This window comes from Sutcliffiella halmapala (assembly GCF_002019665.1).
GTDB classification, from domain to species: domain Bacteria; phylum Bacillota; class Bacilli; order Bacillales; family Bacillaceae_I; genus Sutcliffiella_A; species Sutcliffiella_A halmapala.
In genome coordinates, this window is sequence record NZ_KV917375.1 from 4,341,861 (window position 1) to 4,399,531 (window position 57,671).

Annotated in this window: 49 protein-coding genes, 3 rRNA genes and 3 riboswitches (1 of these 55 only partly in view); of the genes, 13 read left to right on the top strand and 39 right to left on the bottom strand. The window is 40.4% G+C overall.

Features of this window, described 5'->3' with window-relative positions:
- From BK580_RS21265 to BK580_RS21285, 5 genes are all read right to left on the bottom strand, one after another.
- Positions 1-101: the beginning of a hypothetical protein gene (locus tag BK580_RS21265; protein ID WP_078382272.1), read on the bottom strand. The gene continues 991 nt to the left of window position 1, outside the view; the window shows 101 of its 1,092 coding nt (coding positions 1-101); its start codon is at positions 99-101; the stop codon falls past the left edge of the window.
- Positions 102-104: 3 nt separating this feature from the next.
- Positions 105-530, bottom strand: a complete 426-nt coding sequence (locus BK580_RS21270; RefSeq protein ID WP_078382273.1) for an anti-sigma factor — start codon at positions 528-530, stop codon at positions 105-107.
- Positions 527-1,081, bottom strand: coding sequence for a sigma-70 family RNA polymerase sigma factor (locus tag BK580_RS21275; RefSeq protein ID WP_078382274.1), 555 nt, complete (start codon positions 1,079-1,081; stop codon positions 527-529). Before BK580_RS21275 ends, BK580_RS21270 begins: the two co-directional genes overlap by 4 nt.
- 296 nt (positions 1,082-1,377) lie before the next feature.
- Positions 1,378-2,931, bottom strand: a complete 1,554-nt coding sequence (locus BK580_RS21280; protein WP_078382275.1) for a flotillin lipid rafts scaffold protein FloT — start codon at positions 2,929-2,931, stop codon at positions 1,378-1,380.
- A gap of 12 nt (positions 2,932-2,943) precedes the next feature.
- Positions 2,944-3,483 carry an NfeD family membrane protein gene (locus BK580_RS21285; RefSeq protein WP_078382276.1) on the bottom strand — a complete coding sequence of 180 codons (540 nt, stop codon included), beginning with the start codon at positions 3,481-3,483 and terminating at the stop codon, positions 2,944-2,946.
- Positions 3,484-3,778: 295 nt separating this feature from the next.
- Between BK580_RS21285 and BK580_RS21290 the strand changes: the two genes are divergently transcribed.
- On the top strand, positions 3,779-4,654 hold the full coding sequence (locus BK580_RS21290; RefSeq protein ID WP_078382277.1) for a M15 family metallopeptidase: 876 nt from the start codon (positions 3,779-3,781) through the stop codon (positions 4,652-4,654).
- A gap of 96 nt (positions 4,655-4,750) precedes the next feature.
- Here BK580_RS21290 and gatB read toward each other — a convergent pair whose 3' ends face one another.
- From gatB to gatC, 3 genes are read right to left on the bottom strand one after another with little or no spacing between them, the layout of a single operon-like run.
- Positions 4,751-6,181, bottom strand: coding sequence for an Asp-tRNA(Asn)/Glu-tRNA(Gln) amidotransferase subunit GatB (gene gatB / locus BK580_RS21295; RefSeq protein WP_078382278.1), 1,431 nt, complete (start codon positions 6,179-6,181; stop codon positions 4,751-4,753).
- Between the two features lie 11 nt (positions 6,182-6,192).
- A complete protein-coding gene (gene gatA, locus BK580_RS21300) occupies positions 6,193-7,650 on the bottom strand; it encodes an Asp-tRNA(Asn)/Glu-tRNA(Gln) amidotransferase subunit GatA (protein WP_078382279.1) in 1,458 nt (485 codons plus the stop codon).
- A gap of 15 nt (positions 7,651-7,665) precedes the next feature.
- Entirely contained in the window at positions 7,666-7,956 is a 291-nt protein-coding gene (gene gatC, locus BK580_RS21305) for an Asp-tRNA(Asn)/Glu-tRNA(Gln) amidotransferase subunit GatC (protein WP_078382280.1), read from the bottom strand.
- A 585-nt stretch (positions 7,957-8,541) separates the two neighbouring features.
- On the opposite strand from gatC, the gene putP reads away from it, so the two are divergent.
- Complete coding sequence (putP, locus tag BK580_RS21310; protein WP_078382281.1) at positions 8,542-10,044, top strand: sodium/proline symporter PutP; 1,503 nt, start codon at positions 8,542-8,544, stop codon at positions 10,042-10,044.
- A gap of 351 nt (positions 10,045-10,395) precedes the next feature.
- On the opposite strand, the gene pruA is transcribed toward putP, so the two are convergent.
- From pruA to pcrB, 5 genes are all read right to left on the bottom strand, one after another.
- Positions 10,396-11,943 (bottom strand): L-glutamate gamma-semialdehyde dehydrogenase, encoded by a 1,548-nt coding sequence (pruA, locus tag BK580_RS21315; protein WP_078382282.1) that lies wholly within the window; start codon positions 11,941-11,943, stop codon positions 10,396-10,398.
- A gap of 391 nt (positions 11,944-12,334) precedes the next feature.
- Complete coding sequence (locus BK580_RS21320) at positions 12,335-13,522, bottom strand: CamS family sex pheromone protein (RefSeq protein ID WP_235864088.1); 1,188 nt, start codon at positions 13,520-13,522, stop codon at positions 12,335-12,337.
- Between the two features lie 13 nt (positions 13,523-13,535).
- Positions 13,536-15,542, bottom strand: a complete 2,007-nt coding sequence (gene ligA, locus BK580_RS21325) for an NAD-dependent DNA ligase LigA (protein ID WP_078382283.1) — start codon at positions 15,540-15,542, stop codon at positions 13,536-13,538.
- Between the two features lie 287 nt (positions 15,543-15,829).
- Entirely contained in the window at positions 15,830-18,088 is a 2,259-nt protein-coding gene (pcrA, locus tag BK580_RS21330) for a DNA helicase PcrA (RefSeq protein WP_078382284.1), read from the bottom strand.
- A gap of 66 nt (positions 18,089-18,154) precedes the next feature.
- Positions 18,155-18,847, bottom strand: coding sequence for a heptaprenylglyceryl phosphate synthase (pcrB, locus tag BK580_RS21335; RefSeq protein WP_078382285.1), 693 nt, complete (start codon positions 18,845-18,847; stop codon positions 18,155-18,157).
- A gap of 387 nt (positions 18,848-19,234) precedes the next feature.
- Here pcrB and BK580_RS23780 point away from each other — a divergent pair, with 387 nt between their 5' ends.
- The gene (locus tag BK580_RS23780) at positions 19,235-19,393 is read left to right on the top strand and encodes a Z-ring associated ZapG family protein (RefSeq protein ID WP_169865202.1); all 159 of its coding nucleotides are present in this window, start codon (positions 19,235-19,237) and stop codon (positions 19,391-19,393) included.
- A 123-nt stretch (positions 19,394-19,516) separates the two neighbouring features.
- Here BK580_RS23780 and BK580_RS21345 read toward each other — a convergent pair whose 3' ends face one another.
- Genes BK580_RS21345 through BK580_RS21355 form a run of 3 tightly spaced genes read right to left on the bottom strand, consistent with a single transcriptional unit; the run spans position 19,517 to position 22,687 of the window.
- On the bottom strand, positions 19,517-19,831 hold the full coding sequence (locus BK580_RS21345; protein ID WP_078382287.1) for a YerC/YecD family TrpR-related protein: 315 nt from the start codon (positions 19,829-19,831) through the stop codon (positions 19,517-19,519).
- Positions 19,832-19,857: 26 nt separating this feature from the next.
- On the bottom strand, positions 19,858-20,895 hold the full coding sequence (locus BK580_RS21350) for a DUF3048 domain-containing protein (protein WP_235864089.1): 1,038 nt from the start codon (positions 20,893-20,895) through the stop codon (positions 19,858-19,860).
- A 46-nt stretch (positions 20,896-20,941) separates the two neighbouring features.
- Entirely contained in the window at positions 20,942-22,687 is a 1,746-nt protein-coding gene (locus tag BK580_RS21355; protein WP_078382288.1) for an adenine deaminase C-terminal domain-containing protein, read from the bottom strand.
- Between the two features lie 229 nt (positions 22,688-22,916).
- Here BK580_RS21355 and BK580_RS21360 point away from each other — a divergent pair, with 229 nt between their 5' ends.
- Both BK580_RS21360 and BK580_RS24130 read left to right on the top strand, forming a co-directional pair.
- Entirely contained in the window at positions 22,917-23,216 is a 300-nt protein-coding gene (locus BK580_RS21360) for a YgaP-like transmembrane domain (RefSeq protein WP_268877441.1), read from the top strand.
- 160 nt (positions 23,217-23,376) lie between these two features.
- Complete coding sequence (locus tag BK580_RS24130) at positions 23,377-23,460, top strand: EYxxD motif small membrane protein (protein WP_328589095.1); 84 nt, start codon at positions 23,377-23,379, stop codon at positions 23,458-23,460.
- Here the strand turns inward: BK580_RS24130 and purD are convergent.
- From purD to BK580_RS21430, 14 genes are all read right to left on the bottom strand, one after another.
- Positions 23,435-24,703 (bottom strand): phosphoribosylamine--glycine ligase, encoded by a 1,269-nt coding sequence (gene purD, locus BK580_RS21365; RefSeq protein ID WP_078382290.1) that lies wholly within the window; start codon positions 24,701-24,703, stop codon positions 23,435-23,437. The two genes, BK580_RS24130 and purD, sit on opposite strands and share 26 nt — an antisense overlap.
- A 34-nt stretch (positions 24,704-24,737) precedes the next feature.
- Entirely contained in the window at positions 24,738-26,267 is a 1,530-nt protein-coding gene (purH, locus tag BK580_RS21370; RefSeq protein WP_078382291.1) for a bifunctional phosphoribosylaminoimidazolecarboxamide formyltransferase/IMP cyclohydrolase, read from the bottom strand.
- On the bottom strand, positions 26,264-26,851 hold the full coding sequence (purN, locus tag BK580_RS21375) for a phosphoribosylglycinamide formyltransferase (RefSeq protein WP_078382292.1): 588 nt from the start codon (positions 26,849-26,851) through the stop codon (positions 26,264-26,266). Before purN ends, purH begins: the two co-directional genes overlap by 4 nt.
- Positions 26,848-27,888, bottom strand: a complete 1,041-nt coding sequence (gene purM, locus BK580_RS21380) for a phosphoribosylformylglycinamidine cyclo-ligase (RefSeq protein ID WP_078382293.1) — start codon at positions 27,886-27,888, stop codon at positions 26,848-26,850. The genes purN and purM overlap by 4 nt, the downstream gene beginning before the upstream one ends.
- A gap of 278 nt (positions 27,889-28,166) precedes the next feature.
- Positions 28,167-29,579, bottom strand: a complete 1,413-nt coding sequence (purF, locus tag BK580_RS21385; protein ID WP_078382294.1) for an amidophosphoribosyltransferase — start codon at positions 29,577-29,579, stop codon at positions 28,167-28,169.
- Positions 29,564-31,783, bottom strand: a complete 2,220-nt coding sequence (gene purL / locus BK580_RS21390) for a phosphoribosylformylglycinamidine synthase subunit PurL (protein WP_078382295.1) — start codon at positions 31,781-31,783, stop codon at positions 29,564-29,566. Before purL ends, purF begins: the two co-directional genes overlap by 16 nt.
- Positions 31,767-32,453, bottom strand: a complete 687-nt coding sequence (gene purQ / locus BK580_RS21395; RefSeq protein ID WP_078382296.1) for a phosphoribosylformylglycinamidine synthase subunit PurQ — start codon at positions 32,451-32,453, stop codon at positions 31,767-31,769. The genes purL and purQ overlap by 17 nt, the downstream gene beginning before the upstream one ends.
- On the bottom strand, positions 32,450-32,704 hold the full coding sequence (gene purS, locus BK580_RS21400) for a phosphoribosylformylglycinamidine synthase subunit PurS (RefSeq protein ID WP_078382297.1): 255 nt from the start codon (positions 32,702-32,704) through the stop codon (positions 32,450-32,452). The genes purQ and purS overlap by 4 nt, the downstream gene beginning before the upstream one ends.
- A complete protein-coding gene (gene purC / locus BK580_RS21405; protein WP_328589080.1) occupies positions 32,697-33,422 on the bottom strand; it encodes a phosphoribosylaminoimidazolesuccinocarboxamide synthase in 726 nt (241 codons plus the stop codon). The genes purS and purC overlap by 8 nt, the downstream gene beginning before the upstream one ends.
- Before the next feature lie 93 nt (positions 33,423-33,515).
- On the bottom strand, positions 33,516-34,808 hold the full coding sequence (gene purB / locus BK580_RS21410) for an adenylosuccinate lyase (protein ID WP_078382298.1): 1,293 nt from the start codon (positions 34,806-34,808) through the stop codon (positions 33,516-33,518).
- Positions 34,805-35,950, bottom strand: coding sequence for a 5-(carboxyamino)imidazole ribonucleotide synthase (gene purK, locus BK580_RS21415; protein WP_078382299.1), 1,146 nt, complete (start codon positions 35,948-35,950; stop codon positions 34,805-34,807). Before purK ends, purB begins: the two co-directional genes overlap by 4 nt.
- Complete coding sequence (gene purE, locus BK580_RS21420; RefSeq protein ID WP_078382300.1) at positions 35,943-36,431, bottom strand: 5-(carboxyamino)imidazole ribonucleotide mutase; 489 nt, start codon at positions 36,429-36,431, stop codon at positions 35,943-35,945. Before purE ends, purK begins: the two co-directional genes overlap by 8 nt.
- A 129-nt stretch (positions 36,432-36,560) precedes the next feature.
- Positions 36,561-36,663, bottom strand: a riboswitch (purine riboswitch).
- Positions 36,664-36,753: 90 nt separating this feature from the next.
- A complete protein-coding gene (locus tag BK580_RS21425; RefSeq protein ID WP_078382301.1) occupies positions 36,754-36,963 on the bottom strand; it encodes an NETI motif-containing protein in 210 nt (69 codons plus the stop codon).
- Positions 36,924-37,481: a DUF2179 domain-containing protein gene (locus BK580_RS21430; protein ID WP_169865267.1), complete on the bottom strand. Its 558-nt coding sequence runs from the start codon at positions 37,479-37,481 to the stop codon at positions 36,924-36,926. The genes BK580_RS21425 and BK580_RS21430 overlap by 40 nt, the downstream gene beginning before the upstream one ends.
- Before the next feature lie 211 nt (positions 37,482-37,692).
- On the opposite strand from BK580_RS21430, the gene BK580_RS21435 reads away from it, so the two are divergent.
- From BK580_RS21435 to BK580_RS21470, 8 genes are all read left to right on the top strand, one after another.
- Entirely contained in the window at positions 37,693-39,225 is a 1,533-nt protein-coding gene (locus tag BK580_RS21435; protein WP_078382303.1) for a glycine betaine uptake BCCT transporter, read from the top strand.
- 136 nt (positions 39,226-39,361) lie between these two features.
- Complete coding sequence (locus BK580_RS21440) at positions 39,362-39,805, top strand: Hsp20/alpha crystallin family protein (protein WP_078382304.1); 444 nt, start codon at positions 39,362-39,364, stop codon at positions 39,803-39,805.
- 438 nt (positions 39,806-40,243) lie between these two features.
- Positions 40,244-40,783, top strand: coding sequence for an RNA polymerase sigma factor SigY (gene sigY / locus BK580_RS21445; RefSeq protein WP_078382305.1), 540 nt, complete (start codon positions 40,244-40,246; stop codon positions 40,781-40,783).
- A complete protein-coding gene (locus BK580_RS21450; RefSeq protein WP_078382306.1) occupies positions 40,776-41,105 on the top strand; it encodes a YxlC family protein in 330 nt (109 codons plus the stop codon). The genes sigY and BK580_RS21450 overlap by 8 nt, the downstream gene beginning before the upstream one ends.
- Complete coding sequence (locus tag BK580_RS21455) at positions 41,102-41,311, top strand: transcriptional regulator (RefSeq protein ID WP_078382307.1); 210 nt, start codon at positions 41,102-41,104, stop codon at positions 41,309-41,311. Before BK580_RS21450 ends, BK580_RS21455 begins: the two co-directional genes overlap by 4 nt.
- Positions 41,312-41,316: 5 nt before the next feature.
- Positions 41,317-41,508, top strand: a complete 192-nt coding sequence (locus BK580_RS21460; protein ID WP_078382308.1) for a PLD nuclease N-terminal domain-containing protein — start codon at positions 41,317-41,319, stop codon at positions 41,506-41,508.
- Between the two features lie 13 nt (positions 41,509-41,521).
- Complete coding sequence (locus BK580_RS21465) at positions 41,522-42,418, top strand: ABC transporter ATP-binding protein (RefSeq protein ID WP_078382309.1); 897 nt, start codon at positions 41,522-41,524, stop codon at positions 42,416-42,418.
- On the top strand, positions 42,415-43,191 hold the full coding sequence (locus BK580_RS21470; protein WP_078382310.1) for an ABC transporter permease: 777 nt from the start codon (positions 42,415-42,417) through the stop codon (positions 43,189-43,191). The genes BK580_RS21465 and BK580_RS21470 overlap by 4 nt, the downstream gene beginning before the upstream one ends.
- A gap of 36 nt (positions 43,192-43,227) precedes the next feature.
- Here BK580_RS21470 and BK580_RS21475 read toward each other — a convergent pair whose 3' ends face one another.
- The 9 genes from BK580_RS21475 to BK580_RS21515 form a co-directional block, all read right to left on the bottom strand.
- The gene (locus tag BK580_RS21475; protein ID WP_078382311.1) at positions 43,228-43,746 is read right to left on the bottom strand and encodes a P-loop NTPase family protein; all 519 of its coding nucleotides are present in this window, start codon (positions 43,744-43,746) and stop codon (positions 43,228-43,230) included.
- Positions 43,747-43,896: 150 nt separating this feature from the next.
- A 5S ribosomal RNA gene (gene rrf / locus BK580_RS21480) occupies positions 43,897-44,013 on the bottom strand.
- A gap of 80 nt (positions 44,014-44,093) precedes the next feature.
- Positions 44,094-47,025, bottom strand: a 23S ribosomal RNA gene (locus BK580_RS21485).
- Positions 47,026-47,260: 235 nt separating this feature from the next.
- A 16S ribosomal RNA gene (locus tag BK580_RS21490) occupies positions 47,261-48,810 on the bottom strand.
- The 16S, 23S and 5S rRNA genes sit together here, the layout of an rRNA operon.
- Before the next feature lie 689 nt (positions 48,811-49,499).
- Positions 49,500-50,798 carry an NCS2 family permease gene (locus BK580_RS21495; RefSeq protein ID WP_078382312.1) on the bottom strand — a complete coding sequence of 433 codons (1,299 nt, stop codon included), beginning with the start codon at positions 50,796-50,798 and terminating at the stop codon, positions 49,500-49,502.
- Between the two features lie 110 nt (positions 50,799-50,908).
- A riboswitch (purine riboswitch) is annotated at positions 50,909-51,010 on the bottom strand.
- 175 nt (positions 51,011-51,185) lie between these two features.
- Positions 51,186-52,706, bottom strand: a complete 1,521-nt coding sequence (guaA, locus tag BK580_RS21500; RefSeq protein ID WP_078382865.1) for a glutamine-hydrolyzing GMP synthase — start codon at positions 52,704-52,706, stop codon at positions 51,186-51,188.
- A 160-nt stretch (positions 52,707-52,866) separates the two neighbouring features.
- Positions 52,867-52,968, bottom strand: a riboswitch (purine riboswitch).
- A 37-nt stretch (positions 52,969-53,005) separates the two neighbouring features.
- Positions 53,006-55,216: a transglutaminase TgpA family protein gene (locus BK580_RS21505; protein WP_078382313.1), complete on the bottom strand. Its 2,211-nt coding sequence runs from the start codon at positions 55,214-55,216 to the stop codon at positions 53,006-53,008.
- A gap of 2 nt (positions 55,217-55,218) precedes the next feature.
- On the bottom strand, positions 55,219-56,430 hold the full coding sequence (locus BK580_RS21510; RefSeq protein ID WP_078382314.1) for a DUF58 domain-containing protein: 1,212 nt from the start codon (positions 56,428-56,430) through the stop codon (positions 55,219-55,221).
- Positions 56,430-57,383, bottom strand: coding sequence for an AAA family ATPase (locus tag BK580_RS21515; RefSeq protein ID WP_078382315.1), 954 nt, complete (start codon positions 57,381-57,383; stop codon positions 56,430-56,432). Before BK580_RS21515 ends, BK580_RS21510 begins: the two co-directional genes overlap by 1 nt.
- Positions 57,384-57,671 lie beyond the last annotated feature (288 nt).

Here is a 57,671-nt window from a genome sequence, read left to right on the forward strand (position 1 = left end):
TAAAATGCTCCTTTTTTATTTTTATTCGCATAAAGATGACCTGCCCCAGGGATTATCCCTAAAAAAAGCGCAATAATTGGATTAAATGCTTTACTTGGCATCGTTTATCTTTCCTCCTTTAAAGAAATGTTATCGAAATAGAAAAAAAGCTTATCTATAATACTCGTAGTTACTTGTGAACTTTGTGCTCCATGTGAATCTATTTGATTGGTGTAAGCAAAAATACTATGAAAAACCCCGGAAGACATAAGGAAAATCGTTGCCGCTGCTGCAAGAAAATAGTGAAGAACTGTTGTATGTCTCTCCTTCTTTTTCTGAGACCGTACCGGAACCTGTGCGATAATTTGATCCGTAAAGCTATGTGGATCTTCTAATATCGGTAGTACTCCTTGTTTCTCATGTACTTGCTGCATATATGTTTCTAAACAAGAATCACAGCTGTATAAATGCGTTTCGAATTGTTCTTGTGTGAATTCAGATAAGCTACCTTCTAGTAAATTAGCGATATCCTCTTTCGTAAGATGGCTCATTGAAATTCCTCCTCTCTCCAGTTCTTTTTCATCCAAAGTCTAGCGCGATAAAGCTTCATTTCTACTGTTTTTTCTTCGATGTTCTGTTCAACCGCAATTTGTTTGTATGTCTTATCCTCTATGTAGAAGGATTGAACAACAGTCAGGTAATTATCAGGAAGTTCATCTATCCTCTTTTTTACATAGTGCTGAAATTCTTTATGTAGAAGGAGACGATCAACGGTCTCTGTGCTAGTAACCTCGAACTCTTCCGAAATATCTTCCGCTCTTCTAACAGTCTTTCGCTTTAAATCTATTGCATGATTTACAGCAATCCTCGTCATCCACGTTTTTAACCCTTTTGCTTGAAAGGCAGGGAGAGCATAAAAAACTTTAATAAATACTTCCTGTGCTGCATCTTCTGCATCCTTTTCATTTCGTAATATTGCGTACACCGTATGATAAATATGTATACGATATTGATTAATTAACATTCGAAAAGCTTGTTCATCCCCAGCCACCGTTTTCCTAATTAACAGTTTCTCCTCAATAGTACTCTCCCCCCTTTCCATGAACGACTATACCTTATAGACGAAACAAAGAAACCAAACTACTACACATATTTGAAAATTTTTTTGAAGGAGGGGTTGGCGAACCTTATTGGCTTGATTTTGGGAGGTTCTTATGAGATTTCGGGGTGAGCATCTGACTTTTTCTATTTCTCACTCACTTTCCAATCTCCCTTAGTCCTCCTACATTAAACTCTTCCATATCCCAAACTTCTTCCAACATAAAAAGGCAGACCCCAGCAGTACTACATAAAGTAGCGAATTCCTGCTGGGGCCTGACCCCAAAAGACCAATTTTTATTATGCTTCGACTTTGTTTTCTTGTTTTTCTTTGCTATCTTTGTTTTTTGTTGCTAGTTCGTTGGTTAGGCTGTCGATGCTGTGACGCACGTTTGCTTTACCTGAGAAGTTTTCGATTAGTTCTTTTACGTCAATCCCGGATGATGCTTTTAGTGTTTCTTGTAGGGTTGACATTAGGTTTGTTGCGTATCCTGTTACTTTGTTTGCACCGCCGTTTTCACCATTACCGCCAGTGTCTACAACTGTAATCTTATCAATGTTACCAAGTGGAGCTGCAATTTGCTTCGCATATTCAGGAAGCATTTTGATGATCATGTCTAGAGTTGCTGCTTGACCGAACTGTTCGAATGCTTCTGCGATTTTTTGTTTCGCTTCTGCTTCTGCAAGACCTTTTAGACGAATAACTTCTGCTTCTGATTCCCCTTGTGCTCTTTGCGCATCGGCTTTTGCAATACCATCAATACGGATTTTTTCCGCTTCCGCTTTTGCCATTGCTTCAATGCGGTACTTGTTGGCATCTGCTTCTGCAATTTGCTTCGCTTTATCCGCTGCTGCTGCTTGTTCTACGGAGTAACGGTCTGCATCGGCTTTTTTCTTTACTTCGGAGTCATATTGACGCTCACGACGTAAGATCTCTTTTTCTTCTAACTCAATTTGCTTTTGACGCTCAATGATTTGAACCTGCATTTGCTGCTCGGTTACTTCTTGCTTAGCACGCGCTTCCTCTAAATGATACGCTTGGTCAGCACGGGCTTTGGCGATATCTTGCTCTCTGCGGTATTCCGCAATTTTCATTTGATTTTCTTTTTCCGCTTCCGCGATTTCAGTCGCACGCTCTAACTCAGCACGTTGCGCATCTTTAGAAGCTTCCGCACGCTTAATACGAGTTTCTTTATCTGCTTCTGCAGTTGCAATATCAGCATCACGCTTTACTTGTGCGATACGTGGTTTACCAAGTGATTCTAAGTATCCATTGCTATCACGGATGTCACGAATTGTGAAGGAAACAATGATTAATCCCATTTTCGCTAAATCCTGAGATGCGACACGTTGTACTTCTTGAGAGAATTTTTCACGATTCTTATAAATCTCTTCCACTGTCATCGATCCTAAAATAGATCGTAAGTGACCTTCAAGTACTTCACGTGCTTCATTTTCCATGTCTTCTTTTATCTTACCTAAAAATTGCTCAGCTGCTGTTGCGATATCACCGATTGAGTTACCGATTTTGATAATCGCTGTACCGTCAGCCATAACCGGAACACCTTGCTCCGTGTAAACTTCTGGAGTACGAACATCTAGCTTTTTAGATAGTAAGCTTAATGGATCTGATTGTTGGAATACCGGAACGATGAACGCACCGCCACCTCGAACAATCTTAATCTTGTTTCCTGATTCATCAACGTGTACATTTTTCCCGCCTAAGTAACTACCAGTAATAATTAAGGCTTCATCTGGACCCGCTGTTTTGTAGCGAGCAATAAAGACAACAACAAGGGCGAAGATTAGAATAGCGACTACTGCAATAATGATAGCAATTTCTCCAAATACCATGTGCGATTCCTCCTATTGATTATAAGATTCTAAAACTTTTTCATATGGGGTAACAAAAACGACCCCTTTTTGGACATCGATGATTAGTACTTCCGTTTCATATGGAATGGGTTCATTTTCAAAACTCTGTGCTGATTTAGAAACGGTACTCCCGCCTATGGTTAGAACAATCTCCCCGAACCCATCCTGTGGAATCGAAATGATTACCTTCGCAATCTTTCCTTTTAAATCTTCATCAGAGTAACCGAGAGAAGCTTCAGCAGAACGAATCGGTACAAAAATAAACACATGTAGCAAAGTGACAAGTATGATAGAAATTATGGTAGCAATCCCTAACACTAGCCATCCTGCAAAAGGAGAGAATTTTTCAAATAAATACCCTGATGCACTAAACACTGTGAAGAATGAAAGGATAAGTGCTGGATCTATAGGTATTACTTCGAAAATCCCATCTACAATATCAGATAGCAAAATATAAATTAGTGTTAAGCTTCCAAAAATAATGAGCCCCCAAAAATAGAGAGATACCATATCCATTCCGAGCATAGTCATAAGCAATCGTTCCTTTTTCTATAGATTAGTCTTGCCGCGCGGCTTTCTACAGGGTATTCTGCATCCCCAATTCCATGAACCGTTTACTAAACATCTCCTCCATTTCTTTTTCCACTATTATATACGTCCCAAGTCCCTAATAAGTTTCAAAAAATAGCAAAAATTATATTTATTATACTTATCTTTTGTAAAAGGATTGGAAGATGTAAAATAGAAGAAGAACATTCAGAAATATACTAATAATTAACAACACCTCTTCCATAATAAACCAAGATTGAGAGGAAAACCATTGATAATGCTAAAAAAAATAATAATTGGAACGACAAGTATTAGTTTGCTTGTTGGATGTAGTTCCTTTGAAAAATGGTCAGTAGAAACCCCTGTCTTAATTAGTACACCTCACCCTGCTAAATCAACAGAGCTTACTAATCTCTCTTATGATAAAGAACGTTTAGAAATATTTCTAAAGAAGGAGGAGGATGGGACTGTGGTTGACGGAGACTCTGTTACAGAAGAAAAACCTCCTCAAGCAGAAGGACCTATCACGCCCTCAGAACAACATGAAGAAGAAGCAATCCCTGTAGTCGCCAATCCTACTGCAATTAACGTGATGGTTAACAAATTTTGGGCCTTGCCAGAAGGGTATCGTCCACCAGATTTAATTCGCCCTAATGTGCCGTTCTCTTTTGGCAATGAAAATAGTGATCGAGCTAAACTACGCGAAGAAGCCGCTCAATCTTTAGAGATGATGTTTGCCGGTGCTCTTAACGATAGTCTGGAGCTATACGCACGTTCTGGCTTTCGATCTTATGAAACACAAGTAGCCATTTTTCAAAATGAAATTGCAACCTTTGGATATGAACAAGCAGTTCTGTATGTTGCTCGGCCTGGTACGAGTGAGCACCAAACCGGACTTACCATGGATATCACCGCCAAAAGTGTGAAGTTAGAATTGGTCGAGAGCTTTGAAAATACCCCAGAAGGCAAATGGCTAGCTGAAAATGCCCATCACTATGGATTTATTTTGCGCTATCCAAAAGGAAAAACAAACATTACCGGCTACGCCTTTGAGCCTTGGCATTTCCGCTATGTTGGAGTAGAGATTGCTACGGAGATTTATAATAATGGGTTAACCTTAGAAGAATACATGGACGATGTGCGCGAATTTTAGCCGCTACAGACAGTCTTTTCAAAAGAAAGAGCATTCATAAAAAATGAATGCTCTTTTCTATAGAAAGAACCCGTATTTCGGTTCTTCTTAGTACTATTATCGTTTCTTAATCTCCTCAAGTAACAGCTTGTTAACTAATGGAGGGTTTGCTTGTCCTTTTGTTGCTTTCATGATTTGGCCTACTAGGAAGCCGATTGCACGATCTTTCCCATTTTTAAAGTCTTCAATGGATTGAGGGTTCGCATCAAGAGTTTCTGTAACAATTGTACGTAGTGTTCCTTCATCAGAGATTTGTACAAGCCCTTTGTCTTTTACAATTTTCTCTGCGTCGCCACCGTTTTCGATAAGCTCCTTGAATACTTTCTTCGCAATCTTAGAAGAAATCGTGCCTTTTTCTAGCAGCTTAATCATACCTGCAAGGCCTTCAGCTGTTAGTGCAGTATCTTCTAATTCTTTTTGCTCGGCATTCAAGTAAGCAGAAACCTCACCCATTAACCAGTTAGAGGCAAGCTTCGCATCAGCACCAGCTTCTACTGTACCGTTAAAGAAATCGGACATTTCTTTTGTTAACGTTAGCACGTGTGCATCATAAGCAGGTAAGCCTAGCTCTTCTACATAACGGCGCTTACGCTCATCCGGAAGTGCTGGAATATCCGCACGAACGCGTTCCATCCACTCATCATCAATATGAAGTGCTACTAAATCTGGCTCTGGAAAGTAACGATAGTCGTCTGATCCTTCTTTCACACGCATTAGGACAGTTTCTTTTGTTGACTCATCGTAACGACGTGTTTCTTGTTGGATAATTCCTCCAGATAAAAGAACCTTCTCTTGACGAACAACCTCATGCTCTAAACCTTTTTGAACAAAGTTGAAGGAGTTAAGGTTTTTCAGCTCAGCCTTTGTACCGAACTTCTCTTGTCCTACTGGACGAAGGGAAATATTCGCATCACAACGAAGGGATCCTTCCTCCATTTTACAATCAGAAACGCCTGTATATTGAATGATTGATTTTAATTTTTCTAAGTATGCATACGCTTCTTCCGGTGTACGCATATCGGGCTCAGAAACGATCTCGATAAGCGGTGTACCTTGGCGGTTAAAATCCACAAGGGAATAGCCGTCGCCTGTATGCATAAGTTTCCCCGCATCCTCTTCTAGGTGAAGACGAGTGATTCCGATGCGTTTCTTCTCGCCGTTTACTTCGATTTCAATCCAACCATTTTCTCCGATTGGTTTATCAAACTGGGAAATTTGATATGCTTTCGGATTGTCTGGATAGAAATAGTTTTTACGGTCAAATTTTGTATCCGTTGCGATTTCACAATTTAGTGCCATTGCAGCTTTCATCGCAAATTCCACAGCTTGCTTGTTTAATACTGGTAGCACACCCGGGTAACCTAAGTCGATTACGCTTGTTTGTGTGTTGGGATCCGCGCCAAACTCAGTTGGACTTGCGGAGAAAATTTTCGATCTCGTTTTTAACTCTACGTGTACTTCTAGACCAATAATCGTTTCAAAGTTCATCGTCTCACCCCTTACAGTTGTGGTTTTTGTTTATGATGGTCGGTTGCTTGCTCAAATGCATGGGCAACGCGGTAAATAGTGCTTTCATCGAAATGCTTTCCGATAATTTGTAAGCCGACTGGAAGTCCGTCTACAAATCCTGCTGGTACCGAAATTCCTGGTACTCCCGCAAGGTTTACTGGGATCGTTAAAATATCGTTCGCATACATCGTTAATGGATCTTTTGTTTTCTCGCCTACTTTAAAGGCAGGAGTTGGCGTTGTTGGTCCAACGATTACATCATATTTTTCAAATACATTTTCAAAGTCTTGTTTGATTAATGTACGAACCTTTTGCGCTTTAATATAATACGCGTCATAGTGACCAGCGCTTAATGCGTATGTTCCAAGCATGATTCGACGCTTCACTTCCGGTCCGAAGCCTTCACTACGTGTCTGCTTGTACATGTCAATAAGGTTCTTCGCATTATCTGTACGATAGCCGTAACGCACACCGTCAAAACGAGCTAGGTTTGCTGAAGCTTCAGAAGATGATAGTAAATAGTAAGTCGCTAGAGCGTATTTGGAGTGTGGTAAAGATACCTCTTCCCATGTTGCACCTAGTCCTTCTAATACTTTTAGTGCATCTAAAATAGATTGACGTACCTCTTCAGTTACACCTTCTCCAAGGTATTCTTTTGGCACACCAATTTTTAGACCTTTGATATCTCCAGTTAAGCTAGATAAAAAGTCTGGAACTTCTGCATTGGCTGAAGTAGAATCCATTGGATCAATACCAGAAATCGCTTGTAGTAAGTACGCATTGTCCTCTACTGTACGTGTGATTGGACCGATTTGGTCTAAAGAAGATGCAAATGCAACTAAGCCATAACGTGATACGCGACCATATGTAGGCTTTAATCCAACCACTCCACAAAATGCTGCTGGCTGACGGATGGAACCACCAGTATCAGAACCTAAAGAGAAGAATACCTCTCCTGCTGCTACTGCTGCTGCTGAACCACCACTAGAACCACCAGGTACACGGTCTAAATCCCATGGGTTACGAGTTGCTGCAAATGCGGAGTTTTCGTTAGAAGAACCCATTGCGAACTCATCCATGTTTATTTTTCCGATTGTAACAGTTTCGGATTTCTTTAATTTTTCTACAACAGTAGCATCATAGATAGGATCAAAGTTTCCTAAGATTTTACTTGCACATGTCGTACGAATTCCTTTTGTTACGATATTATCCTTTACTCCAATAGGTAGGCCGAATAATAGCCCGTGTTCTTTTTCTAAACCAAGTGCCTCATCTAATACTTTTGCTTGTTTACGAGCATTTTCCTCATCAAGTGTTAGAAATGCTTGAACTTTATCATCTACTTCGCTGATGCGTTTGTAAGATGTATCAACTAAATCTGTAACGGTAATTTCTTTTTTATGTAAAAGAGTATGTAATTCCGATAACTTTTTATCAAACAATGACATGGGTTTCCCTCCTTACTATTCTAAAATTGTTGGTACGCGAACTTGTCCACCCTTTTGATCTGGTGCGTTCTTTAATACCTCTTCCACTGGTAAACCTTCTTTTGGTACATCTTCTCTCATAACATTCTTCATATGAAGGACATGAGTAGTTGGTTGAACATGGTCTGTATCTAATTCATTTAGCTGCTCTGCAAATGAAATAATAGCATCTAACTGACTTGTAAACATTTCAGCTTCCTCTTCACTAATTGCTAGACGTGCCAAATGAGCAACGTGCTTAACTTGATCCTTAGAAATACGGGACATCCTCTTTCACCTCCGCAAAATATCGAAACTTGCACAATATATTTATCATACTAAACTTTACCCCTCTCAAGCAATAGCGAGGCATAGTACCTTAAATAATTCTTCACAATAATAATACACGTTTTGAATCTTCTTCATTTCTTGTAAGGGTTTTCTTTCCATATCTAGCTATACTTTGATAAAAATTGATAAAAGAATTTTTGTATTGCGATAGTTATCATTTCGGTTTATATTTTAAAAGTGCTTTCTGGATTTTTCAGCTTTGCATTTTGTAAAATACTCGATATTTATGCTGTATTTCGGGGAAAGTATTTAGTGATGTAGACTGGAAAACAGTACTAAAATGCGAGTAGTTTGCAGGAATATTTCTCGTTAGAAAATTTAGAATAGTTTTATTTCATTTTCTATTCAATTCTAACCTAAGCCCTAAGCCTCAAGGGATACAACACTTATCTTCTTATTGAAAGTAGCTACCTTCCCTTGAATTAAGGCGAATACTTTGTTAGCTTAAATACTCGTAACCGGTATGAGAGCAATTTTGGGCGCCGAAATTGTTGAAAAATGAGAGAATTAGGAGTTGATAGTGTGGAAACGGGAACTTTTATATCGCTAGCTATTTATTTCATTGGAATGCTAGGGATAGGATATTATGCATATAGGAAGTCTACAGATGATTTATCAGGCTATATGCTCGGTGGGCGTCAATTAGGACCTACTGTAACGGCTTTATCAGCTGGTGCTTCTGATATGAGTGGTTGGATGTTAATGGGGCTACCAGGAGCTATGTATATTAGCGGCATTTCAAGCATTTGGATAGCAGTAGGACTAACTATCGGTGCATATTTAAACTATATTATTTTAGCACCTCGCTTACGTACTTACACTGAAGTGGCAAATGACTCTATTACCATTCCTGATTATTTAGAAAATCGTTTTTATGATCATACACGAATTCTTCGTTTCGTGTCTGCAATTGTTATCATTATTTTCTTTACTCTTTATACATCTGCAGGTTTTGTTTCTGGTGGGTTACTTTTTGAGAGCGCTTTTAATTTAGATTATAAAATGGGGCTATTTGTTGTAGCTGCAGTAGTTATTGGTTATACCGTTTTTGGTGGATTTTTAGGTGTAAGCTTGACGGATCTTGCGCAAGGAATAATTATGTTAATCGCTTTAGTACTTGTTCCAATTGTAGCAATCATGGAATTAGGCGGAATTGGTCCTACCTTTACCGAAATTAGGGAGATAAACCCTAATTACCTTAATTTCTTTACAGGAACAACCTTCCTTGGCATTGTTTCTTTACTCGCATGGGGGCTTGGATATTTCGGACAACCTCACATCATTGTAAGATTTATGGCAATTAAATCAATCAAGGATTTCAAAGCTGCTCGTCGAATCGGAATGAGCTGGATGATTATTTCAATTGGTGGAGCAATGTTGACAGGTCTAGTAGGGATTGCTTACGTTTCTCAAACCGGGATACCGTTAGAAAATGAGGAGACCATTTTCATTGTTTTCTCTAACATCTTATTTCATCCATTAATCACTGGATTCCTACTGGCTGCCATTTTAGCAGCGATTATGAGTACTATTTCTTCTCAATTACTCGTCACCTCCAGTGCCTTGACAGAGGACTTTTATAAAGCATTCTTCCGTCGCCAAGCTTCCGATAAAGAGCTAGTGTTAACAGGTAGAATTTCAGTTATTATCGTCTCGGTTGTCGCACTTATGCTTTCTTATACACCAAGAAATTCCATCTTAAATCTAGTTGGGAATGCCTGGGCAGGATTCGGAGCGGCATTTGGGCCGATTATCCTCTTGAGCTTATTCTGGAAACGCATGAATCAATGGGGTGCTTTAGCGGGGATGCTTGTTGGTTCGGGAACCGTATTATTCTGGATAAATTCTAAACTTGAAATAAACGGCCTAGTTTTAAGTAAATTCATGTATGAAATGATACCAGGATTTACTTTCAGTTTCATTGCAGTTATTGTTGTTAGTATTTTAACAAGCTCTCCAAACAAAGATGTAGTGGATACATTTGAAAAAATGGAGAAAACATTAATAGAAGAGCAGAGCAAATAGTCTTCAATTTGAAAGAGGGAGCCGACTGGCTCTCTCTTTTTTTTGCTAAATAAACAGAATAAGTAGTTTACAATAGTATTTTAAAAAGTTAATTAGAGGTCTGACCTCTGCATCCCTTGAGTCATCTATAATATGATTAATCGTTAATCAAACGTTTGTTTAATTATTTCTATACTAAAAGAATACCCTCAGGCGGGATTGTACACTAGAGTTGTGTATAAAGTGACGATTAAGTCCCGCCAAAAACCAACATTGAGCTTTGAAATTGCTTAGATGTTCGAACCTAAAAAAAGAAGCTGGCATTATACCGCCAGCTTCTTTCCATTACCAACTTTCCTACATACTTTAATATTATAAAGTTTCAGAAGTTGTTTTCGCTTGTAAGTGAAGTAATAGATAATCAGGTCCGCCTGCTTTTGAGTCAGTTCCTGACATATTGAAACCACCAAATGGTTGGTATCCAACGATCGCACCAGTACACCCACGGTTGAAGTATAGGTTACCAACATGGAAGTCTTCACGTGCTTTTTCAATATGGTCACGATTATTTGTAATAACCGCTCCAGTTAAGCCGTAATCCGTGTTGTTCGCAATTTCAAGCGCATGATCGAAGTCTTTTGCTTTCGAGAATGCCACAACTGGTCCGAAGATTTCTTCTTGCATTAAGCGACCTTTCGGGTCTACGTCTGCAACAATCGTTGGTTGAACGAAGTATCCCTTAGAGTCGTCTCCTTCTCCACCAGCTAAGATACGTCCTTCTTCTTTTCCAATTCCAACATATTTCATTACTTTATCAAATGCTGCTTGGTCAATAACTGGACCCATGTAAAAAGATGGATCAGTTGGATTGCCAACAGTTAATTCTTTTGTTAATTCTACTGCACGGTTCAGTACTTGATCATATACATCTTCTACGATAACTGCACGTGAACAAGCAGAACATTTTTGTCCTGAGAAACCAAATGCAGATTTCACGATAGATTGAGCAGCTAATTCTAAATCGCCTTCTTTATCTACCACAATCGTATCTTTTCCACCCATTTCTGCGATAACGCGTTTTAACCAGATTTGGCCAGGGTTTACTTTAGATGCACGCTCATAGATTCTTAGACCTACGTCACGAGAACCTGTGAAAGAAATGAAACGAGTACGAGGGTGATCAACTAAGTAGTCTCCAACCTCTGCTCCGCTTCCAGGTACGAAGTTTAATACTCCTGCTGGTAAGCCTGCCTCTTCCATTACTTCTACAAATTTAGCAGCTACGATAGGAGTTGTAGATGCTGGCTTTAATAAAACAGTGTTTCCAGTTACAATCGCCGCTACTGCTGTACCAGCCATAATTGCAAATGGGAAGTTCCAAGGTGAGATAATAACTCCTACACCTAGTGGAATATAGTTATAACGGTTATATTCGCCTACACGGCTTTCTACAGGCATACCGTCTTTTAATTTTAGCATTTGACGAGCATAGAACTCTAGGAAATCAATAGCTTCTGCTGTATCAGCATCTGCTTCATTCCAAGGTTTACCCGCTTCTTTCGTTAATAATGCAGAGAATTCATGTTTACGACGACGAATAATTGCTGCGGCACGGAACAAGATGTCTGCTCTTACTTCTGGCTTAACTTTACGCCATGTTTGGAACGTTTCATCTGCAACTTGCATTGCCTTCTCCGCTAATTCACGATCAGCTTTTGAGACACGACCAATAACTTCTTCTTTATTTGCAGGGTTTACCGATACGATTTTATCCTCAGTCGTAACGCGTTCTCCTCCAATTACTAGGTCATAATCTTGTCCTAAATATGAGTTCACAAGTTTCAAGCCCTCTAAATAAGCTTGTTTGTTTTCCTCATTAGTGAAATCTGTAAATGGTTCATGTTTGTAAGGTAATACCATTACATTCGCCTCCTTTGCATTCTAAGCGCTTGCACACAATTTCCATTCTACCTTATACATGTTGTTCTTTCAAATTGTTTTATTTAATTGTTGGAATTCATTATTTTGTTTAAGTCTACCCTAAAATAGGTAGGGTACCTGTTAAACACCCTGTTGATTTCCGCTGCAGGTGTTCGCTTTCCGCGGGGCGCTTGTGGAGCCTCCTCGTCGCTATCGCTCCTGCGGGGTCTCCACAAAACGCTACTTCCCGCAGGAGTCTCACACCTTCCACTTCAATCTACAGGGGAGACGGGGATATTTGACATTCTCCTTTTTCATCAACCATGGAGCATTTTTTACTTCCTTACTCTATAAAGAAAAAACCCACTATCTTAAGATAGCAGGTTTCCTTTTAATAAATATGAACAAATGGCTTTTCCGCTCCAGCGTCTCTTACAATTAAGGCTTCTTGGCCGTTTATTGAAGAAATGGATAGTTGTAGATTAATATAATTTGGATAATGCTCCATTACAAGTCCTGTCACATACTGTGTAAAGCCAATTAACTCTGCTTTACCGTAAAAATCCATATTCACTTCGATGGTTAATTGCTGTAAATCCTCGTCGCGATAATATCCTTTTGCAATAATCCCTGTATGATTAGGAAAATAATCATCGATAGCTAATTTAAATCTATCAAATCTTACCGCATCGTCACGATATGCTTCTGAAGCATCTGTGGACGGGAACAGATGATATTCTTCATTTAACGCGTCCCAATTTAAGGATGTGTCACCTGATGAGATTTCAGCCTTTGCAATAAAGTTCCCCGGTACAATGGATGTTGCCGGACTTTGTTTAAACAAACCAATCACTATTGGCACATTACTTAAGCCATCCATTCCACGAACTCTTTGCACAATCTTTTCAGCGATCTCTCTTCCGGCTTGCTCTAGTTCCTCATCATCAATATTATACTCTCTTGGAAAGCCACCTGCACTCGCTTCAAGATTATAATAATGGACAGAATTTAGCGCAACCCCGATGGAAATCCCACCCAGTTCCACCGTCCCGTCATCTTTGTGAACTAAATAATTCTGCTCTAAAATATGCGCAAGATAGATCGGACTATTTTCATTCGTTTTTTCCGTTGTTTCCCCTTGTATAAAAGGTGGATTTAAACCTATATTCGGATAATCTTCATCTTTTTCTTCTTTCTTTTTTTCCTCTAATTGTTCAGGAGTTAATTCTCTTGCTAACCAACTTCGAATGGTGTCTCGATCAATATACTGCCCTTCTTGATACAAAAATTTATCAGAAGAGAATGGTCCTTGAGCTAAGCGCATAAGACCTGTTTCTAACTCTGCTACATCCACTCTACTATTTAAGCGTGCGACTACTTGACCTCGAGTTTGCCCCGCTTTGAATGGGAGAATGGTTTGATAATAATCATCAGAAATTTTATATCTGGGAACAATCGCCTTTTCCATCGTTTCTTGTTCCCCTGGATCTTGTATTACTTCTTCTTCTTTCTCAAAGCCCGGAACACAGCCCGCGGCAAAAAGAGAAAATACAAGGAGAATCGACAAAAATCTATTCACCTTCCAACACCTCTTATGATCGTATTTCTTCGAGCATTTGCGCTTCATTCCATACTTCAATCCCTAACTCTTGTGCTTTCGATAGCTTGGATCCTGCCTCTTCTCCAGCAATAACTAAATGTGTATTTTTACTAACACTCCCTGTAACCTTACCACCTAATTGCTCAATAGCTGCTTTTGCATCGTTACGAGACAGTTCCTCATACTTTCCAGTTAGCACGATGGTTTTTCCAGCAAAATAAGAATCTACCTCGTCAGCAATAACCTTCTTCGGACCTTTATATTCCATATTTACACCGGCATCTTTTAATTCCTGAAGCAATTCTTCTACCTCAGGCTGTTCAAAATATGTCACAATAGAATTCGCCATTTTGTCGCCAATTTCGTGAACTGCAGTTAATTCCTCTTGAGTAAGACTTGCTACCCGATCCATATGTTCAAATTCTTGCGCTAACGTTTTTGCAGCTTTTGCTCCAACCAAGCGAATTCCAAGTCCAAACAATAGACGCTCTAAAGAGTTCTCTTTTGTTTTTAAAATTGCACTTATTAAGTTATCAGCAGACTTCTCGCCCATTCTTTCTAACTCAAGTAGTTGTTCCTTTGTTAGCTTGTACAAGTCCGCAACATCTTCAATCAAGCTCTCACGGAATAGTTGAGCGATTACCTTTTCGCCTAAACCATCAATATTCATGGCATTTCTAGAAACAAAGTGAATTAGGCCTTCTCGAATCTGTGCTGGACATTTCGGGTTGATACAGCGCAGTGCCACTTCACCTTCAATTCGTACAAGTTCACTTTCACACTCAGGACAATGAGTAGGCATATGAAAATCCTGCTCTTCTCCTGTGCGTTTTTCTACTAACACATTCACAACCTCAGGAATAATATCGCCTGCTTTTTTTACAATAACATAGTCACCTAGTTTTATATCCTTTTCGCGAATTAAATCCTCGTTATGTAAGGATGCTCGCTGAACCGTTGTACCCGCAACACGGACAGGTTCTAGTACCGCAGTTGGTGTTACTACACCAGTTCTTCCTATATTTAATTCAATGCTTAATAGTCTTGTTGCCACTTCTTCTGCCGGGAATTTATAAGCTATAGCCCATCTTGGACTCTTCGCCGTAAAGCCTAGCTGCTCTTGATGCTCTGTTTCGTCTACTTTTATGACAATTCCATCTATATCATACGAAAGATCCGGACGTTTTGTGTGCCATGCCGAAATATATTCAATGACTTCATCTATAGTTGAACATTTTTTTCTCTCTTTGTTGGTTTTAAATCCTATTTCCTCTAAGAAGTTCAACGCTTCACTATGGGAGTCGATGCCTGTTTCACCCGCATCAGCTAAGCTATATACATATACATCTAAATTACGTCGTGCAGCAATTTTAGGGTCTAATTGACGCAATGAGCCTGCTGCAGCATTTCGAGGATTTGCAAACGGCTCTTCCTCCCGCTCTAACTTCGCTTCATTCAGCAATTCAAACGACCTTTTTGGCATAAACGCTTCTCCACGGACTTCAATCGTTACTGGTTCTTTAAGGCGAAGAGGAATGGAACGAATCGTTTTTAAGTTCATCGTTATGTCTTCTCCAGTTGTCCCATCCCCACGAGTTGCACCTTGTACAAATAATCCATTTTCATAACGAAGTGAAACGGCTAAGCCATCTATCTTCAATTCACACACATATGTGACTTCTTCTCCTACTGCCTGTCTTGCACGGCGATCAAAGTCTCGTAAATCCTGTTCATTAAAAGCATTACCAAGGCTAAGCATCGGGGTAAGATGCTCCACCTTGTTAAACATATCTAATATATTTCCTCCCACTCTTTGTGTAGGTGAGTCAGAGGTTTGTAGTTCTGGATAATCTTTTTCTAAAGTAAAGAGCTCTTGTAAAAGAGAATCGTATTCTGCGTCCGAAACAGAGGGTTTATCCAGTACATGATACTCATAGTTGTATTGGTTAAGTATACCATGCAGTTCTCGAACCCTTTTTTCAGCTGTATCTCTTTCCATATTTGGTCTTCCTTTCTTCATTTAAGGCTGATCTTTTCTTATTACTAAGCTCCCCTGAAAATAGGCAGATTGTCTGTTAAACGCCCTGTTGATCTCCGTTGCAGGTGTTCGCTTTCCGCGGGGCGCTTGTGGAGCCTCCTCGTCGCTGGCGCTCCTGCGGGGTCTCCACAAAACGCTACTTCCCGCAGGAGTCTCACACCCTCCACTTCAATCTACAGGGGGGACGGGGATACTTGGACATTCCCCATTTTTATCATCCATGGTGCGAATTTCTATATCATACAAATTTAAACTTTCGAAACCGGGGCAAATTTCGCTAGTAGTCTTTTTACCCCAGTTGGACTAGGAAAGGCGATGTCTAGTTCTTTATTGTCGCCTTCTCCTTTTACACTAACGACAGTACCGGTTCCCCATTTTTTGTGTTCTGCCTTGTCTCCAACATTCCAATCCAAACTTTCTCCGCCTGTCGCAGTTAAGCCTCGGTTTACAGAGGTTGCTCGGCGTTGAGGTTGAGCAGTAGTAGTGCTCTTTTGTCCTCCAAATGTTGATCTTCCACCAAATGGTGTCGGTCTAGATGATGCTTTCATTTCTTGCTTCACATAATTCTCTAGCAAGTCTTCTGGTATTTCTTTTATGAAACGAGAAGGAGGGTTCATATTAGTTCGACCAAACAATGTTCTCATCTGAGCATTTGTAATGAAAAGTTCTTCCTCGGCGCGGGTAATTCCTACATAAGCAAGGCGACGTTCTTCTTCCATTTCTGCTTCTTCAAATAAAGAGCGACTATGAGGAAATACCCCTTCCTCTAAACCAATTAGGAAGACAACCGGAAACTCTAGCCCTTTGGCTGCATGAAGCGTCATTAAAATTACTGCTTCTTGTTGTGACTCATCTTCTTCATCTAATTTATCTATGTCAGCAACAAGTGCTAAATCCGTTAAAAATGCCAGTAGACTCTTATCGTCATATTTCTCTTCGAAGTTCTTCGTAACAGATAAAAACTCATCTATGTTTTCTAAACGGCTTTGAGATTCGATCGTTTTGTCTGCTTTAAGCATTTCACGATAGCCTGATTTATCAAGAATTTCCTCTACAAGCTCTGTCACAGAGATGTATTCTTGCATTTGGACATAATTATCAATTAATGTGCGGAATTCTTTTAATGCAGCAGTAGCACGACCACTAACTCCTATTAAATCGATTTCAGCCAGTGCTTGAAATAGCGATATATCATGCTGGTTCGCGTAATTCGCAATTTTATCAACAGTTGTTGCTCCAATTCCACGTTTCGGAACGTTTACAATACGCGCAAGACTAATATCGTCATCTGGATTTGCAATTAATCGCAAATAGGCCAGGATATCTTTAATTTCTTTGCGATCATAGAACTTCGTGCCGCCTACGATGGAGTAGTTGATATTAGACATTAAAAGCATTTCCTCCATCACACGAGATTGTGCATTGGTCCGATAAAGAATAGCAAATTCGGAAAGCTTTCTTTTCGGATTCTTTTGAAGGATTTCTCTCATTTTCCCTACAACAAATTGCGCTTCTGATCTCTCAGAATCCGCTTGATAATAAAGAATTTTCTGCCCTTCCGAATTCTCCGTCCATAGATTCTTTGGCTTTCTGCTTATATTGTGCTCAATTACTCGATTTGCCGCTTCAAGAATACGTTTTGTCGATCGGTAATTTTGTTCTAAAAGAACTACTTCTGCATTCGGGTAATCTTTTTCAAAGGATAAGATATTGGCAATATCTGCTCCACGCCAGCGATAAATAGACTGATCTGAATCCCCTACAACACAGAGGTTTTTAAGTCGATCAGCAAGCATTTTCACTAACGTATATTGCGCACGATTTGTATCCTGATACTCATCCACATGAATATATTGAAATTTACGTTGATAGTACTCTAATACTTCAGGCACACGCTTAAATAAATGAATGGTTGTCATAATTAAATCGTCAAAATCTAGCGCTTGATTTTTCTTTAAGCGCTTTTGGTAATCCGTATAGATATCACTTACGTTTTGCTCATAATGCCCTAATGGTTGGTTTGCAAATTCCTCTGGAGTCACTAGCTCATTTTTTGCAGAGCTGATCGTCCCTAGAATCGTGCGAGGCTCGAATTTTTTCGGGTCCATATTTCTATCTTTTAAAATATTTTTAATAACCGAAAGCTGATCTGTTGTGTCTAAGATAGTAAAATTACGATTCATACCAATTCGGTCAATATCTCTTCGCAAAATCCGAACACACATCGAGTGAAACGTCGAAATCCAAATATCTTCTGCAGCAGGTCCTAGTAAAACCTGCACTCGCTCTTTCATTTCTCGTGCCGCTTTATTGGTAAACGTAATCGCTAAAATATTCCATGGTGCAACTTCCTTTTCCACCATTAAATAAGCAATACGATGCGTTAGTACTTTCGTTTTTCCACTTCCTGCGCCCGCCATGATTAGTAACGGTCCATCGGTTTTTCTTACCGCTTCTTGTTGCATCGGGTTTAACCCTTCCAACAACCTTTGACTTAAATATTGCATATTTCCCACCGCCTATACAAACATACGTTCTTATTTTATAATACCAAATTTCTTACAGTTTGTCTCTCAATTATTTTTCACAGCATGTACTGTTTTTAGGGCTTCCTTTAAATCATCATAAACTACATTGCCGACTACAACGGTATCTGCAGAGCGAGCCATTTCTTGTGCTCGCTCTGCCGTTGTAATGCCTCCACCATAGAAAAGTTGTGTAGTTTCTAGAACTGATTTAGTGGCTGTTACCATTTCCACGTTCCCGTACATCCCACTATATTCTAAGTAAAAAATAGGTAGATTAAACATCTTCTCTGCCAATCGAGCATAGGCAATCACGTCTTCTTGGGTTAAGTCTGTTTTCGCTTCGGTTAATTGTGCTGCCTTGCAATCTGGATTTAGAATACAATAGCCTTCCGCTACGATTTCTTCCCAACTCATAATATCGCCAAATTCTTTCAGCGCTTCCATGTGAAGGTCTATAACAAATTCTGTTTTACGACTATTTAAGACTGTCGGGATAAAATAAAAATCAAATCCCGGAGTTACCGATTCTATATTGGAAACCTCTAATACACAAGGTAGGGAATATCTGCGAACCCGACTCATTAATTGAAGGACATTATCTAATGTCACACCGTCTGTTCCTCCAACAAGGATGGCATCTGTACCTGATTCACAAACTAGCTCAAGATCTTCGTCCGATATCTCTTTATTAGGATCTAATTTAAAAACGTGCTGCCATTCACGTACTTCCGTTAACACTGCATACGTCCCCCATTCTAATTTTCCATTCCCCTATTATAACAAAATCAAAGGCAATACGAAAAAGAAGAAGGTAGATTCTTTGTTGGAAGATAGGACCTTTTTTTACTGTGACTAGTCGATCGTCTGCTAGCACAGTAAATTGATCACAGAAGGAAACTCTAGTAGGAAAGTAACAAATTACTTTATAAAGGATAATCGCACAATCCAAAAGGGTATAGCTTATTAAAGGACAGTGTTGATTTAGGTCCCTAGCCGTTGATTGGAGCACAAGGCGTAGGCTCCTCCTGCGGGAAACAGAGCTTAGTGCATATGAAGGAATTTCCTTAGAATAGACATGTTTTTAAGACTTGTAAAATACAAATTGAATTAAGGAGGTGTCTTAAAATGCCTGTATGGCTTTGGCTCGTTATTGGATTTGCCATTCTTTTAGCCTTTGGTGCGCTAGTAGATTACATGGGGAAAAGAAAACGAAATGCCTATCCAGCAGATACTCAGCAAGACGTCGACGAAATAAAAGCGAAGCATGAGAACTATTATCGGTAACATGATAGATTGAACAACTAGTAACTATAATAATTCAATGGATTTTGAAGTGATACATCCAATTCAAATTTCTACCCTATCTGCAAAGAAGCCCATGCAATCAAGATTGCATGGGCTTCTTTCTTATTCGACTTCTTCTATTTTTTTCTCTTCTGCAACTCGATCAAGGGCCATGGCATATGCATCATTTCCATAGTTAAGGCAGCGTTTCACACGGGAAATCGTTGCTGTACTTGCTCCAGTTTCAGTCTCGATTTTATGATAGGTAAAGCCTTCTTTCAGCATTCTCGCTACCTCTAGACGTTGAGCTAATGATTGAATTTCATTTACGGTACATAAATCGTCAAAAAATCGATAGCATTCTTCCATATCTTTTAACGAGAGTACTGCTTCAAATAGTTGATCAAGCTCTTTGCCTCGTAACTTGTTAATTTGCATATTTTTTTCTCCTTTGTTAAATCAGACTAATAAGTCACTATATCAAGATCTGAGATAAGTTGTATCCATGTTTTTCCTGGTGTCAATGGAACTGGTTGGTTGTTTAGATAAGGTAAAATCCGACCGTCTACTTCTTTCCAATCCACTTCCTGACGAATGCCATCTCGGATTAGAATACCTCGTCCACCAGAAGTAATATCGATTTCACGTCTCCCGGCGTTATCTACTACCGTATGACTTGTTTCTACTATAAAAATATTATGAGCGACAATTTCTTCAGACGTGTCTAAATCCACACTTTTCACTTCCCCACTATATCGAACATAGTGGTTCTTCGCTTCATCGTATTTGTATTCTACATGTGTTACAACTCTAGTAGAATACGGTATTTTCACGTATTCTGTAGCTGCTCCTTCCACTGAATCACCTTCGTTGGCAAAGGATAGTGGTGGGACATTTGCTTCTAAGAAATAAGCTAATTGGGCAGCACCTTTTTCTATATTATCATAGGTGATATACGAATTATGAGGTGCTTTACGAAAGCTTGCTCGTTTGAAAAGTGAACCATCATACGATAGCCCATTTAACCCATCTACTTCATGGGCCTGTATTTTCTCGCGTGCTTCTGGACTCCAACCGTGAAATACAAATACTGGATCGTACCCCTTCGCTAGATCAACAAAATACGATCTTGCGCTTCTAACTGGACCAATAAGATCAGTTGGTATTTCACTTTGAAAAACTGCTAATAACCTCGTGATGTCTCCTTCTGCCAGTACTTCATAGACAATGTCTGCCTTGTGTAGTCCTGATTGCGGTCTTGCATTTATGTCATTGTTTATGATAACTACAAAAGGCCTTTTATCTATAGATGTTTCTCCTGATGTTCCAGTAAGTGGATAGATAGTTTCCTTATCAGATGCTTCTTGTTCATCATTCCCGCCATTGGTTTCTGAATTGTTCTCTTCTTCTTTATTCGTTGCAGAATTAGAATCATTCGCCTTGCAACCAGCTAAAACAATAAGCATCACAACTAGCAACAAAATAAATTTTCTACGTAGCATCTAATACAGCACAACCTTTAAATAGATTAACATTTACTTTTATATTTTAACGCATTATTGACGGAAAGAGTACCGTTTTATTCATGACATCGTATATTCCTCTTGGTGTTATTCTAATATAAGGAAGATGTGTAGACGATAAGAACAGCAATGTATAAATCGGATCATTAAAGGAATATCCTCTAGCAAAAAGATGGTTACGAAGAGTCGTTTCCTGCTCAATTAATTCTTCTAGGGCACCATTTGACATTCCACCACCTAGTGGTAAAGGAATATCACAAACAACTTCGCCTTCCTCTACAAGGACCATGCCACCGCCATTTTCCTTCATAAATTGAAATGCCTTTATCATGTCTTGCTTCTTTTTTCCGATTAAGACTATATCACCAGTGTTAGAATAAGAACTTGCAAATCCATGAACATGAGAACCAAAGCCTTTTATAATCGTGTTAATACGCCAATTTCCAGCTCTGTCTATTAGCATTAAGAACGATTGATCGTGTTCCTCTGACAAAGTGTCACCTGATACATCACATGTAATGGAATAAGGTTTAATAATTACTTCATTCATCATTTCCATTCCAAGTGCCATTGAAAATTGAAGATCGTCCACTGTTAAATCCCAATCCAACTTTAATGGTTCTAATCCAATTTTCGGCCATTTGACGCTAGGAAACGCTTCTGGTACAGGTTCTGTGTCTCTTTTTATCCAACGTCCTTTAGAAAGCACAGAGACAGGGAGTGGATTTTCTTTCTCTTCCAGGAAGTTAATATTCGCAATTCTACCAGGAGCAATGCTTCCGTGAAGGTCATCCATATGAAAATGCTTCGCCACGTTAAAGGATGCCATTCGATAGGCTTCGATTAGTGGCACTCCTTTATCAAGTGCGATGGCTATAGTACGGTCAATCACGCCATTTTCATAAAAGCTTGGTGTTGAACCATCTGTAGTGAAAAAGGTCTGATCATAATAGTGAATTCCCGATTTTTCTAATTCCTCTAGAATTTTCGGCAAATCTGGTCGAATGGATGAATAGCGCAATGCGGCATTATAACCAAGTTTAATCCGTTTTTCTACATCTTCGCCTGTCATCGCTTCATGATCACTATCCACACCAAGTAACTTCATTTTCGTAAGTGTCTTTTCCGATGCTCCCGGAAAATGGCCTTCCACTGGCTTTTTTCGTATTTTTGCTTCTTGAATCCAATAAAGGAGTAGATCATCGCCTGCCATTAACTTTGGCCATGACGTTAGCTCTCCACCTTGAATAACTGATGGATGATTTAACCAATCTTTCATGTTGGTAGTAGAAAAAATTTCGTCCTCTTGTTGAATTTCCGTTTGAGCATCAAAGCGGCACCACCAATACATCGTAGCGGCTGATTTGTTCATCTCTTCTATAAAAGAAAACGCTTTCTTTTTTGTCATTTGTAAAATAAGCATCAAATTGTCGTTGACGAATGTTGTAGTTCCGGATTTGGATGCATATTGAGCAAAAGAAAGGGGATTATATAATTGAAATGGATGCACATGAGGTTCAATATAACCTGGGACAAGGTGCAAGGATGAGCAGTCAACTATTTCTGTACCTTTTGTATTTTCTGGCATATTATCACCAACGTATATAATGCGATCCTCGTAAATCCAAATATTTGCTTGAAGCCAAGCCTTTACTTGGACATTCAAGTAGGTAGCGTTTGTAAGTACAATACTTGGTGCTTTCTTTCCATCTATGGCAGCTACATGTTCTCTTAGTTTTTTACTTTTCCATCTATATTTTTGTTCTTGCAATATCTCCACCCACTTTTTGTCTATATTTATAAAAAGGCTTTATTAAACAGAGCCTATAATTAGGAGTTTCTTCGATAAAGTGAATATTATCTTGATATAACCTCTTTTTATCATGTTACCATACTACAGGATAAATCGCATTATGGAATTGGTAATTATTCGAAAATTATTCGAAATTTTCCGATACTTGAAATACAAAAATCTAACATATTTTATTGGAGGGAATTGTGTGGGACCTAATATTGGAATAATTAATGCATTAATGCGCCTTACTGCAGGATTTACAGTGCTTGCATGGATTACGAGTAAAATGGTGAGAAGACCTTATCGTGACTCCTATCTAGTAGTTGCCCTACTTGCAGCGATGAAAATCGGAGAAGGAATACTAAGATATTGTCCACTCACCGATCTATTTGACCGCTTTCAAGACTACCGTGGACACGACGATGACTACGATTTCGACTTCGAAGACTTCCAACAACAAGCAGAAGGAGAAGGCGGCGCCAGCGAATCGTACAACCCTTCATAAGAAAAGAGAAAAAAATTCCTTTAGGGGCCAGGCCCCTAAAGGAATTTCCCTATTTATGTCGAACACTAAACGGTTTGATGTTTTGTCGCTTTGCGTTGTTCTTCCATTTAATTCTTTCATAGGGAGGTTGGTTGGTATGTTTTGGGAATACTTTACGGATATGTCGTTTGTGCTTACTTTGATTATCGGTGGTATTGTGGCGATTCTATTTGTTTATGTTAAGAAGAAACGCCGGACGCAATAGCCTTGTTCGCAATATCCTTACGATAAAATAGGTTTTCGCATTTCACTTTATCTAATTCCCTATATACTTGTTGCTGTGCACTTATTAGGGATGGGCTTTGTGCCGCTAACAAGAGAACACGTCCGCCGTTGGTCACGAGCTTCCCATCTTTACTTGCCGTACCAGCATGAAACACATTTGCTTGCTCTATATCAGATAGCCCTTCGATTACCGCACCATTATTATAAGCCTCTGGATAGCCTTTTGAAGCTAACACAACACCAACTACGGCGTTATCTGACCAAGTAAGCTCGAAGTCTTCTTTGTTCAGCACCTTTACAAAAACTTCCCCTAAGTCTGTCTCTAACCTTGGAAGGACTACTTGCGTTTCTGGATCGCCAAAACGAGCATTAAACTCAATTACTTTTGGTCCATTCTTGGTTAAAATTAATCCAGCATACAGAATTCCTACAAACGTTCTGCCCTCTTTTACAAGTGCTCTAGCTGTTGGTAGTAAAATAGTATCTAACGCCTCTTCCACTACTCTATTCGGAATATGTGGAACTGGAGAGTATGCTCCCATGCCCCCTGTATTTGGTCCAAGGTCTCCATCAAATGCCCTTTTATGATCCTGTGCAATGACCATCGGGTAAACCTTATCTCCATTTACAAATGCCATGAAGGAAAATTCTTCTCCTTCTAGAAATTCTTCCACAACCACTTTACTAGAAGCCTCACCAAATTTCGATTCTGCCATCATTTCATGAATAGCATCCAACGCTTCTTTCTCAGTCATCGCAACGACAACCCCTTTACCGGCAGCTAATCCGTCCGCCTTCAGTACAATTGGGGCACCTTTACCTTCAATATAGATTCGTGCGTCTTCATATGAATCGAATGTCTCATAGCCTGCAGTTGGAATTCCATACTTCTTCATGATGTCTTTTGCAAAGCTTTTACTTCCCTCAATAAGTGCAGCAGCTTTGGAAGGACCAAAAACCTGTAATCCGGCTTCCTGGAACGCATCAACAACTCCGTTCAACAAAGGTACTTCTGGTCCAACAACTGTAAGATCAATCGACTTTTCTTTTGCAAAATCAATCAGAGCTAACGTATCCGTTTCCTCAATTGGTACATTTGTTCCAAGGTCTTCCATTCCAACATTGCCTGGTGCGATAAATATTTCTGTAACGGATGGGCTTTGAGAGAGCTTCCAGGCGATGGCATGCTCTCTTCCTCCTTTTCCAACTACCAATACTTTCATTGATTCTCCTCCAGTCGCATAAATAAGCTATTGCTTAATGTTTAAAATGACGAATCCCTGTGAATACCATGGCAATTCCATATTCATCAGCTTTCTTAATAGAATCTTCATCACGTATTGAGCCACCCGGCTGAATAATCGCCGTTACCCCAGCCTTTGCTGCCGCTTCTACGGTGTCATCCATTGGAAAGAATGCATCTGATCCAAGGGCAGATCCAACAGCTTTTTCACCAGCTTGTTCTAAAGCAATTTTCGCTGCTCCAACACGATTCATTTGTCCTGCACCTACACCAACTGTTTGATTTCCTTTAGCTAACACAATAGCATTGGACTTTACATGCTTGACTACTTTCCAAGCGAGTTTTAAGTCCTCCCATTCTTTTTCCGTAGGCTCGCGTTTCGTTGGAACAGTATATTCTGCATCCTCTAAGCCTGCAAAATCCTCTTCTTGAACCAAAAGGCCACCACGGATAGAAGCATAGCGAGAAGCAGTACCACCTTGCTCTGCCATTTCCAACGTTAATAAACGAAGATTTTTCTTTTGCTTTAATACTTCTAGTGCTTCCTCAGAGAAAGATGGAGCTAAGATAATCTCTAAAAACAACTCATGTAAAAGTAAAGCTGTCTCTTTATCTACTTCTGTATTAAACGCAACAATTCCTCCAAAAATCGAAACAGGATCTGCTTCATATGCGCGGCGATATGCTTCCACTGTAGTTGCTCCAACACCAACTCCACATGGGTTCATATGCTTAACCGCTACTACTGCAGGTTCTGTGAATTCTTTTACAATTTGTAATGCTGTATCTGCATCATTAATATTGTTATACGATAATTCTTTCCCATGTAATTGCGTAGCAGAGGAAATCGAGAACTCAGAAGCTAAAGGTGCTTCATAAAAAGCTGCCTTCTGATGAGGATTCTCTCCATATCGTAATCCTTGTTTCTTTTCAAATGTAATCGTAAGGGATTCCGGGTGGGTTTCCTCTACGGCTTCTGTTAGATAGTTGGCAATCATCGCGTCATATGCTGCAGTATGACGGAACACTTTAGCAGCTAAGCGACGACGAGTTCCTTCTTCTACTTTACCTGTTTCTTTAATTTCAGCGATCACACCTGCATAGTCAACAGGATCCACCATTACCGTTACATCGCGGTGATTTTTTGCTGCTGCTCGAAGCATGGTTGGTCCACCAATATCGATATTCTCAATTGCGTCTTCAAAAGTAGTATCTTTTTTCGAGATTGTTTCCTTAAAAGGGTAAAGATTCACTACTACTAAATCAATGGGAGTAATTCCGTGTTCCTTCACTTGCTCTTGGTGACTTTCATTATCTCTCATTGCTAAAAGTCCACCATGAATCATCGGATGCAATGTTTTTACACGTCCATCTAAGATTTCTGGGAAGCCCGTTACTTCTGAGATACCGATAACCTTCACACCGTTTTCCTCTAGGATTTTCTTCGTACCACCCGTGGAAATAACCTCTACACCAAGCTCTACAAGTTGCTGAACAAATGGAACGATTCCTTCTTTATTCGAAACACTAACAATTGCTCTCATCGTGTGATCGTCTCCCCTTTAATTGAAAAAAGTTGTTGTAATGTTGTTGGATAAAAATCATGTTCAATTTCGTGTATTCTTTTTTGAAGCGTTTCTGCTGTATCAGTTGAATTCACTTCAATAGATGCTTGCGCAATAATAGGACCTGTGTCCATACCCTCATCAACAAAATGAATCGTTACACCTGTAACCTTCACACCATATTTCACAGCCTGCCCAATAGCATCTAACCCCGGAAATGCTGGTAGTAATGATGGATGTATATTTACAATGCGTCCTTTAAAAGCTGAAAGTAATTTCGATCCAATTAAACGCATATACCCTGCTAAAACAATGAAGTCAATCTCATGTTCTTTTAGCTGTAAAAGGATATCGGATTCGAATTGTTCTTTACTCTCATAATTTTTCGGTACAAACACAAAGGAAGGAATATTCGCTGCTTCGGCACGTTGAATGACAAGCGCTTTTGGCTTATCACATATTAACAGGGCCGGTGTGGCATCTAATCTACCTTGTTGACAAGCATCAACGATTGCCTGAAAATTAGAGCCGCTTCCTGAAGCGAAAATTGCGATTCTTGTCATCGGATTTTTCCTCCACCAAAGGTGATTCCTTCTCCCTCTTTTACACGACCAATTAAATAAGCTTTCTCACCATTTGCTTCTAAAATGTTCACAACCTCAGGCAGGAGTTCTTCATCCACGGCTAAGACCATTCCAATACCCATATTAAAAATATTAAACATTTCATTTCTATCTAGTTCTCCAACCTCTTGTAACAAATCAAAGATTGGTGGGATTGGCCATGTTCCATAATCTACTTCCGCTTGCAGACCTTCAGGTAACATACGTGGAATATTCTCAATAAAACCACCGCCAGTTATATGTGCCATTCCATTAATATCATACTTCTTTAACACTTCTAAAATTGGCTTCACATAGATCTTCGTTGGTGTTAAAAGCTCTTCACCTAAGGTAGAGTTTAGTCCATCATACTTAACGTTCAAATCTAATTGACCTTTATCAAATACAATCTTACGAACTAGAGAGTAGCCATTACTATGGATTCCACTTGAGGATAAACCAATTAATACATTTCCGGCCTTAATGTTTTTACCCGTGATTAGACGCTCTTTCTCGACAACACCTACTGTAAAACCAGCTAAATCATACTCCTGATCATCATACATACCCGGCATCTCCGCAGTTTCTCCACCAACTAACGCACAACCAGCTTGTTCGCAACCATCTGCAATTCCTTTTACTATCATTTCGATTCTTTCAGGAACTGCTTTTCCACAAGCGATGTAATCAAGAAAATACAAAGGTTCTGCTCCTTGAACAACCACATCATTGACACACATCGCAACTGCATCCATCCCTATCGTGTCGTGTTTATCAAGATGAAAGGCAAGCATTAGTTTGGTCCCTACACCATCTGTACCTGAGACTAAAACTGGGTTTTTCACATTCACTGCTGATAAATCAAATAGGCCACCAAAACCGCCAAGACCTCCCATCACCTCTGGTCTCATCGTTCTCGCCACATGCTTTTTCATACGTGACACCGCTTCATAGCCTGCTTCTATATCTACACCTGCTTGCTTATATGCATTTGCCATATGTGTCTCCCTTCCCGTTGTCAAAATAGTATTCTTTTCCGCTTAATTTGCGGAGGTTCTCACATAACTCGCTGAGGTTCTCATATTAGTTACATAGGTTCTCACGTAACTCGCTGAGGTTCTCACATTAGTGACCTAGGTTCTCACGTAACTCACGAAGGTTCTCATATTGTCGATCAACGAACCTTCCCCTAAAATTGATCAATATCGCTGGCTCTATCCAAGAATAAAGCGACGAATCTCCCCGCCGCTTTATTTTTTCAACTATTAATAGATCACTAACACTTCTGATGAGGTAATACTGTATCTGGAAAAATCTCTGTCGGGTATTTTCCTGTAAAACAAGCCATACATTGTCCACGAGTTTCACCGTCATAAGGTCTATCAATCGCTTCCACTAATCCGCTTGGACTCAAGAATTCCAATGAATCCGCTCCAATCAGTTCTCTCATTTCTTCAATAGAATGAGAAGACGCGATTAATTCTTCATGAGTCGATGTATCAATACCGTAAAAACATGGATTTTTAATTGGTGGCGAACTGATTCGAACATGAACCTCTGTCGCTCCTGCTTCACGAAGCATCCTTACGATACGTTTGCTTGTCGTACCTCTAACGATGGAATCATCCACCATCACAACACGTTTTCCTTCCACTACGCCGCGAACAGGAGAAAGCTTCATTTTCACCCCTTGCTCTCGTAACGATTGCGAAGGCTGGATAAACGTTCTACCTACGTAGCGGTTTTTAATCAGACCTAACTCATAAGGAATCCCTGAAAATTCCGCAAATCCAATCGCCGCTGAAATACTTGAATCTGGAACTCCTGTTATAACGTCCGCTTCTACAGGTGATTCCATAGCAAGCTGTTTTCCTAAGCTTTTACGTGCTGTGTGTACATTTATGCCGTCAATATTACTATCTGGACGAGAGAAATAAATGTACTCCATGCTACACATCGCACGTTGTGTATGCATCGTAAACCGTTCAGAATGGAGGCCCCCATTATCAATTATCAATAATTCTCCTGGTTCAATATCACGAATATAAGTTGCCCCTACCACATCAAACGCACAGGTTTCAGAAGCCACTACATAGGCATCATTCAGCTTACCTAATGAAAGTGGACGCAATCCATTTGGATCCAATGCTACCATCATTTCTGTTTCTGTCATGATTAAGAAAGCATACGCACCCTTTAACATTGATAACGCGTTTTTCACACGATCCTTTAAAAGTGTGTAACCACTTCTTTTTATCAAATGGGCAAGCACCTCTGTATCAGATGTTGTTTGTAAAATACTTCCTTGGCTTTCCAATTGATGCTTTAAGGCATTGGCATTCACAAGATTTCCATTATGTGCTAATGCTAGACTTCCAGTTTGCGAGTGAAAAAGTAGTGGTTGGACATTTTCAAAGCCACCGCCCCCAGCAGTTGCATAACGAACATGACCAATCGCCGATTTTCCATGCAAATCCTTCAATTTACCATTTCCGAACACTTCGTTCACAAGGCCTTCCCCTTTTACTGCCGCAAGCTTATCCCCATCCGTTGTAACAATTCCTGCTCCTTCTTGGCCACGGTGCTGCAAACTATGCAGACCATAATAGGTGATTTGAGAGGCTTCAGGATGTCCCCATATCCCGAATACCCCACACTCTTCATTTAAGCCTTTTAATTCAGCAAGCATGGAATAGCTCCTTTCCAAGCACTTCGCATGTCATCTACTAAAAGGTGAACAGCAACTTGATGTGCCTTCGTTTCAATGTGTAACGTGTTGGTCGAAGTTACTTCCCCAATACATGTTGCCTTCACCATTTGTTCGAATTTCTCTTTGTTTTCCGGCTTTACCGAAAGAACAAAACGAGATTGTGTTTCACTAAATAAAGCAGAAGTAAGTTCTCCCTCAACAGACACTCTAGCTCCAAGGCCAGTAGCACCCATTGCACTTTCTGCAAGGGCTACACTTAAACCACCCTCTGAGATATCATGAGCAGATTCTACTAACCCTGCACGAATTGCCGCTAAAACTTGCCCTTGACGGAATGCTTCTACCTCTAAATCAATTGCAGGTGCTTTTCCGAAAATCTTACCGTATGTTAATTTCTGTAGCTCACTTCCACCAAAGTCCGCTCCAGTTTCTCCGATTACATAAATCAAGTCACCAGCATTTTTAAATTCTTGCGTTGTAATATGAGCAAGATTATCGATTAAACCAACCATACCAACAACTGGGGTTGGGTAAACTGCCACACCATTTGTCTCATTGTATAAAGAAACGTTTCCACCAATAACTGGCGCTTCTAGCATTCTACACGCTTCACTCATGCCATCTGTTGCCTTTTCAATCTGCCAGAAGATTTCCGGTTTTTCCGGGTTTCCGAAGTTTAAGCAATCCGTGATTGCAAGAGGCTTCGCTCCAGAACACACGACATTACGCGCTGCTTCTGCTACGGCAATTTTCCCACCAACCTCAGGATCTAAGTAAAGATAGCGAGAGTTACAGTCTGTTGTCATTGCTAACGCCTTCTCTGTTCCTCGAATACGAACAACTGCCGCATCAGATCCAGGACAAACAACCGTATTCGTACGAACTTGATAATCATACTGGTCGTAAACCCATTCCTTACTAGCGATCGTTGGCTGTTGCAATAACTGAAGAAGTGTCTCTTCATGATTTTCAACAGCTGGCACTTCTACATCCATTTCTTGAAACTCTTTATAATAAACTGGCTCTGCTGATGGCTTATGATAAACAGGTGCTTCCTCTGCAAGTGCATCTACAGGAACATCTGCAATCACTTCTCCTTTATGCAGGAGACGAAGCATTTTATCGTCTGTTACTTTCCCGATAGATACTGCTTCAAGGCCATATTTTGCCACGATTTCTTGTGCTTCATGCTCTCTTCCTACCTCAACTACAATCAGCATGCGCTCTTGAGATTCGGAAAGCATCATTTCATAACCAGTCATGCCTGTTTCACGCTGTGGAACTAAATCAAGATTCATTTCAATACCAGATCCAGCCTTGGAAGCCATCTCCGCACTAGAGCTCGTTAAGCCAGCTGCCCCCATATCTTGAATCCCAACTAATCCGTCCCATTTAACAATTTCTAAGCAAGCCTCAAGTAAAAGCTTTTCCATAAATGGATCTCCCACTTGAACGGCTGGACGCTTTTCTTCTGACGCGTCAGATAGCTCTTCCGATGCAAACGTTGCACCATGGATCCCATCACGTCCCGTTTTCGCACCAACATACATAACTGTATTTCCGACACCTTTTGCTTGCCCTTTTTTAATATCTTCATGATTGATAAGTCCAACACACATTGCGTTTACTAAAGGGTTTCCGTCGTAAGAAGCATCGAATTGAATCTCTCCACCTACTGTCGGAATTCCTACACAGTTACCGTAACCTGCGATACCTGCCACTACTTCTTCAAACAAATATTTCACACGTGGAGTTGTTAGCTCTCCAAAACGTAACGAGTTTAATAGAGCGATTGGACGTGCTCCCATTGAGAAGACATCACGAATGATTCCTCCTACACCAGTAGCTGCACCTTGATAAGGCTCAATAGCGGATGGATGGTTATGACTTTCGATTTTAAATACCACCGCTTGATTATCTCCGATGTCTACGATTCCAGCTCCTTCTCCTGGTCCTTGTAATACCTTTGGACCCTCTGTAGGAAACTTGCGTAGAACAGGTTTTGAGTTTTTATAGCTACAGTGCTCCGACCACATTACAGAGAAGAGACCAGTTTCTGTATAGTTCGGCAAGCGTCCAAGAATTTTTTCTACCATTAAAAACTCTTCTTCACTGAGACCCATTTCTTTATAAATGCCCTCATGCTTAATCATCTCTGGATTTGGCTCAAGAAGTAACGACATATGTTTCCCTCCAATTACGAACAATAGATTTAAAGAGCTTTAACCCATCATCACTGCCGAGTAGGCTAGAAACTGCCCTTTCAGGATGAGGCATCATACCTAGTACATTGCCTTTTTCATTTACAATCCCCGCGATATCCTGTAGACTACCATTCGGGTTATCACCATTGTAGGTAAAAGCAATTTGCCCATTGCTTTTTAATTCCTCTAAGGTTTGTTCATCACAATAATAATTACCTTCCCCGTGTGCGACTGGGATGGTGATAATCTGACCTTTTTCATAGCTTGACGTAAACAATGTCTCATTATTTTCTACTTTCAACTGAACAGGACGACAGATAAACTTCAAATCTTTATTTCTTCTCATTGCCCCTGGAAGAAGTCCGGATTCTAGTAAAATTTGAAAACCGTTGCATACACCTAGTATCGGCTTTCCAGCTTCTGCAGCCTTCTGTACTTCTAGCATTACGTTTGAGAAACGTGCGATGGCACCAGAGCGTAAGTAATCTCCATAAGAAAACCCACCTGGAAGTAAGATTCCGTCAAACTCATCTAAATTCGTTGCATCATGCCATACATACTCGACCTCTTCACCAAGTTCGTCTTTGATCGCATGATACATATCTACATCACAGTTCGAACCAGGAAACACGATGACAGCAAACTTCACGATCCAACTACCTCCTCCACCTCATAGCGGTAGTCTTCAATTACAGTATTCGCTAACAGTCTTTCACACATTTCCTTTACTAACACGTCTAAATCACGTTCTGTTTTTGCAATCGTAAGCTCTAAGAACTTTCCAATTCTTACTTCCTCTACCTCTTGGTAAGATAGACTATGAAGTGAACTTTTCACAGCTGTTCCTTGTGGATCTAATACACTCTCTCTTAACGTTACATACACCTTTACTTTAAACATGCTGTTCTCCCCCAATTCGAGCTAGTATTGTTTCATATGCATCTGTTAAACTACCTAAATCTCTACGAAAAACATCCTTATCTAGTTTCTCGTTCGTATCTTTATCCCATAGACGACATGTATCTGGTGAAATCTCATCCGATAAAAGAATACGTCCATCGCTTGCTTTTCCAAATTCCAACTTAAAATCTACTAAAGTTAAGTTCTTATTTGCAAAAAATTCCGATAATATCACATTGACTCTTTGTGCGATATGCTTTAAAACGTCTACTTCTGCAACGGTTGCAAGCTTCATCATTTTAATGTGATCTTCTGTGATAAGTGGATCACCAAGGGAATCATCTTTATAGTAAAATTCCACCAACGTTTCTTCTAAAGCAATTCCTTCTTTCATGCCTAAGCGCTTTGCCATACTACCAGCCGTTACATTCCGTACAACTACCTCTAAAGGAATAATGGCAACCTTCTGTACTAGCTGCTCTGTTGCGGATAGCTTTTCAATAAAGTGATTTTCAATGCCCGCTTCCTTAAGCATCGTAAATAGCAAACTCGTAATCTCGTTATTTAAACGCCCTTTACCATCAATATCTGCCTTCTTTTCCCCATTAAACGCAGTGGCTGAGTTTTTATATTGAATCCAAACGATATTTTCATCATTTGTCGCATACACTTTTTTCGCCTTGCCTTCGTACATTAATTCCATTTTTTCAATCGCCATTGGGTTTCTCCTTTTGGGAGTGCCTGTCACTACCCGGTTTTTGTCAAAAAAGAGGGGCTCTTTTGGTTACAGCCGTTGGAGCCCCCGCTCCTTTTATAATCCTAGTCGTGTAAAGATTGTATCTACATGTTGTAAGTGGTAGTTATAATCGAAGCAATCTTCTATCTGGACTGGTGTTAGACGAGAAGTGATTTTCTCTTCGCCTTCCACAAGCTCACGGAAATGTACTTGTGTCTCCCAAGCTTCCATAGCTTTTGGTTGTACCGTATCATACGCTTCCTCACGTGACATTCCAGCATCAATTAATGCAAGTAGAACTCGTTGTGAATAGATAAGACCAAGTGTCCGGTCCATATTGCGCTTCATGTTCTCTGGGAATACCGTTAAGTTTTTAATGATATTGCCAAAGCGGTTTAGCATGTAATTCAAAGCAATTGTAGAATCTGGTAAGATAATACGCTCAGCGGAAGAGTGAGAAATATCTCTCTCATGCCAAAGTGGTACATTTTCATACGCTGTCATCATGTAGCCGCGAATAACACGTGCTAACCCAGTCATATTCTCAGATCCAATTGGATTACGTTTATGCGGCATTGCCGAAGATCCTTTTTGTCCCTTAGCGAAAAATTCTTCTACTTCACGCGTTTCACTCTTTTGCAGACCACGAACTTCCACTGCGAATTTTTCAATAGACGTTGCAATTAATGCCAATGTTCCAAGATAGTGCGCATGACGATCACGCTGTAATGTTTGCGTAGAAATTGGCGCATGCTGTAAACCTAGCTTTTCACAAACATACTCCTCGACAAATGGATTAATGTTTGCGTACGTTCCAACCGCTCCGGAAATCTTCCCGAATTCAATTCCTTCTGCCGCTTGCTTAAAGCGCTCTAAATTACGCTTCATTTCTTCATACCAAAGTGCAAGCTTTAAACCAAATGTCGTTGGCTCTGCATGAACACCATGGGTACGTCCCATCATTACTGTGTATTTATGTGCTTGTGCTTTTTCTTTTAAAATAGCGACAAAGCGTTCTAAATCCGCTTGTAAAATAGTGTTTGCTTGCTTTAACTGATAAGATAACGCCGTATCAACTACATCCGTGGACGTTAACCCGTAATGCACCCACTTCTTTTCTTCCCCTAATGTTTCGGATACCGCTCTTGTAAAGGCAACCACGTCATGACGCGTTTCCTCTTCAATTTCTTTAATTCTGTTAATATCAAACGTTGCCTTTTCTCTTAAAAGCTTTACGTCCTCTTTTGGGATGTCGCCGAGCTCTGCCCATGCCTCACAAGCAAGTATTTCTACTTCTAACCAAGCTTGAAAACGATTTTCCTCGGTCCAAATAGCACCCATTTCTGGTCTTGTATAACGTTCAATCATGTTAAAATCCTCCGTTCGTTCTTCTTCCAAATCTGCAATGCAGCCTCTCGCTCCAAAGCCTGTTCCATTGTATCAGCTAGGATTGTGATATGTCCCATTTTTCGTTTCTCTTTATTTTCTTTTTTTCCATATAGATGTAGCTTTACATCGTTATATTCTGGTATTTGAGCTAAAGCACAATCCACATGCTCCCCTAATAGATTAACCATTACCGTTGGTTTCCATAATGTTGTTTTTCCAAGTGGCAACCCACACACTGCCCGAATGTGCTGTTCAAACTGCGATGTTTCACAGGCATCTATCGTGTAATGCCCCGAATTATGTGGCCTTGGTGCCACTTCATTGATATAGATCGTTCCATCCTCTAATACAAACATCTCTACTGCCAATGTACCAACTAGCTCTAACTCTTTTGCAATGGAAATGGCATATTGTCTTGCTTTGTTTTTCACTTCTTCCGAAACTTGTGCTGGTACGATAGATTTATATAAAATGTTTTCACGATGCTCGTTTTCTGCCACTGGGAACGCTACTGTGTCACCAGTTATGCTTCTCGCAACTACAACCGAAACTTCTTTTTGAAAAGGAATCCATTTTTCGAGAACACATTCACCATGTGTTAAAAGCTCCTCTGCTTGAGCTAGCGCGTTTTTATCCTTTAGGACAACCTGCCCTTTGCCGTCATAGCCAAAGCGACAAGTTTTCAATACTGCTGGTAAGCCTAGCTGGTCAATTGCTTCCCTTAGCTCATTGGGTGTGTTGACTTCGATAAATGGTGCAACCTGTAAACCCGCTGCTTCCATTGCTCTTTTTTCTGTTCCACGATGCTGAGAGACCTTCAGTACTTGACTCCCTTGAGGTAGATATGCGTTTTCCTCTAACCAAGTTAAAGCTTCGTAATCTATATTCTCGAATTCATATGTTACAACGTCTGATATCTCTGCCAATTTTTTGATTGCTTCCATATCATTAAACGCTGCCGTTATTTCGAAATCAGCTAGCTGTCCGCATGGCGAATTTGGTGTGGGATCTAAGACTGCAATCTGATAGCCCATCGCTCTAGCCGCAACTGCCATCATTCTTCCTAGCTGTCCACCGCCAATAATTCCAACCACGCTTGGTGGTACTATATGTTTAAACAAGCTGCTCACTACTTTCTAACACTTGCTGCTTTGTATTTTCTCTTCTTTCATCTAGACGCAGTGCGATTTGCTCATCAAACGCTCCGAGCATTTGAGCTGCAAGTAAGCCTGCGTTGGTTGCTCCTGCCTTTCCAATAGCAACTGTTGCTACCGGGACTCCACCAGGCATTTGTACGATGGATAGCAAGGAATCCAGACCGTTTAAGCTTTTGGATTGAACAGGAACTCCTATAACCGGTAACGTTGTTTTGGCCGCCACCATACCAGGTAGGTGAGCTGCTCCACCAGCACCAGCGATAATTATCTTCAATCCTCTATCTCTTGCTCTCTCTGCGTAATCGAACATTAAGTCTGGTGTCCGGTGCGCAGAGACGACCTTTTTGTCATACGGTATATTTAACTCATCAAGCACTTCACAAGCATGCTTCATTGTTTCCCAATCAGAAGTACTTCCCATAATTACTCCCACTAATGCGTTCATCCTATTTTCCTGCCTTTCTATTGTAAAATAAGAAAAGCCCAGCTTAGACCGCCCCCTACGAGAGGGAAAGCGATCCACCTGGGCTTTTCATCACAACAATAATAGACCTTTTTGTCATGACAAACAAAGATGATCGTAACTTCCCCTCATAGTCCGACCAATTTAAGGCGGTCAGGTAGAGACTTATGGGCCATATTCCCAAAATTATATGAGGATTAATTTTCGTTGTTATCTATGTTTATCTTACCGACAAATTCAGTTTTTGTCAATCCATTTCATGAACATTAACAATTCAATATGACTTAATGTTCGTGTTTAGGTATTATTTTTCCATTAATTTACCTTCAAACACTATTTTTTTGCCAATAGGAATAATTTCCTTATGTCCTTCCTGCACAACCTCTTGAAAAATCGGTTCTTCCATTCTTCGAGATGGCTTATACCCTTCTTTATCCATTCGTTCTAGACACTGACTAATGCTTTCATTTTCCATTACTTCAAATTTTCTTTTTCGCGGCGCTTTGCTACCCATTCTTTTATTTTCCTTTCCTTCACAGCTTTCACCCAAAACCCACCATGTATGGTCTTTGGTTCATATGCAATAATAAAAGCTTTCGGATCATACTCTTTTATCGCATGGTATAAGCTAACTTCATATTTTCTTGGTGTTAAAATTTGCATGGCCATACGGTCTCCCTCGAGTCCATTTGCCTGCCAATTTGTCACTCCATAGCCTTTCTCTCTTAACAATCTTGGCAAGTCCTTATCATATTCTTTGGTAATGACATTTACCGTCGTATATCCAAGAGCCAGCTTTTCTTCAATTTTCATCCCAACAATTACACCTATTCCATAACCTAACGCATATGCTGCTAAATTCTGAATTTCATTTAAGTTATCTAACACTAACCCTAAACCGACTACATAAATAACGACCTCCACCATACTAATACCAGCCGCCAAATATCGTTGACCCTTTAAAGTTAGTATCATTCTTATCGTGAAAAAAGAAACGTAGACAATATTAATAATAATAATTATAGCTACCATGACTAGACTGTTTCCTAGCACTGACACCAACCTCCTAAGTGCAAATCCAGTTACTAATTCTACGGGAATTCACCGTAATGTGTAAACACTAAATGCAAATTAATTGGACCATAGTCCTATAAATGTTAGGATAGTATAGCTGACCTTTTTGTGACAAATACTATCTTTATTAGAAAGAAGTGATGAAAATTTATCAAGGAGTGAAAATAAATTGAATAAAGTAACCCCTGTATTTATTATTTCAATAATTGTTTCAACCTTATTCATAGCCTGGGGTGTAATTCCTGAAAGTATACTTGGGAACGCAAGCTTGAATTATGTAACCAATGTAATCCAAAATTTTATCGTTAATAAATTTGGCTGGTTTTATCTATTAACTGCAACTGGTTTCTTATTATTTTGTATTATACTTATATTCACTAAATACGGCCGAATTAAACTAGGTAAAGATTCAGATGAACCAGAGTATAATTACTTAACCTGGCTCGCGATGTTGTTTAGTGCAGGTATGGGTATCGGATTAGTATTTTGGGGTGCTTCAGAACCGATGTATCATTATCATGCCCCACCAACTGGTGAAGGGCAGACTGCTGAAGCAGCCCGAGTAGCAATGCGATATTCATTTTTCCATTGGGGATTCCACCCATGGGCAATTTATTCTGTTATTGCCCTTGCGATGGCCTATTTTCAATTTAGAAAAGGAACCCCTGGGGTTATAAACCAAATTTTACGTCCTCTTTTAGGCGATAGAGTAGACGGAAAAACTGGTATTTTAGTCAATTTCATTGCAGTCTTTGCTACAATCTTTGGGGTAGCAACCTCTTTAGGTTTAGGTGCAATCCAAATTGGGGGAGGGCTTGCTAGCCTAACAACAGCCATTCCTAACAACGTTACAACTCAACTAATTATCATTTTTGTCATTACGATAATTTTTATGATTTCTGCCCAATCAGGAATAAATCGTGGGATTAAATACTTAAGCAATGTAAATATTGTCTTAGCCATTTCCCTCATGTTATTTCTACTTTTTGCAGGACCAACGAACTTTATTATGGATCTATTCACCCTTACCATTGGAGGGTATCTACAGAATTTACCTTCTATGAGCTTTAGACTTTTCCCTTTTGATCAAAATAATGATTGGGTACAGTCATGGACCATTTTTTACTGGGCATGGTGGATCGCTTGGGCACCATTCGTAGGTACCTTTATCGCTCGGATATCTAAAGGTAGAACTGTCCGGGAGTTTCTGTTAGGTGTTTTATTAGTTCCAACTGTTTTTGGAGGATTATGGTTCTCGGTATTTGGAGGGTCAGCTATCTTCTTAGAATACTTTAAAGATATTCCTGTATACGATGTAATCGCTGAACAGGGGACAGAGGCAGCCTTGTTCTCTGTACTTCAAAACTATCCACTTGGTATGATTATGTCAGGAATTGCGATTTTCTTAATTACAATCTTTTTCATTACATCCGCTGATTCTGCTACTTTTGTTCTTGGTTCACAAACAACCAATGGTAGTCTCAATCCTCCTCGATTGATTATTTTCATTTGGGGGATTATCCAATCAGCAGCAGCAGCTATTTTGCTTTGGACAGGTGGCTTAGAAGCATTACAAAGGGCTTCCATCATCGCCGCATTCCCATTTGCAATCATTATGATCATGATGGTATTTTCCTTAATTAAAGCATTCAATCAGGAAAAATTCACGATAGAAAAACCAGTAACTAAGAAAGAAAAATAAAAGGCAGTCGATAGCAGCGGAGTACTCCGCTGCTATTTTTTTATCCAATCTTCTTGAAGCCACCTAGGCACTTAGCTCCCTATACCTGCATAGGCTAATGATAAAGAAAAATCCCCTGAAAGGATGCTTGATCAACATGCCATTTAACCAATTTAAGAACATGGGAGATTGGAGAAAACAATGGAATCAGTTTTTTGGAGATGAGTTCTGGAATGGATTTGAACCACACTTTCAAAACATGCAAACCCAAACAAATCTCTATAAAAAAGAAAACGAATTATTATGTGTAATGTGCTTGCCTGGCCTAGTCAATCCCGAACAAGTGCAGTTATTCGTTCGCCCACAACAACTAGAAGTAAAAGGCCAAATCAACCTAAACATACAAGGCTATGAACTAGTAGAAGAAGGCATCGCCCAAGGAGACTTCCAACGCACCTTCGACCTACCATTTCCAGTTCGAGACGACAAAGTAGACGCCACCTACGAAAACGGAATTCTCCTCATCCAACTACACCGTCACATCCCAAGTGACACAAAAAAACAAATCATCATCCAACGCGGGACAAAAAAAGGAACCTAAACAAGTGCCCCAAAAAGAACAGGGGGAGCGCAAAACTCAAGCATCCCCCCAACAAAAAAGAACAAAAACTTCGCCTTAGATCCAGCTATAGCTCTTCGCTCTCACCCAAAATTACTATCACTAAATTCTCCTCTGTCTCCATCTACTACAATAACTTTTAAAAAAGTTAATCATAAACCAAACCCCTCAACACCATAAGCATCCTCACTTTCACTTCTAGCTTAATCAAACGTTTGTTTAAAAATTACTATATTAAAATAAAATAGACATAGTGTGCAAATTACTGCCTATTCGACATTTACCCATTAGCCATATATCTTTATTAAGACCACCGTGAAAAATACAACCCCTTTATTTGAAAAAAAATAAATAAAAATGAACGATATGTTTTTTTGTAGCGTCTCATAGGTGAACGCAAAGGAAAGGAGGCATCCAAGGGTGGATAAAAACGATGATTTATCTCTTATAAACCTAGCTATAACAGGCAATGACGATGCCTTCACCGTACTTTTCCAACGGCATTATTCTTTCTTATTTAAATACTTATTAAAACTGACTCTTAACGAAGAGGTAAGTAAAGATCTAGCTCAAGAGACAATGGTCAAATGTTATACAAAACTATCCTCCTACAAAGGAGATGGTAAATTCTCAACTTGGATGATCTCTATCGCTTCTCGCCTTTATATTGATTCTATCCGTAAAAAAGAACGAGAAAAGAAAAAGATCAACCGAATCATGCATAACCTTTCACGTCAGTTAAGTTGGGCATCCCAAAGCAAAGGGATCGATTGGAGTGATACATTCACAGATTTTAATCAACTTGAAGCAGATGTGAGGACGCCGATTCTTCTCCGACACTACTATGGCTACTCTTATGAAGAGATAGGTGCAATGCTAGGCATGAGAACGGGAACAGTAAAATCCAGAGTCCACAATGGAATTAAATGGTTACGAAAGGAGTGGGATGGGGATGAGTAAAGAGAAGGACCTTTTAGATAAAACGATAACGCGGCTACAAAAGGATTGGAAACAGCTTGATGACTTAGAAGTGACTCCTACACTAACTACTGAAGCTTTAAAAGAACAACTTGTCATCGCTAAAGCAGAGAAAAGAAAAGCTTTCCATAAAGAGCTCAGCCTATTTATTCTAATGGCACTTCTAATCTTAACCGCACTTACAACGGCTATTTTCCAAGCTCCATTAATTTTTATCGGGACACAAGTCTTCGCATTGACGGTTGCCCCTATTATTTTCTTATTTTTAACTAAAAGAAAATCGGAAGGAAGCATTCTATCATGACAGATGAGGAAGTATTTTACATGATTCTACCGCTACTCATCCCCATCCTTCTAACGCAAAGCATCCTTCTGTTTATCGATGCGAAGAAGAAAGGAACCTACCCATGGTTTTGGGGAATTTGGGGACTTATACAAGTACCAATGCCAACTTTGTTTTATCTATTATTCGTTGTATTACCACATAAAAGAAAACAAAAAAGGAGCTGAATAAAATGATTGAAATAAACTGGGCAATCCTTACACCTATTCTCATTTTACAAGCAATCTTAATCATTTCTGCATTAGTCAGTTGTACTAAACAAGAAGAAACAAACGGTCCAAAATGGATGTGGTACTTAATCATCCTCTTCATCAGCACCATTGGACCAATCCTCTATTTCGTCGTTGGGCGAAAAAATGAGTAGGGAGCGAAAAGAAATGCTAGTAGAAATATGTAACTTAACCAAAACTTATAAACAGCACCAGGCAGTAAAAGATATTTCTTTTCAGATAGAAAAAGGAAAATGCGTTGCATTACTTGGTCCAAACGGTGCAGGGAAAACAACATCTCTCCAAATGCTAGCTGGGCTCTTAACCCCTACAACTGGCACCATACAATTTTCCAATGTGAAAGGTAAAGATTACCGACATCTAATCGGCTTTTTACCCCAGCACCCAGCTTTCTTTTCTTGGATGACACCAAAGGAATTCTTACTCTTCGCAGGGAAGCTGTCTCACCTTTCCAAGCAACAGCTTCACTCTAAAATAGAAGAAACGTTAGATTTTGTTAGTCTTTTAGATGTCAAAAATAAAAAAATCGGCGGCTTTTCTGGTGGCATGAAGCAAAGACTCGGGCTTGCCCAAGCACTTTTACACGAACCAGAGCTTTTAATTCTCGATGAGCCTGTATCAGCACTTGACCCTAATGGAAGACGAGATGTCCTCAAAATTTTAAATCAACTAAAACATACAATGACGATTCTTTTTTCCACACATGTGTTACACGACGCCGAACAAGTTTGTGATTCCGTCATTATGTTAAAGGACGGCACAATCAAGTGGGACGGGAGCTTAGCGGCTTTAAAAAATAATCATTCGATATCTGCTATTCAAATTAAGACGGAAGAATCATTAGAAAACACCTTTGAAGACATCCCTTATTTAGGACATATTGAATACTTGGATTCTAGCTCTGCCACGCTCTATTTTGAAGACAACGCTTATAACCCAAACCTACTCTTAGAGAGACTCGTTGAAAAAAAGCTGACCTTATTACACTTTGAACGCATGCAAGATTCTTTAGAAGATGCCTATATGAAGGTGATGAATCAATGAAAAACTTTATAACGCTATTTCAAAAAGAACTAACCGAAAGCCTACGTAATGGCAAATGGATTTGGCTACCGATTGCATTTATTATCATTGGTATATCCCAACCAATTACGAGCTACTATATGCCACAAATACTTGAAAGTGCTGGTAATCTCCCTGAAGGTACTGTCATCGAAATCCCCACTCCATCAGGTGAAGAAGTATTAGCAGGAACCCTTAGTCAATTCGGGACAATAGGTTCCCTACTACTCGTGCTTGCAACAATGGGTACCATCTCTAATGAACGGCAAAACGGTTCTTTAACACTCGTGATGGTACGTCCCGTCCATCCATTTCAATATATAGTTAGTAAATGGGCAGCACAACTACTCATTGCTCTCGTTTCCTTCTTACTAAGCTATGGGCTAACGTGGTATTACACAAATCTACTTTTTAATCCTGTAAACTGGGATGTCATGCTCACAAGCTCTGCTATCTATAGTCTATGGATTGTCTTCCTCCTCTCCGTCACCATTTTGATGGGAACATTTCTTAAAGCAACAAGTGGAATTGCGGGATTAAGTGTTATCGTCTTAGGCGGTTTATCGGTCATATCTAGTCTTTTTATCACATACACACAGTGGAGTCCGACAAATTTAAGAGCTCATGCAACTGCCTTTTTAATGCAGGGAGAATTATTAGAAAACGGCATGCTCACTATTTGTACAACAATCGGCTTATCACTATTTTTTGTCCTATTAGCAACTGTAAACTTTAAACGATTTGAACAATTCTAGGAACAAACGGGTAGTTGCCTCATTCGCAACTACCCTTCATTGATTCTCTATCGATTGTAAATAGGCTTCAATCTCTCTTTTATTCTTCAAGACAATCACTTTCTTTTGTTTTCCATAAACCTGAAAGAATTCATTCATCCTTTTTTTACGAGGATAATAGGTACTATAAATGAATTTAATAAACTTCCAATCTAACATCTCTTTACAGTCCTCTCCCATATCAGGTCTAGTATTTCCAATATTGGAAAGCCATCTTTTTACTACTCTAAAAAGACATATATGTAGTGGTAATTCTAAATAAATAATTGTATCGGCATGCTCCACACGAATGTCCAAACTACCTGTGTAATTTCCCTCTATAATCCACGTTGATTGACGATCTACAATAGCTTGCTGCGCCTGCGAAAATTCCTCCATTGTTGCCTGCACCCACTTAGGTTTCCAGAAAAAACGATCTAAATGATGTACTTCTATCCCCAAAGCTTCCCCTAATCTCCTGGCAAACGTAGATTTTCCTACCCCAGCCGATACACCAACGACCATGATTCGTTGTATCAGGACCCTCTCCCTTCCGAAGCGTATTATTAGTATAGCGAAGAATATAGGAGAAAAATAGATATTTAAAAATTGAGCTAGTACCTCTGCAACTTATAGAATAACACAAAAAAAGACTAGCGCCTCATCAGCACTAATCTTTCTCTATTTGCCTGGCAACGTCCTACTCTCACAGGGGGACAGCCCCCAACTACCATCGGCGCTGAAGAGCTTAACTTCCGTGTTCGGTATGGGAACGGGTGTGGCCTCTTCGCCATCATTACCAGACATATTAAGTTGAAGGATGTTCCTTCAAAACTAGATAACGTATTTTCATATCAAGATTCACTAGTATCGTTCATTGTTTTTGGGTTAAGTCCTCGATCGATTAGTATTCGTCAGCTGCACATGTCGCCACGCTTCCACCTCGAACCTATCTACCTGATCATCTTTCAGGGATCTTACTAGCCGAAGCTAAAGGAAATCTCATCTTGAGGGGGGCTTCATGCTTAGATGCTTTCAGCACTTATCCCGTCCGCACGTAGCTACCCAGCTATGCCTTTGGCAAGACAACTGGTACACCAGAGGTGCGTCCATCCCGGTCCTCTCGTACTAAGGACAGCTCCTCTCAAATTTCCTGCGCCCACGACGGATAGGGACCGAACTGTCTCACGACGTTCTGAACCCAGCTCGCGTACCGCTTTAATGGGCGAACAGCCCAACCCTTGGGACCGACTACAGCCCCAGGATGCGATGAGCCGACATCGAGGTGCCAAACCTCCCCGTCGATGTGGACTCTTGGGGGAGATAAGCCTGTTATCCCCGGGGTAGCTTTTATCCGTTGAGCGATGGCCCTTCCATGCGGAACCACCGGATCACTAAGCCCGACTTTCGTCCCTGCTCGACTTGTAGGTCTCGCAGTCAAGCTCCCTTGTGCCTTTACACTCTACGAATGATTTCCAACCATTCTGAGGGAACCTTTGGGCGCCTCCGTTACTCTTTAGGAGGCGACCGCCCCAGTCAAACTGCCCACCTGACACTGTCTCCCAGCCCGATAAGGGCTGCGGGTTAGAATTTCAATACAGCCAGGGTAGTATCCCACCGACGCCTCCACCGAAGCTAGCGCTCCGGCTTCTCAGGCTCCTACCTATCCTGTACAAGCTGTACCAAAATTCAATATCAGGCTACAGTAAAGCTCCACGGGGTCTTTCCGTCCTGTCGCGGGTAACCTGCATCTTCACAGGTACTATAATTTCACCGAGTCTCTGGTTGAGACAGTGCCCAGATCGTTACGCCTTTCGTGCGGGTCGGAACTTACCCGACAAGGAATTTCGCTACCTTAGGACCGTTATAGTTACGGCCGCCGTTTACTGGGGCTTCGGTTCAAAGCTTCGCTTGCGCTAACCTCTCCCCTTAACCTTCCAGCACCGGGCAGGCGTCAGCCCCTATACTTCGCCTTACGGCTTCGCAGAGACCTGTGTTTTTGCTAAACAGTCGCCTGGGCCTATTCACTGCGGCTCTCTCGGGCTTTAACACCCTAACAGAGCACCCCTTCTCCCGAAGTTACGGGGTCATTTTGCCGAGTTCCTTAACCAGAGTTCTCTCGCTCACCTTAGGATTCTCTCCTCGCCTACCTGTGTCGGTTTGCGGTACGGGCACCATACTCCTCGCTAGAGGCTTTTCTTGGCAGTGTGAAATCAGGAACTTCGGTACTATATTTCCCTCGCCATCACAGCTCAGCCTTATATGAGAAGCGGATTTGCCTACTTCTCAGCCTTGCTGCTTGGACGCGCATATCCAACAGCGCGCTTACCCTATCCTTCTGCGTCCCCCCATTGCTCAAACGGAGTGGAGGTGGTACAGGAATATCAACCTGTTATCCATCGCCTACGCCTTTCGGCCTCGGCTTAGGTCCCGACTAACCCTGAGCGGACGAGCCTTCCTCAGGAAACCTTAGGCATTCGGTGGAAGGGATTCTCACCCTTCTTTCGCTACTCATACCGGCATTCTCACTTCTAAGCGCTCCACCAGTCCTTCCGGTCTAGCTTCAACGCCCTTAGAACGCTCTCCTACCACTGTTCAAAGAACAGTCCGCAGCTTCGGTGATACGTTTAGCCCCGGTACATTTTCGGCGCAGAGTCACTCGACCAGTGAGCTATTACGCACTCTTTAAATGGTGGCTGCTTCTAAGCCAACATCCTGGTTGTCTAAGCAACTCCACATCCTTTTCCACTTAACGTATACTTTGGGACCTTAGCTGGCGGTCTGGGCTGTTTCCCTCTTGACTACGGATCTTATCACTCGCAGTCTGACTCCCATAGATAAGTCTTTGGCATTCGGAGTTTGACTGAATTCGGTAATCCGATGAGGACCCCTAGTCCAATCAGTGCTCTACCTCCAAGACTCTAACATATGAGGCTAGCCCTAAAGCTATTTCGGAGAGAACCAGCTATCTCCAGGTTCGATTGGCATTTCACCCCTACCCACACCTCATCCGCTCACTTTTCAACGTGAGTCGGTTCGGGCCTCCATTCAGTGTTACCTGAACTTCACCCTGGACATGGGTAGATCACCTGGTTTCGGGTCTACGACCACGTACTCATTCGCCCTATTCAGACTCGCTTTCGCTACGGCTCCGTCTCATCGACTTAACCTTGCACGGGATCGTAACTCGCCGGTTCATTCTACAAAAGGCACGCTATCACCCATTAACGGGCTCTAACTACTTGTAGGCACACGGTTTCAGGATCTATTTCACTCCCCTTCCGGGGTGCTTTTCACCTTTCCCTCACGGTACTGGTTCACTATCGGTCACTAGGGAGTATTTAGCCTTGGGAGATGGTCCTCCCTGCTTCCGACGGGATTTCTCGTGTCCCGCCGTACTCAGGATCCACTCAGGAGGGAACGAAGTTTCAACTACAGGGTTTTTACCTTCTACGACGGACCTTTCCAGGTCGCTTCATTTACCCCGTTCCTTTGTAACTCCATGTTGAGTGTCCTACAACCCCAAGAGGCAAGCCTCTTGGTTTGGGCTAATTCCGTTTCGCTCGCCGCTACTCAGGAAATCGCATTTGCTTTCTCTTCCTCCGGGTACTAAGATGTTTCAGTTCCCCGGGTCTGCCTTCAGTACCCTATGTATTCAGGTAAAGATACTACTCCATTACGAGTAGTGGGTTTCCCCATTCGGAAATCTCCGGATCAAAGCTTACTTACAGCTCCCCGAAGCATATCGGTGTTAGTCCCGTCCTTCATCGGCTCCTAGTGCCAAGGCATCCACCGTGCGCCCTTAATAACTTAACCGTTGACAAACTTAATTGTCGTGTTTTTCGATAACAGCGATGTTATCTAAAAGAAAATTACTAAGATGAACGATACTTGTGAATGTATCTTGATATTACTTACGTTATCTAGTTTTCAAAGAACATACATATCGACTGATTTCCATCATATTAAGAAGGAATTTCAGTGCGTATATAATCATTTGAGAGAATGCTCTCTCAAAACTAAACAAAACAAACAGCGTCTTTTTCCTTAGAAAGGAGGTGATCCAGCCGCACCTTCCGATACGGCTACCTTGTTACGACTTCACCCCAATCATCTGTCCCACCTTAGGCGGCTGGCTCCAAAAGGTTCCCCCACCGACTTCGGGTGTTACCAACTCTCGTGGTGTGACGGGCGGTGTGTACAAGGCCCGGGAACGTATTCACCGCGGCATGCTGATCCGCGATTACTAGCGATTCCGGCTTCATGCAGGCGAGTTGCAGCCTGCAATCCGAACTGAGAACGGTTTTCTGGGATTGGCTCGACCTCGCGGTTTTGCTGCCCTTTGTACCGTCCATTGTAGCACGTGTGTAGCCCAGGTCATAAGGGGCATGATGATTTGACGTCATCCCCACCTTCCTCCGGTTTGTCACCGGCAGTCACCTTAGAGTGCCCAACTGAATGCTGGCAACTAAGATCAAGGGTTGCGCTCGTTGCGGGACTTAACCCAACATCTCACGACACGAGCTGACGACAACCATGCACCACCTGTCACTCTGTCCCCCGAAGGGGCACGCCCTATCTCTAGGGTTGGCAGAGGATGTCAAGACCTGGTAAGGTTCTTCGCGTTGCTTCGAATTAAACCACATGCTCCACCGCTTGTGCGGGCCCCCGTCAATTCCTTTGAGTTTCAGTCTTGCGACCGTACTCCCCAGGCGGAGTGCTTAATGCGTTAGCTGCAGCACTAAAGGGCGAAAACCCTCTAACACTTAGCACTCATCGTTTACGGCGTGGACTACCAGGGTATCTAATCCTGTTTGCTCCCCACGCTTTCGCGCCTCAGTGTCAGTTACAGACCAGAAAGTCGCCTTCGCCACTGGTGTTCCTCCAACTCTCTACGCATTTCACCGCTACACTTGGAATTCCACTTTCCTCTTCTGCACTCAAGTTCCCCAGTTTCCAATGACCCTCCACGGTTGAGCCGTGGGCTTTCACATCAGACTTAAGAAACCACCTGCGCGCGCTTTACGCCCAATAATTCCGGACAACGCTTGCCACCTACGTATTACCGCGGCTGCTGGCACGTAGTTAGCCGTGGCTTTCTGGTTAGGTACCGTCAAGGTGCGAGCAGTTACTCTCGCACTTGTTCTTCCCTAACAACAGAGCTTTACGACCCGAAGGCCTTCATCGCTCACGCGGCGTTGCTCCATCAGACTTTCGTCCATTGTGGAAGATTCTCTACTGCTGCCTCTCGTAGGAGTCTGGTCCGTGTCTCAGTCCCAGTGTGGCCGATCACCCTCTCAGGTCGGCTACGCATCGTTGCCTTGGTGAGCCGTTACCTCACCAACTAGCTAATGCGCCGCGGGCCCATCCATAAGCGATAGCCGAAACCATCTTTCAATAAAGAACCAGGAGGTTCTTTATATTATCCGGTATTAGCTCCGGTTTCCCGAAGTTATCCCAGTCTTAAGGGCAGGTTGCCCACGTGTTACTCACCCGTCCGCCGCTAACTTACAAAAGCAAGCTTTTGTAAGTCCGCTCGACTTGCATGTATTAGGCACGCCGCCAGCGTTCGTCCTGAGCCAGGATCAAACTCTCCAATAAAGAGTTTGAGCATTTGCTCAAAATTTAACTAGCTTGTGTTACTTTTTCGTTCTTTGTTAATCATTATAGATTAACGTGGACGCTGTTGTTTTGTTTAGTTTTCAAAGATCATTTTCATTCATTTTCTTTTTTGCTCCGTCGCTCGGTGGCGACTTAATTACTATACCATGTTGTCTGTATGTCGTCAACATGTTTTTTGAATTTCTTTTTCACCACATTGTCTCGATAACTTACTTCGTGTTTTTGTGGCAACGAATAATAATATACCATCTATTGAATACTTTCGTCAACTGTTTTTCTAATATAATTTTCCCTTCCTATAATCACTTACTTTTCACTGCTTAGTCTTCTATTGAATTCTAAATTTATGTTTGGTGGAAATTTTAAAAAATACTGCTGTGGATATGCGTTTGACAATGGCATTTACGTCCAACTTGATCGCTTAGTCCTTCGAGATTAAATAGTGAATACCTCCTATTAAGCTATCTTATGCTTGCCTTGACTAAAACAAGAGAGTTTAAACTTTTGTTTATACTCTTTATATACCCGCTTTATTGAATCACTAAACATCCAAATTAAAAACCCGATTTTTTCCATCTATCTAAATACAAAACACTAAATACAAAACAAAAGGGTCTCACTCAACTGAATTCAGCTAAGTGAGACCCTTTTTCTATGAAGCTATTAAGTTACTCAACTATGAAGATGAAATACAGAACGAAAATTACAAACAATCCGTACATCACTGGATGGATTTCTTTTGCTCTACCCTTCATGATCATAGTGATTGGGTAGAAGATGAAGCCGACTGCAATACCTGTAGCAATACTGTATGTTAGTGGCATTGCGATTATTGTTAGGAATGCCGGAACTGCAATTTCGAATTTCTCCCAAGCTATTTTACCTAATGTTGAAACCATTAGCACCCCTACTATAATAAGTGCCGGTGCCGTCACAGGAGCTGTTATTACAGATAATAATGGGAAGAAACATAATGATAATAAGAACAAAATAGCTGTGATGACCGATGTAAATCCTGTTCTTCCTCCAGCAGCAACTCCTGAAGATGACTCAATATAAGAAGTTGTTGTAGACGTTCCTAGAATCGCTCCAGTAACTGTTGCTGTTGAATCAGCTATTAACGCCCGACCAGCTCTTGGTAGTTTATTATCTTTCATTAATCCCGCTTGGTTAGCAACAGCTACCAATGTTCCTGCTGTATCAAAGAAATCTACGAATAAGAAAGTTAGGATAACTACAAGCATCCCGATGCTGAAGATATCGCCAAGGTGACCAAATGCTGCTCCAAATGTAGGCTCTAAGCTTGGTATTGGCCCAACCACAGAATTCGGAATATCGATTAAACCAAAGCTCATCCCCACAATCGCTGTAATAACGATACCGAAGAAGATTCCACCTCTAATTCCGCGAACCATCAACATAACTGTAATAACTAAACCAAAGATTGCAAGTAGTGTATTACCATCCCTTAAATCACCTAGTCCAACTAAAACTGCATCATCATTAATAATGATACCTGCATTTTGAAAACCGATAAATGTAATAAAAAGTCCGATACCAGCAGCAACTGCGTATTTTAATTCTACTGGAATTGCATTAATAATCTTTTCACGAACTCCAGAAATAGTTAAGAAGATAAAGATTATCCCAGAAACCAGCACCCCTGCTAAAGCTGTTTCCCAAGGGATTCCCATTCCTAGAACAACTGAATACGTGAAAAACGCATTCAACCCCATACCTGGAGCAAGTGCAACTGGGTATTTAGCATAAAGCCCCATAATTAACGTCCCTATCGCTGCTGCTAATGCTGTTGCAGTAAAGACAGCACTTTGATCCATACCTGCTGATGAAAGCATTAATGGATTAACAACCAAGATGTACGCCATTGCTAAGAACGTTGTTAAACCAGCAATGGTTTCTGTTCTATAATTTGTTCCATGTTTTTCAAATTCAAAATACTTCTTCATCGTAATCCTCCTCGAATGTGTAAAACTGTTTCGTGCAAAAAAGAAAACGCCCCTTTACCAGGAGCGTGAACAAACGAGGATAGGTAAGATTGGCTTAGTCATGAAAAAAGCACATCTTCCTTATACCTCGTAGTCAAGCCTTTTACGGTAGCCTGGTAGAAACTTTTGGGCCATATTCCCAAATTTATACGAGATTTGAACTATATGATTTATGATTATTACTTTTCTTATTCTACCAACCACCTTTACCTTCGTCAATACAAAATACGAACATTAATAAAAAAAATATTAATAACGTTCGTTTCTATGCATAAAAAAAGAACTAGAGATATCTCTAGTCCTGTTCTAGCAAGTAATTAAACGTATATCAAAGCCAACTTTTCTTTTTTATTCCCACTCAATTGTTGCAGGTGGCTTGCTTGTGATGTCATAAACTACACGGTTAATGTGGTTTACTTCATTAACGATACGGGTAGAGATAATCTCTAGTACATCCCATGGAATTCTTGCCCAGTCGGAAGTCATTCCATCAATAGAAGTAACAGCACGAATTCCGATTGTGTAATCATACGTACGTTGATCTCCCATTACTCCAACACTACGGATGTCAGGAAGAACAGTGAAATATTGCCAAATATCACGATCTAATCCAGCTTTTTTGATTTCTTCACGAAGAATATGATCTGATTCACGAACGATTTCTAATTTCTCATCTGAAATTTCACCTAATACACGAATTCCAAGACCTGGACCTGGGAACGGTTGGCGCCATACGATTTCATCCGGTATACCAAGTTCAGAACCTAATACACGAACCTCATCTTTAAATAGAGTGTTCAGTGGTTCGATTAATTGAAATTGCATATCCTCTGGTAATCCACCCACATTGTGATGAGATTTAATCGTTTGTGCTGTAGCTGTACCACTCTCGATAATATCCGTATATAGTGTACCTTGTGCTAGATAATCGATCCCTTCAAGTTTAGTCGCTTCGTCATCAAACACATAGATGAATTCATTGCCGATAATTTTACGCTTTTGTTCAGGGTCAGAAACACCCTTTAATTTATCAAGGAAACGGTCTCGCGCGTCTACTTTAATAACATTCATATTAAAGCCTTCGCTAAAGGTTTTCATTACACTTTCCGCTTCATTTTTACGCAATAAACCATGGTCAACGAAAATACACGTTAATTGATCGCCGATCGCTTTATGGATTAACACCGCTACAACAGAAGAATCTACTCCACCACTTAGCGCACAAAGAACGTTTTTATCGCCAACTGTTTCACGGATTTTTTGCATTTCGACTTCAATAAAGTTTTCCATCGTCCAGCTATCTGTGCAGCCACAAATATTGTATACGAAGTTTTTAATTAGGTCATTTCCATACACAGAGTGACGAACCTCTGGGTGGAATTGAACACCGTATTGTTTCTTCTCTTCATTACTAATACCTGCGATTGGACATGAAGGACTAGTTAAATCTGTAACAAATCCTTCTGGAGCTCCAACTACTAAATCTCCATGACTCATCCAAACCACTTGTTGTTCCGGAAGTTCGCTATATAAAGCAGATTTGTTTGTTACTGTAGCAAGAGCTTTACCGTATTCACGATGACTCGCTTTTTCTACAATTCCACCAAAGTGCTTCGTCATTAATTGCATACCGTAACAAATACCTAAAACAGGTATTCCTAAATCGAATATTGCTTCATCACAGCTTAGAGATCCTTCGCCATAAACACTATTTGGACCCCCAGAAAAGATAATACCTTTAGGGTTCATTTTCTTAATTTCTTCTGCTGTAATCGTATGAGGATGAAGCTCACTATAGACACCAAATTCACGAATACGACGAGTTATTAGTTGATTATATTGACTACCGAAGTCTAAAACGACTACCATCTGTTGAATACCTTCCAACCCAATTCACCTCATATAAAGTTAATTTATTCTGAGCATATTCTTTCACTTATCTTGACCAACTAGTGGAAAAACATGCTATAAATACACAAAAAACTAGAATTCTCCTCCATATATACATAAGAAGGCAGAATTCTAGTTTACTAGAAATATCCACCTTCATAGTCGGGTAGTTAACGGCAACCCGGTAGAGACTCTCGAACCATATTATCGAGGATATATGAAGCAAATATTTATTAATTTATAATCCGTCCTTATTCTATCAATGTGTTAGTAACAGGTCAAGATGATGCCCTTTTAATTAAATTTTCCCATAATTCTACCGATTTCTCCCATTCCTCTTCGGAAGAGTCTCCACGGTAGAGCACTCGTTCATAATGAGATGTTAATGTTTGCATCTCATTTCCGCGATAAAAGTTGTCAATATACTTCGCATACTCCCTTAAGGTTTGTCCTTCCTCACGAATCAGTCCATTCGTATGAAAATGCTTTAATAGGATGTTGTAAGCTTTCCCGAAAACTTTATCATCCCTTCTTCGTTTAAATCGAGCAATATAAACATAAGGTTTCCATTTATTTTGTGTGAAGAACACTAGTAGAAACAATGCAATAAAAGCAGAGATACTAATAAAAATCTCCTTCATAGAAAGTTGCAAATCAAAAGTATTCGCTTGGGTTTTCGAAGCACCTACTTCTTCCGCATTTTCTTCTTCTCCAGGTTCAGGGGTTAATGATTCACCTTGCTCTGGGGTTTCAGCTTGTTCAGGAATTTGTTCTTCACTATTATTCCCAGTATTTCCTTCTGTAGCTTCATAAATAAAACTATATGGATTACTGAAACCACTTGTAGGCTCATAGGTAACCCAACCAACCTCTGGATAATAAACTTCTACCCATGAGTGAGCATTATTGTTGGTTATTTCAAAAATCCGCTTACTTTCTTCAGTTGAATCAATAAATTCGCCTTCGGTATACCCTTTTACCCATCTTGCAGGAATATCAACAGCTCGCAGTAAAGCAATCATAGCAGTTGAGAAATTATCACAATAACCTTGTTGAGTTTCAAATAAGAATTGGTCAACATAGTCTTCTTGACCACTAGGAACTGCGACATCTGTTGTATTATAAGAAAATCCATTGTTTCGGAAGTAGCGCTCAACCGCCGTTACTTTGTCATATCTATTGGAGTAAGAATTCGTAATGTCGACCGCTAGTTCTCTAACACGCTCTGGCATAGAATTAGGTAATTGGGTATATCTCTCTAAGAATTCGTCTTCACTTTCTAAACCAGTGCCAGGCACCGCGCTTTTCAACGCTTCAATATAATATCTTGGGTAGTTATAATTCACTTGATATTCTTCTAAATTAATTGAATCCTCTTCCAAATTTTTCGTTGATATTTTTTCCGTAACGGGATCTATTTCGAATATAGTTTCTTCCTCTGTTTCTACACTAGTGAAGCCCAATGGGTAAGAAAGATGTGGATACGTTTTTTCCATTTGCAAATTGGCTGTTAGGGGAGTTGTACTTACCCCTTCCTCTAACCATGAAATGACCGTATTATTGTTCCCTTCCAATGGGATTGGATCAGCATCTGTAGAATTCCAGCCCTTCCCCGTGTAAATATCCTTTGTTTCAACCCGCCAATAATGCCTTTGTGTAACCTCGGCTTGAAACACAACAGAATCATCTGGGATAAACGGTCCACCTAATCTAGAATCGTTTTCACCATATCCGATTTTCTTCACCCCTCCAGTTCCTACCCCATTCCCCTCACCGAATGAAGTTAAAAAAGGTACTGGGTCAGGCCAAATCGGGGCAGCTTTCGGCGACAAGTAGCCAACAGTTGCTGAAAATAGGACAAATATAGTAAGCGGTATACCCCACGATAATAACATCTTGCTAGAGCGATAAATTCCTTCTTTCTCTTTCAAGCGCTCCATATGGACAAAGCCAACTATTAACAAACCAACGACCATTAATCTTACAATCGCCATATTACCTTGATAGACCGTAAACGTATCTAAGATAGCAACATACGTTACAGTGAATACAACAAATAATAGCATCTGTTTGCGGTATAAAATCCAGTAAATAACTAAATAACTTACTAGCCACAAAAGAATAAATAAAAGGAGACTACGAAAAAGACCAGTCATTGACGACCAATCCGCAGCCCATATCACATCGAAATTATACTGCAGATCCTGCCATAAAAAACTAAACCACTCTTTTCCTAAGAAAACGCCCGGCATATAAAGGACGTGCAGAAAATAAAACATAAAACCCACTTGAACAAAAAAACTCAATAGAGGGATGATTTGTAAAAATGATAGGACAAAGGCTACCATTAGAAACACGATAAACACATAAATATTAGCAGTGTCTGTTACTTGTTCTAATGGCAATACCCACTCCAGTAACAAAACAAATCCAAAAATATGCATAAGTAGCGCATAAACATTTCTTTGGTATGGATTAGATGCGGCCATCTTTAACTCACCTCACTTATCGTCTCGGTTGTATGACCTGCATAAATAACTTTAACTACTATATTTCTTCTTTTTAGAAGGTCTATATAGATTTGCTCTTCCTTTGTTAACCTTGCACCTTCATCTTTCGTAATGATGACCTGTAGATGGATATGACGATGCGACAGTTTCTCAAAACTTTCCACCGTTTCCTTTACGAGCTTACCTGTTAAAAAGAGAAAGGTTACTGTTGGTTGAAACTTTCCTATTTCCATTTCCACTACCTTCGCAAAGCCAATCTTACTATTGGGTTGTACTTTTGCAAGGTGATAATAAATGGAGGTGAATTGCTCCTCGCCACTACGTAAAGGAAAAACAGATCGATCTTCTCCCATAGATACAAGACCAACTTGTGAACCATATTTCAAAACAGCTTTTGTTAAGGTAGCTGTATAGCTCACGGCACTTTCAAAGGAAGAAGGCTGAGATCTGTCTAAGAACAACACCACATCATGACTTTGTTGCTGTTCAAACTCCTTTGTCATGATATCGTTTTTTCTTGCTGTTGCTTTCCAGTCAATCCATGAAAAACGATCCCCTGGCTGATATTCCCTCACGCCAACAGTCATGGATGTATCTCGTACTAACTTCATATTAGAAGAAGTCGAGCCTTGATCAAATTTGTTCTCATGTTGTTTGTAGGTAATTTCCGTGTAGTTCGGATACACAAGAAAGGTGTGCTTTAACTCAACCAATCTCTCCTTCTCCATAAGACCGAGGAAATCACCTGTTTTGAAACGAATAGCTGTTAACGCATGCTCACCTCGAGGAATTCTATCTAGCGCATACTGCACGGTAATAGTATTTCTAAACCATGGAAACAAGAGCCTTTTGGTTTGTTTTGTTTGCTGACTAAAAAGGAGGTTACTAGGAAGTATTTCTTCTACTAATAAATAGGAGAGTGGAAAGGGTAATGTCCTTCTTAACGTGATGGTCCCTATTAATCTATCTCCCGCTCTATACTGTTCTTGATTCAGCGTTCTCTCTACTTTGAAATCTGTTAACGGATACATCAGGATAAGTAAAGAAAAGAGGGCAAATGGCAGAAAACTAAAAAATAAAAACCAGCTAACAAACCCGCCCTGAAACATTGCATAAACAAATGTAATTACCACTAAGAAAATAAAGGAAACTAACTTCGAAAGCTTCTTGATTTTTTGGAAGAATGCTTTCATTATCTACTCATCGACCTTTGAACAGGAATCGGCGTACGCTCAATGACCTTTTTCACCACTTGCTCAGCTGTCATTCCTTCGAATTTAGCTTCAGACTTTAAAATAATTCTGTGTGGTAATACATATTTAGCTAAATATTGAATATCGTCTGGCAAAACATAATCACGCCCATGAATAAATGCATAAGCCTGTGCCGCTTTCATAAGAGCAACGGAAGCACGTGGACTAGCTCCTAAGTAGACGGATTGATGGGTACGGGTACGATTAACCATATCAACAATATACTCTTTCACCGTTACATCTACGTGTACCTCTTTCACTTGCTTTTGCATTTCTCTTAGCTCTTCTAGCGTAATAACAGATTGCAGCTCATTAATCGGCTGTCGCTTTTCTGTTGTATGTAGAATTTGGACTTCCTCTTGAGGAGATGGATACCCCATTTTCATTTTAAATAAAAAGCGATCCAATTGGGCCTCTGGAAGCGGATAGGTTCCTTCATATTCAATTGGGTTCTGGGTGGCCATAACAAAGAATGGACTACCTAAAGAAAGTGTGTTTCCATCGACAGTCACACTTGCTTCTTCCATCCCCTCTAATAGAGCCGCTTGCGTTTTAGGAGAGGTTCGATTTATTTCATCCGCAAGGACAATATTCCCCATAATCGGACCAGGACGGAATTCAAATCGTAATTCCTTTGGATTATAAATAGAACTACCTGTTACATCTGATGGTAGTAAGTCAGGTGTAAACTGAATTCGCTTAAATTCTGCACCAACTGATTTTGCCAACGAACGCACCATCAGGGTCTTTCCAACTCCAGGAACATCCTCAAGCAACACATGCCCCCCTGCCAAAAGCGCAACAATACTTAGCTCTGCGACATGCTCTTTTCCAATCATGACATTTCCAATATTATCTAATATACGTTTGACTTGTAACTGAGAAGTTTCCATTGACTTTACCCCCTATGAATCTATGCTTTTAGTAAAATTTGTCGAAATAAACGATACTTAACCTTCCATATATTCTCTTTTTATGTCAAAAACCCTTTTTTAGGAAGATCGTTTTACATGATAAATTTTTCCAATAAAATTCAACCAATGAATATTATTCGAAATATTCCCTATTTATAGAATAACAAAAAAAGAGGGTGCATGGTAATAATCACTCTCTTTTAACTATGTATTCGTTACAATTCTAGTTTTCTTATTTGATTTAAATGTTTTTTTCTCATGAACGGT

What these genes read in the sequence shown, in the direction of transcription:
- gatB (WP_078382278.1), bottom strand. Translation starts at nt 6,181, where the DNA reads ATGAACTTTGAAACGATTATTGGTCTAGAAGTACACGTAGAGTTAAAA.
- BK580_RS23780 (WP_169865202.1), top strand. Translation starts at nt 19,235, where the DNA reads ATGCCTGTATGGCTTTGGCTCGTTATTGGATTTGCCATTCTTTTAGCC.
- purN (WP_078382292.1), bottom strand. Translation starts at nt 26,851, where the DNA reads ATGACAAGAATCGCAATTTTCGCTTCAGGAAGCGGCTCTAATTTTCAG.
- BK580_RS21270 (WP_078382273.1), bottom strand. Translation starts at nt 530, where the DNA reads ATGAGCCATCTTACGAAAGAGGATATCGCTAATTTACTAGAAGGTAGC.
- purF (WP_078382294.1), bottom strand. Translation starts at nt 29,579, where the DNA reads ATGCTTGCTGAATTAAAAGGCTTAAATGAAGAGTGTGGGGTATTCGGG.
- BK580_RS21515 (WP_078382315.1), bottom strand. Translation starts at nt 57,383, where the DNA reads ATGGAAACTTCTCAGTTACAAGTCAAACGTATATTAGATAATATTGGA.
- BK580_RS21495 (WP_078382312.1), bottom strand. Translation starts at nt 50,798, where the DNA reads ATGAAGAAGTATTTTGAATTTGAAAAACATGGAACAAATTATAGAACA.
- BK580_RS21425 (WP_078382301.1), bottom strand. Translation starts at nt 36,963, where the DNA reads ATGGGTAGCAAAGCGCCGCGAAAAAGAAAATTTGAAGTAATGGAAAAT.
- BK580_RS21510 (WP_078382314.1), bottom strand. Translation starts at nt 56,430, where the DNA reads ATGAAAGCATTCTTCCAAAAAATCAAGAAGCTTTCGAAGTTAGTTTCC.
- purM (WP_078382293.1), bottom strand. Translation starts at nt 27,888, where the DNA reads ATGGCAAATGCATATAAGCAAGCAGGTGTAGATATAGAAGCAGGCTAT.
- purD (WP_078382290.1), bottom strand. Translation starts at nt 24,703, where the DNA reads ATGAAAGTATTGGTAGTTGGAAAAGGAGGAAGAGAGCATGCCATCGCC.
- pcrA (WP_078382284.1), bottom strand. Translation starts at nt 18,088, where the DNA reads ATGCAATATTTAAGTCAAAGGTTGTTGGAAGGGTTAAACCCGATGCAA.
- BK580_RS24130 (WP_328589095.1), top strand. Translation starts at nt 23,377, where the DNA reads ATGTCGTTTGTGCTTACTTTGATTATCGGTGGTATTGTGGCGATTCTA.
- BK580_RS21455 (WP_078382307.1), top strand. Translation starts at nt 41,102, where the DNA reads ATGACAGATGAGGAAGTATTTTACATGATTCTACCGCTACTCATCCCC.
- BK580_RS21345 (WP_078382287.1), bottom strand. Translation starts at nt 19,831, where the DNA reads ATGCAAATTAACAAGTTACGAGGCAAAGAGCTTGATCAACTATTTGAA.
- purH (WP_078382291.1), bottom strand. Translation starts at nt 26,267, where the DNA reads ATGAGAGCAATTGTTAGTGTTTCGAATAAAGAAGGAATCGTTCCATTT.
- gatA (WP_078382279.1), bottom strand. Translation starts at nt 7,650, where the DNA reads ATGTCATTGTTTGATAAAAAGTTATCGGAATTACATACTCTTTTACAT.
- purB (WP_078382298.1), bottom strand. Translation starts at nt 34,808, where the DNA reads ATGATTGAACGTTATACAAGACCAGAAATGGGTGCTATTTGGACCGAG.
- BK580_RS21290 (WP_078382277.1), top strand. Translation starts at nt 3,779, where the DNA reads ATGCTAAAAAAAATAATAATTGGAACGACAAGTATTAGTTTGCTTGTT.
- BK580_RS21280 (WP_078382275.1), bottom strand. Translation starts at nt 2,931, where the DNA reads ATGGTATTTGGAGAAATTGCTATCATTATTGCAGTAGTCGCTATTCTA.
- BK580_RS21460 (WP_078382308.1), top strand. Translation starts at nt 41,317, where the DNA reads ATGATTGAAATAAACTGGGCAATCCTTACACCTATTCTCATTTTACAA.
- BK580_RS21465 (WP_078382309.1), top strand. Translation starts at nt 41,522, where the DNA reads ATGCTAGTAGAAATATGTAACTTAACCAAAACTTATAAACAGCACCAG.
- BK580_RS21430 (WP_169865267.1), bottom strand. Translation starts at nt 37,481, where the DNA reads ATGGTAGCTATAATTATTATTATTAATATTGTCTACGTTTCTTTTTTC.
- gatC (WP_078382280.1), bottom strand. Translation starts at nt 7,956, where the DNA reads ATGTCCCGTATTTCTAAGGATCAAGTTAAGCACGTTGCTCATTTGGCA.
- pruA (WP_078382282.1), bottom strand. Translation starts at nt 11,943, where the DNA reads ATGGTATTACCTTACAAACATGAACCATTTACAGATTTCACTAATGAG.
- purS (WP_078382297.1), bottom strand. Translation starts at nt 32,704, where the DNA reads ATGTTTAAAGTAAAGGTGTATGTAACGTTAAGAGAGAGTGTATTAGAT.
- BK580_RS21285 (WP_078382276.1), bottom strand. Translation starts at nt 3,483, where the DNA reads ATGACTATGCTCGGAATGGATATGGTATCTCTCTATTTTTGGGGGCTC.
- BK580_RS21470 (WP_078382310.1), top strand. Translation starts at nt 42,415, where the DNA reads ATGAAAAACTTTATAACGCTATTTCAAAAAGAACTAACCGAAAGCCTA.
- purE (WP_078382300.1), bottom strand. Translation starts at nt 36,431, where the DNA reads ATGAACGCATTAGTGGGAGTAATTATGGGAAGTACTTCTGATTGGGAA.
- BK580_RS21350 (WP_235864089.1), bottom strand. Translation starts at nt 20,895, where the DNA reads ATGCTACGTAGAAAATTTATTTTGTTGCTAGTTGTGATGCTTATTGTT.
- BK580_RS21275 (WP_078382274.1), bottom strand. Translation starts at nt 1,081, where the DNA reads ATGGAAAGGGGGGAGAGTACTATTGAGGAGAAACTGTTAATTAGGAAA.
- purL (WP_078382295.1), bottom strand. Translation starts at nt 31,783, where the DNA reads ATGTCGTTACTTCTTGAGCCAAATCCAGAGATGATTAAGCATGAGGGC.
- purC (WP_328589080.1), bottom strand. Translation starts at nt 33,422, where the DNA reads ATGGCGATTGAAAAAATGGAATTAATGTACGAAGGCAAGGCGAAAAAA.
- ligA (WP_078382283.1), bottom strand. Translation starts at nt 15,542, where the DNA reads ATGGAAAGAGATACAGCTGAAAAAAGGGTTCGAGAACTGCATGGTATA.
- guaA (WP_078382865.1), bottom strand. Translation starts at nt 52,706, where the DNA reads ATGGTAGTCGTTTTAGACTTCGGTAGTCAATATAATCAACTAATAACT.
- BK580_RS21450 (WP_078382306.1), top strand. Translation starts at nt 40,776, where the DNA reads ATGAGTAAAGAGAAGGACCTTTTAGATAAAACGATAACGCGGCTACAA.
- BK580_RS21440 (WP_078382304.1), top strand. Translation starts at nt 39,362, where the DNA reads ATGCCATTTAACCAATTTAAGAACATGGGAGATTGGAGAAAACAATGG.
- BK580_RS21505 (WP_078382313.1), bottom strand. Translation starts at nt 55,216, where the DNA reads ATGGCCGCATCTAATCCATACCAAAGAAATGTTTATGCGCTACTTATG.